Source organism: Streptomyces solicamelliae (assembly GCF_045348655.1).
GTDB classification, from domain to species: Bacteria; Actinomycetota; Actinomycetes; order Streptomycetales; family Streptomycetaceae; genus Streptomyces; species Streptomyces solicamelliae.
The window spans coordinates 4701419-4758498 of sequence record NZ_CP160404.1 but is presented as its reverse complement, the minus strand read 5'-3'; the positions used below and the strand labels follow the sequence as shown (position 1 = coordinate 4758498).

Here is a 57080-nt window from a genome sequence, read left to right as displayed (position 1 = left end):
GCGAGACGCTGCGCCGGCGCCGTGCGTCGGGCGGTCCGGCCGAGCAGACCTTCGCCACGCTGATCGGTCTGCAGCTGCGTCCGCGCCGGCTGCGGGACGCCTCGCGGCTGTGGGCCTCGCTCACGGACGCGCGCGGCGTGGACGGCCGGGACGACCTGTGGAGCCACCCGGACATGCTGCCGACGGCGTCCGACCTGGACGACCCGGACGGCTTCGTGCACCGCGAGCAGCTCGACTTCTCGGAGCTCGACAAGATGCTGGGCGAGGCCGCCGGAGGCCGCGCCGAGGGTCCGGGCGACGGTGCGGGCGAGGACGAGGGCAACGGCGAGGGCAAGGACGACCAGGGCAAGTGAGTCTGTACGACGACGCCGTCCTCGTACTCAAGGGGTACGGGGACCAGTCCGAGCTGCGCGAGGTCTACCTGGACCATCTGGCGGCGCATCCGGACGGCATGTACAAGCCCTGCACGGCGGGCCATCTGACCGGCAGCGCGCTGGTGATCGACCCCGCGCGGGACCGGGTGCTGCTGACGCTGCACAAGAAGCTGAACATGTGGCTGCAGATGGGCGGCCACTGCGAGCCCGGCGACCCGACGCTGGCCGCGGCCGCGCTGCGGGAGGCGACGGAGGAGTCCGGGATCGCAGGTCTGACGCTGCTGCGGGGCGGCCCGGTGCGCCTGGACCGGCACCCGATCCCGGCGCCCTGCCACTGGCACCTGGACGTGCAGTACGCCGCGCTGGCCCCGGCGGGCGCGGAGGCGGCGATCAGCGAGGAGTCGCTGGACCTGCGCTGGTTCGCGTACGACGAGGTGGCCTCGGTGGCGGACACCTCGGTGGTCCGGCTGCTCGAGGCCACGCTGGCCCGGCTGTAGCGCACGCGTAAGGGGCGGTCGCCATGGCGACCGCCCCTTACGCATGTCCCGGTGTCAGTTCCAGGCGTTGTTCTGGTTCTGGCCGTGCGAGCCGTGCTGGCCCATGCCGAACTGGGCGGCGACGCCCTGGCCGACGGCGGCGTTCTGCGGCGGCATGACCTCGCTGGGCTGGACCAGGGCGTAGCCCTGTCCGAGGAAGCTGAGCTCCCAGCCCTCGCCGGTGTTGCCGCGGCGACGCATCACGCTGGTGTTCACCGTCTGCGACTGCATCTGCACCCGCAGCCCGGTGGACCAGGCGACGATCGCGTCCGCGTCGACGTTGACGTACTTGTCGGGCGTGACCAGCATCATCAGCGGCTGACCGGAGGTCATCAGGGCGACCTTGCCGCGGCCGGAGATGTTGAGCTGGTACTTGCCGGAGCCGGAGATGCCGTACTGGCTGTCCACGGCGATGACCTCGGTGTGCAGCGTCGAGTCCAGCGCCAGGACATAGGCGCTGTCGACGGTCATGCCCTCCTGGTCGACGTCCACCACGTGCACGTACTGGGCCAGGTTGGCGAAGTAGACCGTGCCCTGGCCGGAGCAGCGCATGAGGTCCAGGCCCTCACCGGTGCGGGCGCGCGCCCGCCGCTGGTTCGGGGTCTGGTACTCGCCGTCGAAGTCGACCAGGCCCTGGTACGCGACCATGGCGCCCTTGCGGGCCAGGATGTCGTCCTGGCCGTTGAGGGCGACCCGCAGCAGCTGCGGGTTCTGCATCACGTACCGGTCCTGGCTCTGCTGCTCGCCGTAGTTGAAAAGCGGGCTCTGCATGATGTGTTCTCGCTCCCCCTCAGCCCCGGACCCGCAGGCGGTCGGTGCTGTCCTCGCTCGGCTGTACGACGACGATGCCCTGGCCGGAGAAGGCCATCTGGTACGCCTCGCCGCTGCCCCGCCCGATGAGCGAGGAGGCCTTGAAGCTGCGCTTGCCCTTGACCTTCAGGTTCGGCGACCAGGCGACGAGCGCGTCGGGGTCGACGTACGTCTCGTCGTCGCCGCGGCCGCAGTCGACGACGATCGGGGTGCCGCGCGAGGTCAGGGCGACCCAGCCGGTACCGGCGATCTCGACGTTGAACAGGCCCTGGCCGGCGAACTTCGCCAGGCCCTTGACCCGCTCCACGCCCCACTGGAGGTGGGCGTCGAAGGCGAGGACGTTGGTGCCGTTGACGGAGAGCGAGTCGTTCTGGAGGTTGATCACGACGACGTCGGCGCCGTAGTCGGCCAGGTAGAGCAGTCCGTCGCCGGAGCACTTCATGACCGGCGCGCCCTCGCCGGTGGCCCACGCCTGGGCGACCTGGCGCAGGGCCGGCGGGTTGGGCTCGTAGGTGATGAAGCCTTCGTAGGCGACCATCGAGCCGGTGCGCGCGTACAGGTCCTGGCCGCTGGCCATGGCGACCTTGAGCATGGTGCGGCCGTGGTTCTCCATCCGGGCCGCGATCGGGGTCGGGGCGAAGCCCGCGAGTTGCTGGTTCATCGGTTCGGGCTCCCTCAGACCTCGTACGGCTGGACGACGATGAAGTTGCCGGGGGCACCCCGGAACTGGAGGTTCACCGTCTCGCCGCTGTGACCCGGGTACGCGTTGCGGCGCAGCCGGACCTGGCTGGAGAGGATCACCTGGGACGCGGACGACCAGGCGACGACGGCGTTGCAGTCGGCGAAGGTGGTCGGCGTGACGGGCAGCACCACGGGGATGCCGTGGGTCTTCACGATGACCGTGCCGGTGCCCTGGAACTGCATGGTGAACAGGGCGCCGCCGGGGATGCCGTGGCCCTCGATGCGGCGGACCTCGTGCTGCAGGGACTCGTCGAACGCGAGGACGTTCTCGGCGGAGACGCAGATGCCGTCGCCCTGGAGCTCGATCGGGTGCAGGTGCGCGCCGTTCTCGGCGAGGAAGACCTGGCCACGGCCGGTACAGCGCATCAGCTGCATCTCCTGGCCGGTGGCGTTGCCGACGATGCGGCCGGCGAAGCCGGCGCTCTTGTAGGCGAAGTCGACCTTGCCCTGGTACATGACCATGCTGCCCTGGCGGGCGAGGACGGCGTTGCCGCCCATCTGCAGGTCGACCCGCATGAGCTGCTGGTTCTGCGGGGTCCAGCGGGCGCCGGTCGCGGCCTCGCGGTACGGGGCGAGCGCGGCGGCGAGGCCGGGGCCGGAGGCGGCGGGGACGCCCATGCCGGGCGCGCCGGTCATTCCGGGCTGGGGCATTCCGGGGGCACCGGGTACACCGGGCATTCCGGGCTGCGGCATTCCGGGCTGCTGGCCGTACTGCGGCTGACCGTACGGAGCCTGACCCGGGATCTGGCCGGGGACCTGACCCGGGACCTGACCGTACGGCTGCGGTGCCTGCGGCGGCTGGCCGTACGGGCCCGGGGCGGCCGGCGCCGGAGCGGGGGCCGGGGGCGCGACGGGGGCCACGACGGTCGGCTGCGCGTGGACCGGCTGGACCGGCGGCGCGGGCGGCTGGGGGGCCGCCGGGGCGCCGAAGGCCGGTGCGGGCTGCGGGACCTGGGGCGCGGCCGGTGCCGGCGGGGCCGCCGGGGCGCCGAACGCGGGCGGCGCGGCGGGCGCGGCTCCCTGTGGCGGGGCGAAGCCGGGGGCCGCTGCCGGGGCCTGCTGGGCGGCGGGCTGCTCCTCGGCGACCTCGCCGCCGAAGTTCTTCAGCAGCGCCTCGAGTCCGCCGTCGAAGCCCTGCCCGACGGCGGCGAACCGCCACACGTCCTTCAGGTAGAAGTCACCGAGCATCACGGCCCGCTCGGTGGAGAACTCCGAGCCGTCGAAGGCGTACCGGGCGACCTCGTCGCCGCCGGCGACGATCCGGATGTAGCCGGGGCCGATCTGGCTCATCTGGCCGGCGCCGTCGAGCGTCGCGGTGAACGACAGCTTGTGGATGTTCGCCGGAAGGCGGTCCAGCGTGACGCGGAAGGCCTCGGTGTCGCCCGCCTGCGCGCCCAGCAGCTGGATGGACTCCTCCGGCGACTTCGGCTGGTTGAAGAAGATGAAGTACCGGTCGTCCGAGAGCCGCTCGTCGGCGTCGAGACCGAAGCAGCTGATGTCGAAGGTCAGCCCGGGCGCGGCGATCTGCACGCCCACGTACAGATCGGTTCCCGGTGTCAGATCACTGATCTTGGCCTTGTGGCCGCGTTGGAATTCCCTGGCCATGCGTAACGACCGTCCCCCATCCCGATATCCGAATGCGTCGCGTCAGGCTAACTGCTGCACACGACATTGAGCCAAGCCGCGACGGTTTCGGTACACGATTGGCGAACGGAAAGGCCGGACGGTGCTCCGGCCGTCACTCCTCGCGTGCGGCGGGCAGGTGCGGCAGACGTTCGGCGGCGACCACGCCCTCGAGATAGCCGCGGGCCCGCTCGGTCTTCGGGTACGCCTCCAGGAGCCGCCAGAAGCGCGGGCCGTGCCCGGGCACCAGCAGGTGGGCGAGCTCGTGGACGAGGACGTAGTCGACGACGTACTCGGGCATGCCCTGGAGCCGGTGGGAGAGACGGATGCTGCCCTCGGCCGGGGTGCAGGAGCCCCAGCGGGTGTTCTGGTTGGTCACCCAGCGCACCGAGGTGGGGCGGGCCCGGCCGTCGAAGTACTGGGCGGACAGCCGCTCGGCGCGCTCGGCGAGTTCGGTGTCGCCGAGGATGCTGCGGCTCTCCTGTGCGGCGAGCTTGTCGAGCATCACGGTGACCCAGCGTCGCTCCTCCGCCTCCGACATCCGGGCGGGGATGAGCACGATGGTGCGGTCGCCCTCACGGTAGGCGGAGACGGTTCTGCTCCGCCGTGAGCTTCTGCGGACCTCGACCGCGCTCGTTCCCGAACCGCGGGGCGGCTTGCTTGTCACGCTGCGCTGAGGGTCGGCGGGCACGGCCCCGACGTTACCCGCTGTCAGCGTGGGAAGTCCCGCCTCCGGGGCCGTTTCCGGGGCGATCCGGCAGCGCCGTGCACCATTTGAAGTACTAATACCCCTCCCCTGTGGACGACTTCGGAGGACGGGTCTCGCGAGCGGGCATTCTCACAGCAGGTCGACGGGGATCGCCCGGGAAGTCACGGGCGGGGAATGGGGGGTGTCGGATGAATCCGATGGTGAAACCGGCGCTGCGGCGCGCCTGGAGGGATCTTCAGTTCGTGCAGTTCGGTGCCACGTCCGCGCACGCGGTGGTGGTGGGTCCGGTGGGACTGACGGCGGGCACGCTGATCGCGCGGATGGACGGGACGCGCGGGCAGGAGCTGCTGCGGGCGGAGGCGAAGGCGCTGGGCCTGCCGGACGGTCTGGTCGACCGGATGGTCGCGCGGCTCGCGGACGCCGGGCTGATCGTCGATGCGGACGGGGCGCGGCCTCGGACGGCCGGAGCGTCGCGGCACGCCGCCGGCGCCCAGGATCCGCTGCGCGCCGACCTGGCGGCGCTGTCGGTGGTCGAGCGGGAACCGGACGGGCCGGTGCGGCGGATGGGCGCGCGGGCGGCGCTGCGGGTGCAGGTGCGGGGCGCGGGCCGGGTGGGCGCGGCGGTCGCGGCGCTGCTCTCGGCCTCCGGAGTGGGGCGGGTGGAGGTCCTTGACTCGGGGTCGGTTCAGCCGTGGGAGGTGTCGCCGGGCGGGCTGCCGGCCGAGGCCGTGGGCGAGCGGCGGGCGGTGGCGGCCGGGCGGCTCGTGGGGCGGTCGGCGCCGGGCGGCCGGCCGCCGCGGCAGGCCGGGGGCCCGGGCGGCGGCGATCCGGGGCCGGCTCTGGTGGTGGTGACGCCGCGGGACGGACTGGGGGCGTACGTCCCGGATCCGGTGCCGGCCGCGCCGTGGATCGCCGGGGGTGTGCCGCACCTGTACGCGGGGGTGGTCGAGGCGACCGGGGTGGTGGGGCCGCTGGTGCTGCCGGGCGGGACGGCCTGTGCGGAGTGTCTGCTGCGGGAGCGGACGGACCGGGAGCCGGTGTGGCCGAGGATGCTGGCGCAGTGGCGGTCCGGCGCGCCGGATCCGGCGCCGGCCTGCGACACCTCGCTGGCGGCGGCTGTCGCCGGGCTGACGGCGGCTCATGCGCTGGCGTTCCTCGACGGGGAGCTGCCGGCGTGCACGGGGGCACGGTGGGAGGTGTCGATGCCGCTGCTCGAGTGGCGTGTCGAGCGGTTCGAGCCCGCTCCGGGGTGTCCGTGCGGCGCCGCAGACAACAGAGAAGGGGACGGAGTGGGGGAGCGCCCCTCCGGGCCGCGGAGGGTGCAGGACACAATGGCGGGGTAACGGCCACCCTCGGAGCGGCAGTCCGGTATTTGGAGGGCGTATGTCTGATCTTCCCCGGAAGGCGGTCACCCGGACCGCGAAGTTGGCCGCGCTGCCACTGGGCATCGCCGGCCGGGCGACGTGGGGCCTGGGCAAGCGGATCGGCGGGAAGTCGGCCGAGATCGTGGCCCGGGAGCTGCAACAGCGCACGGCGGAGCAGCTGTTCAAGGTCCTGGGCGAGCTCAAGGGCGGGGCCATGAAGTTCGGGCAGGCGCTGTCCGTCTTCGAGTCGGCGCTGCCGGAGGAGGTGGCCGGGCCGTACCGGGCGGCGCTGACGAAGCTGCAGGACGCGGCGCCGCCGATGCCGACGCGGACGGTGCACACGGTACTGGCGGAGCGGCTGGGCGAGGACTGGCGGGAGTTGTTCCTGGAGTTCGAGGACAAGCCGGCCGCGGCGGCGTCGATCGGCCAGGTGCACCGGGCGGTGTGGCAGGACGGCCGCGAGGTCGCGGTGAAGGTGCAGTACCCGGGGGCGGGCGAGGCGCTGCTGTCGGACCTGACGCAACTGAGCCGGTTCGCCCGGCTGCTGGGGCCGCTGGTTCCGGGGATGGACATCAAGCCGCTGATCACGGAGCTGCGGGACCGGATCTCGGAGGAGCTGGACTACGGGCTCGAGGCGGAGGCGCAGCGGGCGCACGCGGAGGAGTTCGCGGACGATCCGGACGTGGTGGTGCCGGGTGTGGTGCACCAGTCGGACCAGGTGCTCGTGACGGAGTGGATCGACGGGATCCCGCTGTCCGAGGTGATCGCGGACGGCTCGCGGGAGCAGCGGGACCGGGCCGGACAGCTGCTGGCGCGGTTCCTGTTCTCCGGGCCGGGGCGGACGGGGCTGCTGCACGCGGACCCCCATCCGGGGAACTTCCGGCTGCTGCCGGGCGCGGACGAGGACGGCAGGCCGGACAGCTGGCGGCTGGGGGTCCTGGACTTCGGCACGGTGGACCGGCTGCCGGGCGGGCTGCCGGAGACGATCGGGTCCTGTCTGCGGATGACGCTGGAGGGCGAGGCCGAGACGGTCTACGAGCTGCTGCGCACCGAGGGGTTCGTGAAGGAGAGCGTCGATCTCGATCCGGACGCGGTCCTCGAGTATCTGCTGCCGATCATCGAGCCGGCGCAGGTGGAGTCCTTCGACTTCACCCGGGAGTGGGTGCGGACGCAGGCGGCCCGGATCGCCGATCCCCGCTCCCCCGCGCACCAGTTGGGCAAGAAGCTCAATCTGCCGCCCTCGTACCTGCTGATACACCGGGTGACCCTGAGCACGATCGGCGTGCTGTGCCAGCTGAACGCGACGGTGCGGCTGCGGGAGGAACTGGAGGAGTGGCTGCCCGGGTTCGTCGAGGAGGAGTGAGCGACGTCACCGCCGGCCGGGAGACCCACGGGTCGATCGGCCGGCTCACCACCAGGACGAGTCGAGTCTGCCCTCGATGGATCTGATGTTCTCGCGCGCGCAGGACTCGCAGAAGTAGCGGCGGCTGCCGTTCTCGACCGAGCAGGTCCAGGTCACGGGCAGACTGTCGGCCACCGCGCCGCAGCGGGCGCACACGAAGCTCTCCTCGGAGGTCCGGGGTTCCCGCCCGGAATCGCTGTTCCGCACTCTGCAGACGATAACCCCGCCGGGGTGCGGCGGGCGCGTGCAACGCGGCGCGGGGGCCGGTCCGTTCGGACCGACCCCCGCGGGGCGAGGCTGGTGGAGCCTCAGTGCATCACGGCCATGGCCAGGGCGCGGCGGGCGCGCAGGGAGACTCGCTCGGCACGGCGCTGCATGCGCCGGGCGGTCACCAGACGCACGGCCTGGCGCTCCGAGTCGGCCTCCCGTCGGCGCTCGTGCATATGCGCACGGGCCAAGGCTTCGGGGATGAGTTGCATCTCACGGGTCCTGTTCTGACGCGAGGCGTTCGCGCCGGTGGTGGAAACGTCGGGGGTCGCGGAGCCGGAGGGCTCGCTGGTGGAAGAGGTCATCGGGGCCAGCTTCTGGGGATCGTGCGTGAGGGGTGCGTCGATGGTTCCGGTGATGTTCATGCCGCGACCGGGTTCTTGCGCGGGCGGCCACGCGGCCGCTTGCGGGCGACGACGACGCCCTGCACGAACAGCTCGCCACCCCAGACGCCCCAGGGCTCACGCCGCTCCTTGGCACCCTCGAGGCAGGCCGCCATCAGCGGGCAGGTGCGGCAGAGGGACTTGGCGTACTCGACGTCCGCCGGGGACTCCGCGAAGAAGACCTCCGGGTCGTAGGAACGGCAGGGGACGGGTACGCCGAGGTTCTCGATGGCGTCGTCGAGCGCGGTGAGCGCGGTGAGGGGGGTCAAGGTGGAGTCCTCCGTGAGGCCGGGCGGGGGGATCGTTTCGGAAGGCGGTACGGACGGGGCGTGCGCTTCGAGTTGCACGGGTGTTCTTCCTCGTCTGGTCGTTCCGGCCTGTTGACCGGGGTTTCGGCTGGTACCGGGTTCTGCTGGTCCCGAGGCCCCTTCGGTCCGTCGTCCCCGTTCGGGGACAAACAGAAGGGCCGCGGATCCCGGGTGGGGTTCCGCGGCCCTGAAGGCGCCGGCCTGATCGTCGATCAGGCTGGATCACTCCAGGGTTCGAGCCCACGGAAGGCCCACATCGTGTGGTGGTGCGTCATCGTCTGCTGGGTTCCGGCACCGGTCGCCGTAAAGCCATAGGCCATCGGCTTGGCCTTGCCTGCTACGGCTGCTTCCAGTGCCTTGGTCGGTCGCTCATTGCGCCGCTCGACGACGGGAAGAGCCGTCGGGAGGGACGCCAGGCGCGCAGCCTCGGCACCGGACAGACCGGTGACGGACAGACCGCTGCTGATGAACGCCGAGCCGGAGAGGCCGAGCGAGCAGGCGGAGGCGGCCGAGCGATCGGTCATTTTGGCGGTGCTGACGATGATGCTGTCGATGTTGCTGATCACTGGAATCGCCTCCTCTCGGCGTCTCGGGGGATCGGGGTGAGCCGGTCCCGCATGTATTCGGATAAGTACAGCACGGAGACAGGGCTTCGGAGAAGCCGCTGTCCGTGGTTAAGAACCTATGGGGCTTGACGGGGCGTGCGCAAACTATTTTTTCGACGAGTTTGTATCAAGCGTCCTCGCCGTGTCCCTCAGGCTCCTGACCGGCGCAGATGGCCAGGACGTCGGCCCCGAACCGCTTCAGCTTGCGGGTCCCGACGCCGGCGATGCCGACCAACTCCCGGTTGTCGCCGGGGACCCGCTCGGCGATCGCCATCAGTGTCTTGTCGGTGAAGACGCACCAGGCCGGCTGCCCGAGCTCCCGCGCCTGCCCGGCGCGCCAGTCGTGCAGCCGCTCGTACAGCCCCTCGTCCATGTCGGAGGGACAGTCGTCGCACCGCATCAGCTTCATCGCGCCGGCCTCGGTGAGCGAGGCGCCGCAGACCCGGCAGCGGACGGGGCCGCGGTCCCTGCGCCGTACGACGGCGTCCCCGGCGTCCCGGCCGCCGGGGCCGCCCGCACCCCGCTCGATACCGCCGGCGCCGCCGCTCCAGCCCGTGGCGAGCCGGCCGGAGCCGGGCCGCAGCCCGTTGAGGAACCGGGTGGGGCGGCGCGACGGGCGGCCGCCCGGGGAACGGGACAGGGACCAGGAGAGCGACAGGTGCAGCCGGGCGCGGGTGACGCCCACGTACATCAGGCGGCGCTCCTCCTCGACCTGCTCGTCGGTCTTGGCGTAGGTGATCGGCATCATGCCCTCGGTGAGGCCGACCAGGAACACGGCGTCCCACTCCAGGCCCTTGGCGGCGTGCAGCGAGGCCAGCGTGACGCCCTGCACGGTCGGGGCGTGCTGGGCGGCGGCCCGCTCGTCCAGCTCGGTCACCAGGTCGGACAGGCCCGAACCCGGCCGGGCGCGGGCGAAGTCCTCGGACAGCCGGACCAGGGCCGCCAGGGACTCCCAGCGGTCGCGGGCCGCGCCGGAGCCGGCCGGCGGCTCGCTCGTCCAGCCTTTGGTGGAGAGCACCGCGCGGACCTGGGCGGGCAGGTCGTCGGCGCCGTCGAGGAGCGAGTCGTTCCCGCCCGCGCGGGCCGCGCCGCGCAGGGCGATGCCGGCCTCCCGGACCTCCTGCCGCTCGAAGAACCGCTCCGCGCCGCGCAGCTGGTACGGCACCCCGGCGTCGGCGAGGGCCTGCTCGTAGACCTCCGACTGGGCGTTGACCCGGTACAGCACGGCGATCTCACCGGCCGGGACGCCCGCGGCGATCAGGTCCCGGATCCGGCGGGCGGTGCCCTCGGCCTCGGCGGGCTCGTCCGCGTACTCGGCGTAGAGCGGCTCCGGTCCGGCCTCGCGCTGCGAGACGAGCTCCAGGCGGTGCTCGGCGGCCCGGCCGCGGGCCTGGCTCAGCACCCCGTTCGCCAGGTGCACGACCTGCGGGGTGGAGCGGTAGTCCCGGACCAGCTTCACCACGGTGGCGTTCGGGTGCCGGACCCGGAAGTTCAGCAGGTGCTCGGGGGTGGCGCCGGTGAAGGAGTAGATGGTCTGGCTGGCGTCGCCGACCACGCACAGGTTGTCCCGCTCCCCCAGCCACAGGTCGAGCAGGCGCTGCTGCAGCGGGGAGACGTCCTGGTACTCGTCCACGACGAAGTGCTGGTACTGGCGGCGGATCTGGTCGGCGATGTCGTGCCGGTCCTGGAGGATGCCGACGGTCAGCAGCAGCACGTCCTCGAAGTCGATCACCGAGCGGTCGCGCTTGAGCTGCTCGTACATCGCGTAGATCTGGCCGAGCTCGGCCGGGTCGCGCGGGGCGTCACGGTGCGACGTGGCGACGGCGGCCGGGTAGTCGGCCGGCACGGTCTGGGTGACCTTCGCCCACTCGATCTCGCCGGTGACGTCGCGCAGCTCGTTCCGGTCCAGCCGGACCCGGCAGCGGGCGGCCGCCTCGGCGACCACCTGGACCTTCCGGTCCACGAGCCGGGGCAGCTCGCCACCGACGGCTTTCGGCCAGAAGTACTGGAGCTGCCGCAGGGCCGCCGAGTGGAACGTACGGGCCTGGACGCCGCCCGCGCCGAGCTGGCGGAGCCGGCCGCGCATCTCGCCCGCGGCCCGGTTGGTGAACGTGACGGCCAGCACGGCGGCGGGCTGGAGGACGCCCGCCCGCACCCCGTACGCGATCCGGTGGGTGATCGCGCGGGTCTTGCCCGTGCCGGCCCCGGCGAGTACGCACACCGGGCCGTGCAGTGCCGTGGCGACCTCGCGCTGCTCCGGGTCGAGCCCGTCGAGCACCGCGTCGGCCGACTCCGGCACGTGCGGGAAGAGAGTGGAGTGCGTTGCTGCTGTCACCCCGCCATGCTGCCAGGTTACGGACCCCCGGCGCGGGCCGTCGTCCACAGGCAGCGCCTGGTAGTCGTACGAACACCGGGAGCGTTCTGACGGAGAAACGGGGCCGGGGAATGGTCGGGCCGCGGCATACGTTCCCTACTGTCGGCACCCACCCGCGAACAGAGGAGCGCCTGGCCATGCAGGGCACTGTGACGATGTACAGCACCGAGTGGTGCGGCTACTGCCGCCGGCTGAAGGGCCAGCTGGACCGCGAGGGCATCGCGTACACGGAGATCAACATCGAGCAGGACCCGGAGTCGGCCGCGTTCGTCGAGAAGGCCAACGGGGGCAACCAGACCGTCCCGACCGTCCGCGTGCTGCCGACCGCCGGCGGCGACGAGGTCGTCATGACCAACCCGAGCCTGGCGCAGGTGAAGCAGGCGCTCGGCGTCTGATTTCGGCCATCGCGAGCCGCGGTCTCCGGCATCCGCCGGGAGCCGCGGCTCGTTCCGTTTCAGGCCGCCGGGATCTCGCCCGGCTTCGGCAGCGGCTTGCCGTACCAGAGCTCGATCAGCCGGGAGGCGATGGAGATCCCGTACGGCGGCAGCACCTCGCCCGCGGCGAAGGCGGCGGCCAGGTCCTCGCGGGAGAACCAGCGGGCCTCGTGGATCTCCTCGCCGTCCACGTCGATCTCGGACGACGTCGCCCGCGCCACGAAGCCGAGCATCAGGCTGGACGGGAACGGCCACGGCTGGCTGGCGACGTACTCGACCTCGCCGATCGTGACACCTGCCTCCTCGAAGACCTCGCGGACCACGGCCTGCTCGATCGACTCACCCGGCTCGACGAAGCCCGCGAGGGTCGAGAAGCGGCCCTCGGGCCAGTGGACCTGCCGGCCGAGCAGCGCGCGATCCTCCTCGTCCGTGACCAGCATGATCACGGCCGGGTCGGTGCGCGGGTAGTGCTCCGCACCGCAGGCCGGGCAGCGGCGGACATGGCCCGCCGCGGCGATGACGGTGCGCTCGCCGCAGCGGGAGCAGAAGCGGTGCATCCGCTGCCAGTTCTCCAGGGCGACCGCGTGCACCATCAGGCCGGCGTCGCGCGGCGAGAGCAGCAGCCCGGCCTCCCGCAGCCCGGCGGGGCGGGCGGACTGGTCCATGCGGCCGGGCAGCGCGTCCTTCTGCAGCGCGAAGTAGCTCACACCTTCCTCGTCGGTGCCGAGGAAGTAGCGGTGCGTCTCGGTGACCGGGGCCTCGAAGGCGGGGGTCATGACCAGCTCGGTGCGGCCGTCCGGAGTGTCGTCGATCAGCACCTGACCGCCGGAGACGACGAAGACCCGGGTCTTCGGGTGGCTCCAGGCGGCCGCGAGCCACGCCTCGTCGAGCCGGTGGTGCGCGGCCCGGTCGATCCCGCTCGGGGCGGTGAGACTGATGGGACGGTCTCCGGCCGCGTTACTGATGATGCTCACAGGTGCTTCCAGCTCCCCCGGGATCGGATGGACGGTTTCAGTCAGCGGTTCACGGTTCAGCGCAGGGCGGTCGCCAGGTCGTCCCACAGGTGGGCGCTCGCCTCGACGCCCTTGAGGAGCAGGTCGAGCTCGACCTTCTCGTTCGGCGCGTGCCAGCCGTCGGACGGAACGGAGACGCCGAGGAAGAGTACGGGAGCGGCCAGCACGTCCTGCAGGTCGGCCGCCGGCCCGGAGCCGCCCTCGCGGGTGTAGCGGACCTTCGCGCCGTCGAAGGCGGCGCTCATCGCGCGGGCCACCGAGCGCAGCGCCGGATGGTCGAGCGGGGTGAGGCAGGGCCGGGTCGGGGCGCCGAAGGACAGCTCGTACCGGATGCCGGCGGGCACCAGCCCGGCCAGCCAGTCGCGTACGGACCGCTCGATCCGCGCCGGGTCCTGGCCGGCGACCAGCCGGAAGGACAGCTTCAGCTGGGCGGCGGAGGGGACGATCGTCTTGCCGCCGGGGCCCTGGTAGCCGCCGCCGATGCCGTTGACCTCGGCGGTCGGCCGGGCCCAGACGCGCTCCAGGGTCGAGTACCCGGCCTCGCCGAGCGTGCCGTGCGACTTCGCGGTGCGCAGCCACGCGGCCTCGTCGAAGGGCAGTTCGGCGATCAGCTCCCGCTCGGCGCCGGACAGCTCGGTGACGCCGTCGTAGAAGCCGGGGATCGCGACCCGCTCGTCGGCGTCGTGCAGGGCGGCGACGATCCGGCCGGCGACCGTGGCCGGGTTCGGCACCGCGCCGCCGAACGAGCCGGAGTGGATGTCCTGGTCGGGGCCGTACAGCGCGAGCTCGCAGTCGGCGACGCCGCGCATGCCGGTGCAGACGGTCGGGGTGTCCTCGGACCACATGCCGGTGTCGGAGACGATCACCGCGTCGGCGGCCAGCCGCCCGGCGTGCGCCACGACGAGCTCCCGGAAGTGCGGGGAGCCGGACTCCTCCTCGCCCTCGATCAGCAGCTTGAGGGTGACGGCGGGGGCGGTGCGGCCGGTGGCGGCGAGATGGGCGCGGACGCCCAGCGTGTGGAAGAAGACCTGGCCCTTGTCGTCGGCCGCGCCGCGGGCGTACATGCGGCCGTCCACGACCGCCGGCTCGAAGGGCTCGGTGTGCCAGCCGTCCTCGCGGGCGGCGGGCTGGACGTCGTGGTGACCGTAGACGAGCACGGTCGGCGCGTCCGGGTCGTCGGACGGCCACTCGGCGAAGACGGCCGGGGCGCCGGCGGTCTCCCAGACCTCGACGGCCGGGAAACCGGTCTTGGTGAGCGCGGCGGACAGCCACTCGGCGCTGCGCCGCACGTCCCCGGCGCGCTCCGGCTGTGCCGACACCGACGGGATGCGCAGCCAGTCGACGAGGTCGTCGAGGAAGGCGGCACGGTGCTGCGCGACGTACGCGCGGACGGTCTCGACGGCGTGCGGAGGTACGGGGTGGACGGCGCTGTCCGGGGTCTCGCTCATGCTTCTGAGCCTATCCGTCGCCGGGGGCCGGGCCGTCCGGGGCCGCCTCGCCGCGGAGCAGCGCCTCCAGCTCCGCGCGGCCGGGCAGGTCCGGGGGGCGGGAGACCTCGCCGGTCCGTACGTACACGAACGCGGCGGCGACCTCCTCCGGGGCGAGGCCGTGCTGCTCGGCCCAGGCGAGTCGGTAGATCGCGAGCTGGAGGGGGTCGGCGGCGCGGAGGCGGCTGGTCTTCCAGTCGACGATCTCGTACGCGCCCGTCTCCTCGTCCCGGTACACGGCGTCGATCCTGCCGCGCACCACCCGGCCCGCGAGGGTCAGCTGGACGGGCGCCTCGACGCGGTACGGGGTGCGGTGGGCGTACGGGGTGAGCACGAAGGCGTCCTTGAGCGCGGCGAGGTCCCGCTCGTCGACGATCTCGGGTTCGTCGGCGAACACCTCGCCGCCGGGGAGCTCGTCCGGGCCGAGCATGGGCAGCGGCAGCTCCTCGAACTGTGCCTCCACCCACGCGTGGAACCTCGTGCCGCGGCGGGCCGCGGGCTGCGGGGGCTTCGGCATGGGGCGCGCGAGCTCCTGCGCGAAGCCGTCGGGGTCGTCGGCGAGACGCATGACCTGGGAGGTCGTCAGGTAGGTGGGGAGGAGGACGTCTCTGGTGCGGGAGCGGGTGCGGCGCAGTTCCTCCGCGAGGACGGTGAGGTCGCGGTCCCAGGAGGCGACGGCTCGCGACTCCTCGGGGGTGAGGGTCGGTTCCGGCGTCCTCTGGGCGGGGATCTCGTCCAGGTCCTCCGGCGGGGGTTCGTCGTCCCAGTACGGGTCGTACGGGGGTTCCTCGGGGGCGGGGTCCTGCGGGTCGGGAGCCGCGGTCGGGGGGGTGTGCCCACCCCCGTCGCCCTGCGGAACGCATGCCCACAGCCGGGTGAGGACCCTCTGCGCCGCGGCCCTTCTGCGCTGCAGGCTGTGCTCGTCCAGGGGCAGGGGCCACGCCTGGTCCGTCTGAGTCTCTTGCAGAGTCGGGTTCTCCGCGTCCTTCTCCGGTTCGTCCGCCCACGCCTCGATCTCGCCGTGGCCGGCCGCGCAGTGGTCGTACAGGGCCTGGAGGAACGCGGACGGGCCCCGGGGGCGCTTCTGGGACGGGCCCCACCAGTGGGCGGAGCCGAGCAGCAGCGAGCGGGGGCGGGTGAACGTCACGTACCCGAGGCGGAGCTCCTCCGTGTGCTGGTGCTCGCGCAGCTCCTCCTTGAAGCCCTTCAGGGAGGCCGCGTCCCACTCCTCTATCGCCGGGAGCGTCGCCGCGTCGCCGCGCAGGGCGTGCGGGAGCACCTGCGGCTGCGCGGTCCAGGCCTCGCGGGCCCTGCTGCTCGGGAACTGGGAGGCGACGAGGCCGGGTACGGCCACGACGTCCCACTCCAGGCCCTTGGACTTGTGCGCGGTCAGCACCTTGACGGTGTTCTCGCCGCCGGGCAGCGCGTTGTCCAGGCCCTTCTCGTACTGCGCGGCGGTGCGCAGGAAGCCGAGGAAGGCCAGGAGCGTGGCCTCGCCGTCGAGGGAGGCGAAGCCGGCGGCGATGTCGAGGAAGTTGGAGAGGGTCTCGCGGCGGCGGGCGGCCAGGGCGTGCGGGGAGGCGGAGAGTTCGACCTCCAGGCCTGTGGTGGCGAGGACGCGGTGCAGGACGTCCATGAGCGGGTCGGCGAGCGTCATGCGCAGGGCGCGCAGTTCGGCCGCGAGGCGGGCGAACCGTACCCGTGCCTCGGACGAGAACGGCAGTCCGTCGTCCTCGCCGCCGGAGTCGAGGAAGGTGTCGAGCGCGTCGGCGAGGGAGATCACCTCGGCCGGGTCGACGCCCTCCACCGCGGCCGCCAGGCGCTCGTCCGCGTCGTCGGAGTCGTCGGCCGCGCGGTGGACGAGGAGCCGGGCGCGGCGGCCGAGCAGGGCGAGGTCGCGGGGGCCGATGCGCCAGCGCGGGCCGGTGAGCAGCCGGACCAGGGACGCGTTGGCGCCGGGGTCCTGGAGGACCTCACAGACGGCGACGAGGTCGGCGACCTCGGGCAGGTGCAGCAGCCCGGACAGGCCGACGACCTCCACGGGGACGTCGCGGTCGACGAGTGCGGCCTGGATGGCCGGGAAGTCGGTGGCGGTGCGGCACAGGACGGCGATCTCGCCGGGTTCGCGGCCGGTGCGGACGAGGTGGGCGATCGAGTCGGCCAGCCAGGCGAGTTCCTCGGCGTGGGTCTCCAGCAGCGCGATCCGCACCGTGCCGTCCCGCTCCGCGCCGGGGGCGGGGCGCAGGGCCTCGACGCCTTCGTGCATGGCGCGCAGCGGGGCGGCGAGGCCGTTGGCGAGGTCGAGGAGGCGGCCGCCGCTGCGCCGGTTCTCGCTGAGCGCGAAGCGGGTGGCGGGGGCGCCGTCGGCGTACGGGAAGTGCTCGGGGAAGTCGTCGAGGTTGGCGACGGAGGCGCCGCGCCAGCCGTAGATCGCCTGGCAGGGATCGCCGACGGCGGTGACGGCGTGGCCGGTGCCTCCGCCGAAGAGGCCCGAGAGCAGCAGCCGCTGGGCGACGGAGGTGTCCTGGTACTCGTCGAGCAGCACGACCCGGAACTCCTCGCGGAGCAGTGCGCCGACCTCGGGGCGGGTGGTGGCGATCTCGGCGGAGAGCGCGATCTGGTCGCCGAAGTCGAGCAGATCGCGGGAGCGCTTGGCGGCGCGGTAGCGGATCACGAGGTCGAGCAGTTCGCGGCGGGCGGCGGCGGCCTCGGGGACCTTGCGCAGATCGGCGTTGCTGAGCCTGGCGGACTCCAGGGTGCGCAGGAGGGCGGTGTCGTGCGCGAGGAGGTCGGCGGGGCGGACCAGGTGCTCGGAGAGTTCGGCGTCGAGGGCCAGGAGGTCGGCGACGAGCGTCGGGAAGGACTTGGTGAGGGCGGGGTACGGGCCGGGGGCCTCGCGCAGGACGCGGGCGGCGAGCTGGTAGCGGGTGGCGTCGGCGAGCAGCCGGGCGGTGGGCTCCAGGCCGATGCGCAGGCCGTGGTCGGTGAGGAGCTGTCCGGCGAAGGCGTGGTAGGTGGAGATGCGGGGCTCGCCCGGCGGGTTGTCGGGGTCGATGACGTCGGGGTCGGTGACGCCGGCGCGGACGAGGGCGGTGCGGACCCGTTCGGCGAGTTCGCCGGCGGCCTTGTTGGTGAAGGTGAGGCCGAGGACCTGCTCGGGGGCGACCTGCCCGGTGCCGACCAGCCAGACCACCCGGGCGGCCATCACCGTCGTCTTGCCGGAGCCGGCGCCGGCCACGATGACCTGCGGGGCGGGCGGCGCGACGATGCAGGCGGTCTGCTCCGGGGTGAACGGGATGCCGAGCAGCTCCTTGAGCTGCTCGGGGTCGGTGAGGCGTGCGGTCACCCAAGAGAGGCTAACGGGGCGCACCGACAGCGCCGGCCGTCGTCCACAGGAGCGGGCGGACGGCGACCGGGGCGATCAGGCGGCGGTGGGCGGGGCTGCCGGGGTCAGCCTGCTCAGATCGATCGTCTCGTCGGCGGGCGGTGTGACGACCTTCACGGGCTTGTCGAAGGCGGAGAAGCGGATCGTGCCGGGGTCCTCGCCACCGGTCCTGACGATGCGGAGGATGTAGGGCTTGCCCTTCATGGCGACCGAGACGGTCGTACTCCCCCTAGGACTTCGTCCATGGGGGGACCCCCCGGCGTCGGCCTTCTGCTTGACGAGCGTGGCGGTCGGCGTGCTGCCGATCCTGCCGTCCTTGGCGCGGGTCATTCCGGTGCGGGCGGCCTCGTCCTGTTCGAGGTCGGCGAGCAGGGCTTCGAGATCGCACACGCCGGCGAGTTCCGCGCTGCCGGGCTGGCCGGCGGCGAACTTCACCCAGCGGCCCTTGAGGAGTTCGAGGGTGGCCTCGATCTGGGCGGGCGGGAGGCCCTGGGCGGTCATGGAGACGCGCCAGAACTTCTCGTCGCCCTTCATGTACGCGACCTTGTCCTTCTGCCGCACCTCGGCGATGCCGCCCTCGACGGTGAGCCGGCCGGTGCACTCGGCGCGGTCGTTCACCGAGAAGTCGACGTTGACCGGCTGCCCCTCGGCGGAGACCCGCCCGGTCATCCGCAGGGACTTCGCGGAGGTCGTCGCGTCCACGGCCCGCTCGGCGATCTCGTCCGCGCTCAGTCCCTTGAACGGGTCGGGCGAGGGTGACGGCGTCGGCGCGACGGCCACGGGCACGGCGTCCGCGTCCGCCCGTACGAGGTCGAACTGCGAACACCCGCCGACTCCGCCGACCGTCACGACCGCGCAGACGGCGGCCACGCCGGTCCGGAGCTTCCGTTGCGACGCCATACCTCGGTCCTCCTCGCGCACACCCCCCGCGATGCCCGACCACCAGCGTCACCCGAACGGCACAGCCCCGCGACTCCGGGAGGTCACTCCACCACGTGCCGGCCTTCCGGGCGGGCGCTGCAGGAGGTGCGGAAGGTGCAGGTGGTGCAGTGCTGGCCCGCGGTGGGGGTGAAGCGTTCGTCGAGGACGCGGCCGGCGGCGGTGGCGAGGAGGTCGCCGACCCACTCGCCCTCCAGGGGCTCCTGCGCCTGGATCTTCGGGAGCGCCTCGCCGCCCTCCTTCTTCGCGGCGGCCTGGCGGAGCTGGACCAGTTCGGCGCCGCCGGGCTCGGGGCGCCGGCCGCCGAAGACCTCGTCGACCGCGCCCTCGCGGACCGCGAGCTGGTACACCGCGAGCTGCGGGTGCCGGGCGACCTCGTCCTTCGTCGGCGCGGACTTGCCGGTCTTGAAGTCGACGACGTACGCGCGGCCCTGGTCGTCCTGCTCGACGCGGTCCATGGAGCCGCGGATGCGGACCTCGTACGCGCCCGCTTCGAGGGTGACGTCGAAGTCGTGCTCGGTCGCTGCCGGGGTACGGCCGGCGCGGTCCATGACGTGCCAGCGCAGGAACCGCTCCAGGGCGGTCCGGGCGTTCGCCTTCTCCTGCTCCGACTTCCACGGGGCGTCGAACGCGAGGCCGTCCCAGACCGAGTCGAGGCGGGCCATCAGGACGTCGAGGTCGGCCGGTGTACGGCCGGAGGCGACCTCGTCGGCGAGGACGTGGACGACGTTGCCGAAGCCCTGGGCGGCGGAGGCGGGGGTGTCGGCCTTCACCTCGCGGCCCAGGAACCACTGCAGCGCACAGGTGTCGGCGAGCTGGGCGAGCGCGGAGCCGGAGAGCGCGACCGGGCGGTCACGGTCGCGCAGCGGGACCGTGCTGCGCGTGGGTTCGAACAGGCCCCACCAGCGGTCCGGGTGGGCGGCCGGTACGAGCGGCTGGCCGTCGTCGTCGGTCAGCGCGGCGAGCCGGGCCAGCCGCTCGGCCGCGGCGGCGCGCAGCGCGTCGGAGGCCGCCGGGTCGACGGTGGTGGCGCGCAGTTCCGCCACCAGCGCGGCGACGGCGAGGGGGCGGCGGGGGCGGCCGGGGACGTCCTTGGGCTCGACGCCGAGTTCGGTGAGGAAGCGCGAGGGCTGGTCGCCGTCGTCGGCCGGGGCCTTCACCGCGGTGACGACCAGGCGGTGCCGGGCGCGGGTGGCGGCCACGTAGAAGAGCCTGCGCTCCTCGGCGAGCAGCGCGCCGGGGGTGAGCGGCTCGGCGATGCCGTCGCGGCCGATGCGGTCGGCCTCCAGGAGGGAGCCGCGGCGGCGGAGGTCGGGCCAGAGGCCCTCCTGGACGCCGGCCACCACGACCAGGCCCCATTCCAGGCCCTTCGCCCGGTGGGCGGTCATCAGGCGTACGGCGTCGGGGCGGGCCTGGCGGCGGGTCAGGGTGTCGGCGGCGATGTCCTGGGCGTCGAGCTCCTCCAGGAAGTTCAGCGCGCCGCGGCCGCCGACCCGGTCCTCGGCGCGGGCGGCCGTCTCGAACAGCGCGCACACCGCGTCCAGGTCCCGGTCCGCGTTCCGCCCGGCCGCGCCGCCACGCAGGGCGGCGCGCTCCAGGCGGGCGGGCCACGGGGTGCCGTTCCACAGCAGCCAGAGCGCCTCCTCGGCGGAGCCGCCGCGGGCCAGCAGCTCGCGCGTCCGGCGCAGCAGGTCGCCGAGCCGCTGCGCGCCGCGCGCGTACGCCGGGTCGTGCGCGACGAGCCGCTCGGGCTCGGCGAGCGCCCGCGCGAGCAGCACGTCGGACGGCGCGGGCACCTTCACCCCGGCCACCCGCTCCTCGTCGCGCAACGCCCGCCCGAGCCGGCGGAGGTCGGCGGGGTCCATGGCGGCGAGCGGGGAGGCGAGCAGTTCGAGCGCGGTCTCGACATCGAGCCAGGCCCCGGTGCCGGCACCGGTTTCAGTCCCCTGCTCCTCCGCCTCGCCGGGCGCATCGGCCCCGTCCGCCTCCGTATCCGCCTCCGTCGCGTCGGCCTCCGGCTCCTCGTCCGCCCGGCCCTCCGCCCCGTCCGGCCCCCCTCCCGCCGTCGCCCTCAGCGCCAGCAGCAGGGGGGTCACCGCCGGTTCGTGGCGGAGGGGGGTGTCCGCGGTGTCGGTCTCCAGGGGGACGCCGGCCGTCGTCAGGGCGCGGCGGAGGGAGGGGATCAGGGAGGCCGCGCGGACCAGGACGGCCATGTCGGACCAGGGGACCCCGTCCTCCAGGTGGGCGCGGCGGAGCAGGTCCGCGATGTTGTCGACCTCGGTGGACGGCGTGGGGTAGGTGTACGCCTCCACCCGGCCGCCCTCGCGGACCGCGGCCGGTTCGCGGTGGGCGCGGGTCTTGTCGTGCGGGAGGCGGGGCAGCGGCATCCGCCGGGTGAGGAGGCGGGTCGCCGCCAGGAGTTCCGTACCCGCGCGGCGGTTCGTCGTCAGGACGTGCACGTCCGCGCCCCGGAACGTGTCCTCGAAGTCCAGGATGCCGTTGACGTCCGCGCCGCGGAACGCGTAGATCGACTGGTCGGGGTCGCCGAAGGCGACCAGCGTCCTCCCGCCCGTCGCCCGACCGCCACCCCCCACGGACGCTCCCCCGGACTCCGTCCGGGGGGACCCCCATCGCGCGGCGCCTCCTGCCTTGCCCGCGATCGCCCGGAGCAGCCGTACCTGCGACGGGTCGGTGTCCTGGTACTCGTCCACGAACACCGCGTCGTACTCCGGCAGCGCCCCCGGCCCCCGCTCCGCCAGCAGCACCGCCCGGTGCACCAGCTCCGCGTAGTCGAGGACGCCCTGCATGTCGAGCACGTCCAGGTACTCGGCCAGGAAGCCGGCCGCGGCCTTCCAGTCCGGCCGCCCCACCCGCGCCGCGAAGTCGCCCAGGGCCTTCGGCCCGAGGCCCAGCTCGCGGGAGCGGGCCAGCACCGCGCGCACCTCGTCGGCGAAGCCGCGCGTCGTCAGGCAGGCCCGCAGTTCGTCGGGCCAGCGGATCCGGGCCAGGCCCTCCCGCTCCAGGTCCAGCTGGCCGGCCAGCAGCTCGCGCACGGCCACGTCCTGCTCGGGTCCGGACAGCAGCCGCAGCGGCTCGGCGAACAGGTCGGCGTCCTGGTGGGCGCGGACCAGCGCGTAACAGTAGGAGTGGAAGGTCGTCGCCTGCGGGGCGCGCCGCCCACGCAGCCGCGCGGTCATCCGGTCGCGCAGCTCGACCGCCGCCTTGCGGCTGAAGGTGAGGACGAGGATCCGCTCCGGATCCGCGCCCGCCTCGATCCGCGCCGCGACCGCCTCGACCAGCGTCGTCGTCTTCCCGGTGCCCGGTCCGGCGAGGACGAGCAGCGGACCGCCGCGGTGCTCAACCACACCCCGTTGCGCTGCGTCCAGCTGAGGGGGACGCACGGCGGCGGGCGCCGTCCGGACCAGCCGGTACACGCCATGAGTCCTCGGGCGTGCCGCAGCCGAGTACGGCGTACGCCTGGTGGTGGAGGAGGAACTCACGTGGATCGCCGGTCCTGGTGGGGATGCAGAAGATGAAGGGTGCGCGGATGTTCACGGGACGGTGCCGAGCAGACGACCTTACGGGAATCCCGTACCGGCCGGGGGACTCATCCCCGTACGTCCTCCGTGCCCGCCGTGTCCTCCGTCACGCCGTCCCACCGCGCCCGCCGCATGTCGATCTTCGGCAGGTGGTCCTCCGCGGAGCGGGACGCCTCCTTCAGCGGGGTGCCCTCCTCCCGGTAGTGGCCGAGCGCCCGCTGCTCGTGACCGGGCAGCAGCCGGCCGTCGGCGCGCACCACCCGCCACCAGGGGGCCGCTCCGCCGTACAGTGCCATCACACGGCCCACCTGCCGCGGGCCGCCCTCGCCGAGCCATTCGGCGACGTCTCCGTAGGTCATCACCCGGCCGGGCGGAATCAGCTCGGCGACGTCCAGCACCCGCTCCGCATACTCGGGAAGGTGTGCGGAAAGCTCCTCGTCCGTCATCCGGCACATCCTGCCGCACCGCACCGACAACCCCCTGATGCCTCCGCGACACCGGTTCCCGTGCCACCATCGTCCGGGCGGTGACTGGTGATACGAGATCAAGAGCGACAAGAAGAGATCACGAACATGGTGATGGGGCACGACGCGGAGCCTCCTGAGGAGGCCCGGCAGCCCGACGTACCCGCGGGGCCCGAGGAGCCCAGCGAGCGGGTCTCGGGCGACGAGCCCCTGCTCGCCGCGCGCGTGCACCGCCCCTCCGACCTGCTGCGGGCGCTGATCGGCGTGCTCGCCATCGCCCTCGTCCTGGCCATCGCCGCGTTCGCCCACGGCACCACCTCGGGTCTGGAGCAGGACATCAACAAGGGGACGACCGGCGCGCCGGACGTCTTCGTCAAGATCGCCGGCCTGGTGTCGTCCATCGCCGTGCTGCTCGTGCCGGTCGCCTTCGCCATCGAGCGGCTGATCAAACGTGACGGGCTGCGGATCGCCGACGGCGTGCTCGCGGCCGTCCTCGCGCACGGCGTCACGCTCGCCACCGACCTGTGGGTGGCCCGGGCCGCGCCCGGCACCATCCAGGACGCGCTGACCCAGCCGTCCGCGGGCGGCGGGCTGACCGACCCGGTGCACGGCTATCTCGCGCCGGTGATCGCGTACATGACCGCCGTGGGCATGGCACGAAGACCGCGCTGGCGGGTCGTGCTCTGGTTCGTCCTGCTGCTCGACGCCTTCACCATGCTGGTCGCCGGCTACACCACCGCGTTCTCGATCATCCTGACCGTGCTGATCGGCTGGACCGTGGCGTACGGCACGCTCTACACGGTCGGCTCGCCCAACGTCCGCCCCACCGGGCAGACGCTGCTCGCGGGCCTGCGCCGGGTCGGTTTCCGGCCGGTCACCGCGCTGCGCACGGAGGGTCTGCCGGACCACGCCGAGCACGGGGACCGGGGCCGCCGCTACATCGTGACCCTGGAGGACGGACCGCCGCTCGACGTCACCGTCGTCGACCGCGAGCAGCAGGCGCACGGCTTCTTCTACCGGGTGTGGCGACGCCTCACGCTGCGCGCGATCACCACCCGCCGCTCGATCGTCTCGCTGCGCCAGGCCCTGGAGCAGGAGGCGCTGCTCGCGTACGCGGCGATCGCCGCCGGGGCGAACGCGCCGAAGCTGATCGCCACCTCCGAGCTCGGCCCCGACGCCGTGATGCTCGTGTACGAGCACCTCGGCGGGCGGCCCCTGGACGCGCTGGAGGACAAGGAGGTCACCGACGAGCTGGTGCGCAGCGCCTGGCGTCAGGTGAAGGCCCTCCAGTCGCGCCGGATCGCGCACCGCAGGCTCGCGGGCGACGCGATTCTGGTGGATCGTTCCGGCAACGTGATCCTGACGGATCTGAGCGGCGGGGAGATCGCCGCCGGCGACCTGGTGCTGCGGATGGACATCGCGCAGCTGCTCACCACCCTCGGCCTGCGGGTCGGCCCGGAGCGCGTGGTCGCCGCGGCGGTGGAGGTCCTCGGTCCGGACGCGATCGCCGACTGTCTGCCGCTGCTGCAGCCGATCGCGCTCACCCGCTCCACCCGCGCGGAGCTGCGCCGGCTGGCGCGGGAGCGGTCGAAGCGCGAGCGCGAGGCGGTCCTGGAGGCGTCCGAGGCGGCGAAGCGGGCGCGGGCGGAGAGCGTGGAGGCGGGCGGTGCGGTGCCCGAGCCGACCACGAAGGCCGACCGGAAGGCCGTACGGGCGGCGGTGCGGGCCGAGAAGCAGGCCGACAAGCGGGCGGAGAAGCGGGCGCTCGACACCGCGCTCGACGAGGCCCGCGAGGAGGATCTGCTGGCGCAGATCCGCCAGCAGGTGCTGCTGATCCGGCCGCAGGCGCCGGTGGAGCCGGTCCGCCTGGAGCGGATCAAGCCGCGGACGCTGGTCAGTCTGATCGCGGGCGCGGTCGCCGCGTACTTCCTGCTCTCGCAGATCGCCCGGACCCCGCTGTCCACGATCGCCGAGGCGAACTGGGGCTGGGTCGCGGCGGCGGTGCTGTTCTCCGCGCTCAGCTACATCGCGGCGGCGATGAGCCTGCTGGGCTTCGTGCCGGAGCGGGTGTCGTTCTGGCGGACGGTGGTGGCGCAGGTCGCCGGCTCGTTCGTGAAGATCGTCGCCCCGGCGGCGGTGGGCGGAGTGGCGCTGAACACCCGCTTCCTGCAGCGGTCCGGGGTGCGGCCGGGGCTCGCGGTGGCAAGCGTGGGCGCGTCGCAGCTGTTCGGGCTCGGGGCGCACATCCTGCTGCTGCTCGCCTTCGGCTATCTGACGGGCACGGAGAAGTCGCAGTCGTTCACACCGTCCCGGACGGTGATCGCGGGTCTGCTGACGGTCGCGGTGCTGGTCCTGGTGGTGACGGCGATCCCGTACATGCGGAAGTTCGTCTCGACGCGGCTGCGGTCGCTGTTCGCGGGCGTGGTGCCGCGCATGCTGGACGTGCTCCAGCGGCCGTTGAAGCTGGTCACCGGCATCGGCGGGATGCTGCTGCTCACGGGCGTGTTCGTGCTGTGCCTGGACGCGTCGATCCGGGCCTTCGGGCAGGGCGAGGCGGAGACGCTGAGCTTCGCGAGCGTCGCGGTCGTGTTCCTCGCGGGCAACGCGATCGGCTCGGCGGCGCCGACGCCGGGCGGTGTGGGCGCGGTCGAGGGTGCGCTGACCTTCGGTCTGGTCGCGGTGGGACTGCCGATCCACGTGGCGACGCCGGCCGTCCTGCTGTTCCGTCTGCTGACGCTGTGGCTGCCGGTGCTGCCGGGGTGGCTGTGCTTCAACTGGCTGACCAAGAGGGAAGCGCTCTAGGGCACCCCGTATGTCGGATCTGCGGGTGCGGGGGACGGACGGCGCGCTCAGGATGGGCCTATGTCGCATGCGCCTCGTCGTGTCGCCCTGGCCGCCGTCTCCGTCGTCGCACTGCTCGTCGGCGGGTGTTCGGACGACGGGGGCGGGTCCGCGAGCGACGGGGCCACCCCGAACGCCGCCGCCCTGGCGGAGCTCGCCGGGCAGACGCCCGAGTGGGCGGCCTGTCCGCCGCCGTCCGCGGCCGAGGGCGGCGGGCCCGCGCCCTCGCCGCTGCCCGGCGGGGCGGCCTGGGAGTGCGCGTTCATGGAGGTGCCGCTCGACTACGGCGACCCCGGCGGCGAGACCATCGAGCTGGCGCTGATCCGCGCGAAGGCGCGTGACGCCGGGAACCGGATCGGTTCGCTGATCTTCAACTTCGGCGGGCCCGGCGGCTCCGGCGTCACCGCCCTGCCGTCCTTCGGCGCCGAGTTCGAGTCCCTGCGCTCCCGCTACGACCTGGTCTCCTTCGACCCGCGCGGCGTCGGCCGCAGCGAGCCCGTCGAGTGCCTCGACGACCGCGCGCTCGACGCGTACTACGCCGAGGACGCCACCCCCGACGACGCCGCCGAGCAGACCACCCTCGGCGACAACCAGAAGAAGTACGCGGCCGCCTGCGAGAGGAACTCCGGCCCCGCCCTCCCGCACGTCGGCACCGAGAACGCGGCCCGCGACATGGACCTGATGCGCCAGGTCCTCGGCGACGACAAGCTGTACTACTTCGGCATCTCGTACGGCACCGAACTCGGCGGCGTCTACGCCCACCAGTTCCCGAAGAACGTGGGCCGCGCCGTCTTCGACGCGGTCGTCGACCCCAACGCCGGCACCCTCGACGGAGCCCTCGGCCAGGCCCGCGGCTTCCAGCTCGCGCTGGACAACTTCGCCGAGGACTGCGTCGCCCGCGGCGACGACTGCCAACTGCCCGGCGGCTCCGTCGCCGAGGTCGAGGCGTTCATCACCGGTCTGCTCGCCGAGCTCGACAAGAAGCCGATCCCCGGCATCGGCGACCGGGAGCTGACGCAGACCCAGGCCACCAACGGCATCGCGCAGGCCCTGTACTCGAAGGAGTACTGGACCTACCTGGAGCAGGGCCTCGACGAGGCCGACGCCGGACAGGGCGGACTGCTGCTCGCCCTGTCCGACTCGATGAACGGCCGCAACGAGCAGGGCCAGTACAGCAACATCCAGGCGGCCAACGCGGCCGTCAACTGCGTGGACTTCAAGGAGCGTTACAGCCTCGACCAGGCGAAGGCGAAGCTGCCCGAGTTCCGCGAGGCCTCCCCCGTCTTCGGCGACTACATGGGCTGGGCGCTGTCGTCCTGCTCGCAGTGGCCGGTGCCCGGCACCTTCGAGCACCCGGACGTCTCGGCGCCCGGATCCGCCCCGATCCTCGTCATCGGCACCACCGGCGACCCGGCCACCCCGTACGCGGGCGCGCGCGCCATGGTCGAGGCGCTCGGCGAGGGCGTCGGCGTGGAGATGACGTTCCAGGGCGAGGGCCACGGCGCCTACACGAGCGGCAACACCTGCGTGAAGCGGGCGACCGACGCGTACCTCCTGAACGGCCGGGTCCCGGCCGCTGGTACCGTCTGCCGCTAGTCATCCGCACGGGGCCACGGGGGGTCGTTCGACACATGCCCAAGTCCATGTCCACGTCCATACGGATACGGGGCACGGCGGCCCTCGCCGCCGCGTTGCTGCTCGCCGGGTGTACGAGCGGGGGCGGGGACTCCGCCGCGACACCGCCCGCGGGGACTCCGTCGAAGAACTCCCCCGCCGCCGGGCTGCCCGCCGCGCTCACCGGCCAGCGCCCCGAGTGGCGTTCCTGCCCCGCCCCCGAGGGCGGCCGGAAGCCCGGCCGGGACTGGCGCTGCGCCGATGTGACGGTGCCGCTGGACTACGACAGGCCGGCCGGCGAGACCATGTCCGTCGCGCTGATCCGCAAGGAGGCCCGCGACAAGGACCGCCGCCTCGGCTCGCTGCTCTTCAACTTCGGCGGCCCCGGCGCCTCCGGTGTGGCCGGCCTGCCGCGCGCCGCCGCCGAGTACGACAAGCTGAACGAGCGGTACGACCTGGTCGGCTTCGACCCGCGCGGCGTCGGCCGCAGCGGCGCGGTGATCTGCCGGGACGACAGGGAGCAGGCGGCGTCCGAGGCGGGCACCGACGTCACCCCGGACACCCCGGCCGAGGAGGCCGCGTTCCTCGCCGACGGCACCGCGTTCGGCGCGGGCTGCGCCCGCCGCTCCGGGAAGACCATCGCGCACACCACCACCAGCAACACCGCCCGCGACCTGGACCTGGTCCGGCACGTCCTCGGCGACGCGAAGCTGAACTACTTCGGCATCTCGTACGGCACCGAGCTGGGCGGCACCTACGCCCACCTGTTCCCGAAGAACGTGGGCCGCGCGGTCCTCGACGCGGTCGTCGACCCGACCGCCGACAACGTCGGGCACGCCCGCAACCAGACCGTCGGCTTCCAGCGGGCCCTGGAGAGCTATCTGCAGGGCCGGGGCGAGTCCCCGAAGGCCGGCACCGCCCGGATCGCCGCCCTGCTGAAGCGCCTCGACCGCAGCCCGCTGCCGGTCGGCGACCGCAGGCTGACCGACGGTCTGGCGGTCACCGGCATCGTGATGCCGCTGTACTCGGAGGAGAGCTGGCCGATGCTGACCTCCGCGCTGCAGAAGGCGGAGAACGGCGACGGCTCGGAGCTGCTGCGGCTCGCCGACTTCTACAACGACCGCGAGCCGGACGGGCACTACGGCACCCAGAGCCACGCCCAGCGGGCGATCTCCTGCGCCGACTCCGCCGAGCGGCCGACGGCGGCCCAGGCGCGGGCGCTGCTGCCGGAGTTCCGCGGGCTGTCGCCGGTCTTCGGCGAGTTCCTGGCCTGGGACACGGCCGGCTGGTGCGCGAACTGGCCGGTGAAGGGCGAGCGGACGACGCCGGAGGCGAGCGCCCCGGGCGCGGCCCCGGTCCTGGTCGTCGGCACCACCAACGACCCGGCGACGCCGTACGAGGGCGCCGAGCGGATGGCGAAGGAACTCGGCGCGGGCGTCGGCGTGCTGGTCACCAACGAGGGCGACGGGCACGGCGCGTACGGCACGTCGTCCTGCGTGACGCGGACGGTCGACGCGTACCTCCTGGACGGGAAGGTCCCCGCGTACGGCAAGAAGTGCGGGTGACGCACACGGGGAAGGCCCCGGACCTGGTGATCAGGTCCGGGGCCTTCCGTGTGCCGGTGGGCAGGGGCCTGCCCCGTGCCGGGGCGCGGTCTAGTAGACCGGCTTCTCCGGCTCGATCTGGTGGACCCAGCCGATGACGCCGCCGCCGACGTGCACCGCGTCCGCGAAGCCCGCGGACTTCAGCACGGCGAGGACCTCCGCACTGCGGACACCCGTCTTGCAGTGCAGGACGATCTTCTTGTCCTGCGGCAGGTCCTGGAGGGCGTTGCCCATCAGGAACTCGTTCTTCGGGATCAGCCGGGCGCCCGGGATCGAGACGATCTCGTACTCGTTCGGCTCGCGGACGTCGATGATGTCGATGCTCTCGCCGTCGTCGATCCACTCCTTGAGCTGCTTCGGAGTGATCGTGGAGCCGAGCGCCGCCTCCTGGGCCTCCTCGGACACGACGCCGCAGAAGGCCTCGTAGTCGATGAGCTCGGTGACGGTCGGGTTCTCGCCGCAGACCGCGCAGTTCGGGTCCTTGCGGACCTTGACCTGGCGGTACTGCATCTCCAGGGCGTCGTAGATCATCAACCGGCCGACCAGCGGCTCGCCGATGCCCGCGAGGAGCTTGATGGCCTCGTTGACCTGGATGGAGCCGATGGACGCGCAGAGCACGCCCAGCACGCCGCCCTCGGCGCAGGAGGGGACCATGCCCGGCGGCGGGGGCTCCGGGTAGAGGCAGCGGTAGCAGGGGCCGTGCTCGGACCAGAAGACGGAGGCCTGGCCGTCGAAGCGGTAGATGGAGCCCCAGACGTACGGCTTGTTCAGCAGCACGCACGCGTCGTTGACGAGGTAGCGCGTGGCGAAGTTGTCCGTGCCGTCGACGATCAGGTCGTACTGGCTGAAGATGTCCATCACGTTGTCGGCCTCGAGCCGCTCTTCGTGCAGGACCACGTTCACGTACGGGTTGATGCCCAGGACCGAGTCCTTGGCGGACTCGGCCTTGGAGCGGCCGATGTCGGCCTGGCTGTGGATGATCTGGCGCTGCAGGTTCGACTCGTCGACCTCGTCGAACTCCACGATGCCGAGCGTGCCGACACCGGCCGCGGCCAGGTACATGAGGGCCGGCGAACCGAGGCCGCCGGCGCCCACGGCGAGCACCTTGGCGTTCTTCAGCCGCTTCTGCCCGTCCATCCCCACGTCGGGGATGATCAGGTGGCGGGAGTACCTGCGGACCTCGTCTACGGTGAGCTCGGCGGCCGGCTCGACCAGGGGTGGCAGCGACACGGGGACTCCGTTGGTCGGTATGTCAGTACGGTTGTTCCTTCCGTAACACTGCCACGCGACTTCTCATTCCGAGACACCCGGTCCGATCCGCGAGACGATTTCGTCCCAGTAGCCGGGCAGGGTCTGAAATGGATCGGTTTGTCCACCACCGTTCGCGGCGCGGTCACTGCGGTCGGTGAAGAAGATCGTCCCGGCTCCCTGCCAGCGCGCGATCCGCATCGCCTCGTCGAGGTGGCTGCGCGGCACACCGTGGACGAGGTGCACGAACCGCTGCGGCGGATAGTCCGCGGTCCACTCCGCCACCTGCGACCAGCGGTACTCCGCCCAGGGGCCGCAGAAGGTGACCAGCTGGTCGGCGACCTCCGCATAGCCCGGGTACGGATGGCTGCCGTGCCCGAGCACCAGGTGCGCTCCCCCGTCGAGCACTGCCTCCAGGGTGGCTGTGACACGCCTCACCTCGGGCAGGTCGATCCGGTCCGTGGGACAGCGGTCCAGGTAGTAGCCGTCCACCTTGTACCAGTCGAGATAGCGGTGGGCGTCCGAGACGATCTCGCCGAACTCGCGCGAGCCGTGCCGCAGATCCAGGTGCCCCAGGACACGCCCGCCCCTCGCCCGACCACCGCCCCCGGCCGACGCTCCCCCAGACTCCGTCCGCGGGGACCCCCAACGCGCGGCCCCTCTGTATGCGTTCCGCAGCCTCCCCGCGGCCTCCAGGCAGTGCGGGTCCGGCCGGTCCCCCGGCCCGCCGGCCACGTTGAGCACCGCCCAGTGCAGCGGGGTGCCGGGCCGGGTCAGCTCGGCCCACTCCACCGGGGCGAGCAGCGGGTGCGCGTAGCCGGGGACGCCGACGCCGGTCTCGCTGAGCGCCCCGGTGACGCCGGGGCGGGTCGTCAGATACGGCATGCCGCCTCCATCCAGATGTCGGCCAGGGATTCCTCAAGGTTGATCCGCGGCCGCCAGCCGAGCCGGTCGCGCGCGGTCCGCACGTCCGCCTGCTGCCAGGGGCCGCAGCCGTCCGGGTACGGGTACGGCGGGCCGCTGACGTGGTGCTCGGCCACGGCGGCGCCGGCCTCGGTGCGGGGGGCGCCGATGACGGGACGGTTCGGCGGGGCGTCGAGCTCGTGCAGCGCGCCGGCGTAGCCGGCCACCCTGGCGAGTACGGCGGCGGCGTCGCGGAGCCGGACGGCGCGGCCGGTGCCGATGTTGACGACGCCCTGCGCGGCGGAGAGCGAGGCGGCGTGGACGGCGCGGGCCACGTCCCGTACGTCGACGAAGTCGCGCTGCACCCCGAGGCCGGCCAGCTTCAGCTCGGAGTCGCCGGACTGCATCGCGCGGCGCATCGCCTCGGCGAGCCGGCCCAGCGGGGAGCCGGCCGGGGTGCCGGGTCCGACCGGCGAGAAGACCCGCAGCACCACCGCGTCCAGGCCGGAGCCGAGGACGAGTTCGGTGGCGGCCAGCTTGGACACGCCGTACGGGCCGCCGGGCCGGGGCACCGCCTCCTCGGCGGTGGACGAGCCGGGCTGGGAGGGCCCGTACTCGGAGGCGCAGCCGAGCTGCACCAGGCGGGCGCCGCAGCCGCTGCGGCGCAGGGCCTCGCAGACGGTGGCGACGGCGACGGTGTTGTGGCGGGTGAGTTCGCGGGCCCCGCCGCGGGTGGCGCCGGCGCAGTTGACGACGACGCCGGGGTGGACGGCGTCCAGGAACCGGGTGAGCGCGCCGGGGCTGCCCCCGGCGAGGTCGAACCGGACGTCGGCGTCGTCGCCGCGGCCCAGCGCGGTGAGGTGCACCGCGGGGTCGGCGAGCAGTCGGTCGGCGACGAACCGGCCGAGGAAGCCGTTGGCTCCGAGCAGCAGCACCCTCATCGCGCGGCCCCTTCGTGCCGACCGGCCGGTGCAAAGGGTTGGGGCGTCATCTGTGTTGTCTCCTTGGGGATGCGGGTTCGCGGTGGGCACGCCCGCGGCGTCGGCTCCGCGGGTGCACCCGGTGGGGGTCAGGGGGTGGCGTCGGCGTGCGCGGAGGCGCGGCAGAGGGCGACCGCGGCGTGGCCCAGGAGGCCGAGCGCGGCGGCGCCGCAGACGAGGGCGGGTACCGCGCCGGGGCCCCAGGCGTTCAGGGCGGCGCGGACGGGTGCGGCCAGCGGGTCGAGGCCGGGGAGCCGGGCGGCGAGGACGCCCGCCAGGGCGAGGACCTCCGCGGCGCCGGCGGCGGCGAGCCCGGCGGCGGCCGCGCGGGCCCGCCCGTGGACGGCGAGCAGCCGGGCGAGCAGCAGCAGGGTGCCGAGGGCGACGGTGCCGTACGGGGCGCCGGCGGCCCAGGTCAGGGCGGTGAGCGCGAGCAGTTGGAGCCCGACGGCGGCGAGCAGCAGGGGCCGCACGCCGTACGCGAAGTCGTCCAGGCCCCGGCTGGCGGCGAGCCGGCGGCGGGCCCGCACCCCGAACAGCCGGGCGCACCAGGCGGCGGGGGCGACGGCGAGCGCGAGGACCAGGAGCGTGGCGGGGGCGAGCGGCCAGAGCGCGTCGGGCCCGCCGGTGGCCAGGGCCTGCAGGAGCCCGTCGCCGCCGAGCGCGTACGCCAGGAGCCACAGCGTCCACAGCGCGCCGGTCCGGCCGGCGGGCCCCGGCGTGGCGCGCAGCGGCCCGCGCCGTACGGCGGCGGCGAGGGCGACGCCGAGCCCGACCGCGCCGGCGACGCCGACGGCGAGCCGCACCGGCCCCTGGGCCAGGACGAGCCCCCCGCCCGCGACCAGGGCGACCGCCCCGGGCGCGAGCACGAGCCCGGCCCAGGCGGCGACCGGCTCGGCCGGGGTCGTCGCGGCGGCCCGCGGGGGTTCGTCCCCGCGCGGCACCCGGGCGTACAGCTCCTCGGCCAGCGAGAACACGTCCCGGTGCCGGAAGCGCGCCGCGGTCCGGTCGGTGACCCCGTGCACCTCGAGCCCGGCGGCGATCTCCAGCGGGTCGACGGCCCGCTCGACCAGTTCCCGGTGCCGGTGCAGCAGCGTCTTCACGGGGTCGGCGGTGCCGCGCCGGGGCGCACGGGAGGGCTCGGCCCGGGCGGCCCGCACGGCCTCGGCGGATGGCGCGGCGGCCTCGTCCGGGTGCGGGTCGGCGGCGGGGGCGCGCATGGGGGCGGCTCCTTCAGGCATCGGCGCTCACCTCGTCGGCGGGGGCGCTGCGGGTGGTCCAGTGGCCGGGGACGGACGCCTCGGCGGGGTGGCCGAAGGGGACGCCGTCGGCGGTGCGCCGCCGTACCGGGGAGTGGGAGAGCAGTTCCAGGTAGATGCCGCGGAAGGCGGCGAGGTTCTGCTCGACGGTGAAGAGTTCGAGCGCGCGGGCGCGGGCGGCCGCGCCGAGCCGGTGGCGCCGCTCGGGGTCGCGCAGCAGGGCGAGGCAGGCGTCGGCGAGGGCGCGCGGGTTGCGCGGCGGGACGACGAGTCCGGTGCCGCCGATGACCTCGACGACCGCGCCGACGTCGGTGGAGACGGTGGCCCGGGCGCAGAGCATGGCCTCGACGAGGGTGAGCGGGAAGCCCTCGACGACGCTGGAGAGCACGACGACCGCGCCGCCGGCGTAGGCACCGGCGAGGCTCGGGGCCTCGGGTCCGCCGAGCTCCTCGAAGGAGACGGGGTTGTCGCCGACGGCGTACTCGTCGGCGGCCTCGTCCGGGAACAGCTGGGCGGCCAGCGCCCGGCAGTGCGCGAGATAGCCGTCCCCGCCGGGCTCGCGCGCGGGCACGGCGACGATCCGCAGCCGGGCGTCGGGCTGTTCGCGGCGGACCTCGGCGAAGGCGTGCAGCAGGGCGATGAGGTCCTTGGCGGGCTCGACCCGGCCGACCCAGACCAGCGCGGCCGGGTCGGCGCCCTCGTCGTCCTCGCCCACCTCGGTGAACCGGCCGGCCTCCATGCCCGGGTAGACCGTGCGCAGCTTGGCGCGGTCGGCGCCGCACCGCTCCTGCCAGCGGCGGGCGTGCGTGTTGCCGGGGGTGAGCAGCGCGGCCTGCCGGTACACCTCGGCGGCGAGCCGCCCGTGGAAGGCGGCGAGCAGGGCGCGTACGGGCGCGGCGACGGTCGTCGACGAGGCGGCGAGGTACTGGGCGCGGAGCTGGACGCCGTACTCGGTGACCAGCAGCGGAGTACCGAAGAAGCGTTTGGCCAACAGGCCGGGCAGCGCCGCCGTTCCGCCGGACGCGGCGTGGCAGAGGTCGGCCGCGCCGAGGGTGTCCTCGGTGTACCAGCCGAGCGCGAGCGGGCGCAGCGAGCGCTCCAGCCGGGCTACGAACGCGAGGTGGTCGGGGAGGGCCGCGTCGCGCACGCCGCGGCGTGCGCCGGGGGCGCGGCAGGCGGCCTCGAGGATGCGCACGGCGGCCTCGGAGCGCAGCGCGGCGGGCAGTCCGCCGTGTTCGCGGGCGAGTTCGGCGAGCCCGTACAGCCCGTCGGTGAACTCGGCGGCCCCGGCGGCCTCGTCGGCGGCGCAGAAGCCGGCGGTCAGCGCGGCGAAGTGCGCGGCGAAGAACCGGCGTTCGCGGCGGCCCAGGCGGCGGCCGTCGTCCTCCGCGCCCCAGAGCGGCGCGGCGGTGACCCGGCGGACCTGCTGCGGGAGGTCGACGAAGCCGGCGTCCTCCTGGCGGGCGCTGCGGGCGAGGGCGTAGACGTCGAACTCGTGCGGGCCGAGCCCGCGCACCAGCCGGTCGCACCAGAGCCTGGACTCACCCGTGGCATACGGATAGCCACCCTCGGTGAGCAGTGCGATGCGCACGAGAACACACCCCCGATCTCCCTTGAGCGCGGCCGCCGTTCACCCCGGCGACTCGCAGCGGGAAGAAACGTAAGCGGATATGCCGGTGGCGCGACGGACGGTTGTCCGTCGCGCCACCGGAAGGGGTGAATGCGCGTGACTTTCCCGCCACGGTTGCGTTCTGTCGCGGTACGGGCTCTCGCGACTACGCTCCGTCAGGCCGTGGGGAAATCAGCTCCCGGGATGCACCCAGGGATTGGGTCGGCACGTGATGCCGTCGATGTCGAGGGACTTGGTCTGCTGCTGCATCACGGGGGCGAGCGCGCCCTCGGTGCGGCAGTTCACGTGCCCGTGGCCGAGCCGGTGGCCGACCTCGTGGTTGATGAGCATCTGCCGGTAGGCGTGCATGGCCTTCGGGCCGAAGGTCTCCGCGCCCTGCGCCCAGCGGAAGGCGTTGATCATCACGCGCGGGGTGGAGGCGGAGTCGCAGGACACGTTGTCGACCGTGGTGTCCAGGCCGGACTTGGCGCACCACACGCCGGTGGTGCCGGGGCTGGCGAGGGTGATGACGAACTCGGGGTCCCCGCTGGAGATCCGCTCGAAGGTCATCGCGCCCTTGCCGGCCCAGCTGCGTGGGTCGTTGAGGGTCTTCTGCACGGCCTGCGCGAACAGTTTCCCGTCGAGCCCGAGGCCCTTCTCGACGTCGATCCGGTACCGGACCTTGTCGCCCTTGCCGGGCGCCTTGTCGAAGCCGGGCACGGCCTCGAAGTCCCCGGACCCCTTGAGCTTCGGGTCGATCGGGAACTGGCGGGTCATCAGCTGCTCGTACGTGGGCGGCCCGGGCTGCACCGGGGCCTGCTGCGACGGGGTGGCCCGGTCGTCCGAGCGGTCGACGCGGGTCCCGTCGGCGCCCTCGACGGAGCGCCCGGTGTCCCCGACGGCCCGGTCGGCGGAGGAGCGGCTGTCCGGGTCGATGACCTGGCCGGCGACGACGACGGCGAGAACGGTGGTGACGGCGGCGGCCGCGACGCCGGTGAAGGTGCGGCCGGCCCGGCCCTTCCTGCTCTCGGCCTCGGGCTGCTCGTCGGTCTCGGTGCCGTCCTCGGTGAGAGGTTCGGTGTCGAAGGCCGCGACGTCCTCGGGGCGCGGCCGGCGCCGCTGTCCCGGTATCGACGCGGCACCCTGCGGGGCGGCGGCGCGGCGGGGCGTGCCCTGCCAGTCGCCGTAGCGCTGGGGCTGCGGGGCTCCCTCGGGGTGCTGGGGGTGCCCGCCGCGCACCTCGGCGCCGGGGCGGGCGCCGCCGTACGGGCCGGGGCCCCGGCCGTACGCGGGGGTGCCGTGGGCGGGGGTCCCGTACTGCGGGGTGCCGTGCGGCGGCGTGCCGTACTGAGGTGTCCCGTGCGGCGGGGTGCCGTACTGCGGTGTGCCGCGCGGCGGCGTCTCGGTGGCCGTGCCGGCACCGCGGCGGCGGCGCCCGGTGCCGGTACCCGGCCTCCCCGCCGCCGGCTCCCCTGGTTCGGGCTGGGGAGCGGGGCCCTTGCGACTATGTCGTCCCACCCCGGGTCAGCTCCCGCCGTCGTTGTCGTCGATCAGTTCGCGGACGGCCCCCGCGACCGCCTCCGGATACTCCATCATGGCCACGTGCCCGGCCTCCGGCAGGGTCAGCAGCCTAGACCCACGGAACGCCGCGGCCGCCCTGCGGGCCATACGGTACGAGACGAGCTGGTCGCGTCCGCCGTACACGAGGAGCGTCGGGGCGAGCACCCGCTCGGCCTGCCGCCACAGTCCGTGCTGGCCACCGAGGGTGTACGCGTCGACGATGCCGCGGGCGGAGCGCGCCATGGCGTCCCAGAAGTACGGGAGTTCGAGCCGTCGCTCCATCTCCTCCACGGCGTGTCGCAGACCCTCGGGCGTCACCCGTCCGGGGTCTCCGTAACAGAGGCCGAGCACCCCGCGCACCCGCATCTCGGGCGTCCAGTCCTTCGTGAGCCGGGCGAACAGCGGGGCCGCGCCGGGCACCGCGAGCAGCGCGGTCGGCCAGGCGCTGCGCTGGACGCGCAGCTCGGGAAGCGCGGGCGAGACGAGGGTGAGGGTGCGCACCAGGTCGGGGCGGACGGCGGCGACGCGGGTGACGGTGGCGCCGCCGAGCGAGTTGCCGACGAGGTGGACCGGGCCGCGGTCGGCCGCGTCGAGATAACGGATGACGGCGCGGGCGTGTCCGGTGACCGAGTAGTTGCCGTCGTCCGGCGGCGGCGAGTCGCCGAAGCCCGGCAGATCGAGGGCCTCCCCGTCGACCTTGTCGGCGAGCAGCGGCATCATCGTGGACCAGTTCTGCGAGGAGCCGCCGAGGCCGTGCACGTACAGCGCGGGCGGCAGGCCCTCGCGGACCGCGGGCCGGGCCCGGACGGTGAGCGTGAGCCCGGGCAGCGCGACGGAGCGCAGCTCCTCCCCCTCGGCGACCCGGACCGCGCGGGCCCGCGCGGCGGGGGCGACGGCCCGGGTTTCCGGCAGCTCGGTCGAAGACATGGGAGCGATATTACGAGACGATCACGCCGGGGCGCGTGTGTGTGCCGTCACAGGTTCGGCCCGGCGTCGCGTGCGGCGGGCTCCGCATGCTCCTAGGCTCGTAGGAGAGGGATCCGTCGGAGGCCCGGAGAGGAACCTCATGACCGCCGATCCGTCCGAACCGGACACGTTCGCCGAGGATGCAGAGGAAGCTGAGGCCGCAGTGCTCGACGAGGAGATCCCCGAGGCAGACGCGGCCGAGCAGCACGCCGAACTGCAGCAACGCGCCGACGACCAGCTGACCCACATCGACAAGGACCGCGCCAGCGAGGGCGACGCGGCCGAGCAGGCACGGGTCGTGACGCTGGACGAGGACGACTATCGCTGAAATGGTCGCTGATGGGTTCTGATTGATTTGTTCGGATTGATGTTGTTCAACGTTGAACCCACGACTGTCCTGAGCGTCCGGTCCGTGAAATTCTGAGTCCGCACCGCGCACAGCCGGGTTACCGAAACGTACGATGGCGGGCGCGACGCCACAGCGCGCATGGATCGAACTTGGGAGGCGGCGTGAGCGCCATCGAGCAGACAGAGGCAGCGCGCCCGCGGGGCACGCGCCTGCCGCGCCGAGCCCGACGGAACCAGCTTCTCGGAGCCGCCCAGGAGGTTTTCGTCGCGCAGGGCTACCACTCTGCGGCGATGGACGACATCGCGGAGCGCGCGGGTGTCAGCAAGCCGGTCCTCTACCAGCACTTCCCGGGGAAGCTCGAGCTCTACCTGGCCCTGTTGGACCAGCACTGCGAGGCGCTGCTGCAGTCGGTGCGGGCGGCGCTCGCCTCGACCACGGACAACAAGCTCCGGGTCGCCGCGACGATGGACGCCTACTTCGCGTACGTGGAGGACGAGGGCGGCGCGTTCCGCCTGGTCTTCGAGTCCGACCTGACCAACGAGCCCGCGGTGCGCGAACGCGTGGACCGGGTGAGCCTGCAGTGCGCCGAGGCGATCTCCGAGGTGATCGCCGAGGACACCGATCTGTCGCCGGACGAGTCGATGCTGCTCGCGGTCGGCCTCGGCGGCGTGTCCCAGGTGGTCGCCCGCTACTGGCTGAACAGCGGTTCCGGCATCCCTCGCGACAAGGCGGTGACGCTGCTGACCTCGCTGGCGTGGCGGGGCATCGCCGGCTTCCCGCTGCACGCCGCGGAGCAGCACCTGACCGCCGAGGGCCACTGACCCGACGGCCGCCGGTTCCGGCTGTTCGCTCCTGGCGTTCTCCGAGCGACCGTGGCGCGTCCCCGCACCGGGCTAATCTGTGCAGCGTACGGCGCGGGGATCGCGCATCACTGACCGTTCGGAGGGACATAGCCGTGGAGGTCAAGATCGGCGTGCAGCACGCGCCCCGGGAGATCGTTCTGGAGAGCGGGCAGTCCGCCGAGGAGGTCGAGCGTCTGCTGGCCGAGGCGCTGGCCGGCAAGGCGCAGCTGCTCAGCCTGACGGACGAGAAGGGCCGCAAGGTCCTGATCCCGGCGGACCGGATCGCGTACGTGGAGCTCGGCGAGCCCGCGACGCGGCGGGTGGGCTTCGGCGCGCTCTGAGCCGACGAGGTGACATGCAGGGCCCGGCGGGCGACCGCCGGGCCCTTTGTCGTGTGCACGCGCGATTGGGAGGATTGCCTTCCGGGCGCCCCGGGTAGGACGAGCGTTGACCGATTTGCCCGCCCCGCCCCGCACGCGAGGTGATTCGCCGTGATCCTGGAAGCTCTCGGAGCCGCGCTGCTCGGACTGGCCCTGGCCTGGGCCGCCGTGCACCGGATGCCCGACCGCCTCCCCGTCCGCCGGGTCGTGCTCACGACGGGCTCGCTGGGCGCCGTGTTCGGCGCCCTGCTCACCCACGGCGCACTCGGCCCGGGCCACGTCACGGCCGTCCTGGTCGGCGCCGTCGCCGTGTCGACGGTGCTCCTGTCGCTCCTGCTCCGCCCCGCGAACCGCCGGCTGCGCCGCTCAGCGGCCGTGTGAGACCGGCGCTACGCCGCCAGGCCCAGCGCCGCCATGCGCTTGGTGTGGGCCTCGGTGATGCGGGAGAACATCCGGCCGACCTCGGCGAGGTCGAAGCCGTCGGCCACCCCGCCCACCAGCATCGTCGACAGCGCGTCGCGCTCCGCGACCACGCGCTGCGCCTGCGAGAGCGCCTCGCCCATCAGCCGCCGCGCCCACAGCGCGAGCCGGCCGCCGACCCGAGGGTCCGCCTCGATCGCGGCGCGCACCTTCTCCACCGCGAAGTTGCCGTGCCCGGTGTCGTCGAGCACCGACAGCACCAGCGCGCGGGTGTCGGAGTCGAGCCGCACCGCGACCTCGCGGTAGAAGTCGCTGGCGATCGAGTCGCCCACGTACGCCTTGACCAGGCCCTCCAGCCAGTCCGACGGCGCGGTCTGGCGGTGGAAGTCGTCCAGTGCCTTCGCGAACGGCTCCATCGCGGCGGTCGGCTCCTCGTCGATCGCGGCCAGCCGGTTACGCAGCTGCTCGAAGTGGTGGAACTCGGCGGAGGCCATCTTCGCCAGCTCCGCCTTGTCGGCCAGCGTCGGCGCGAGCTTGGCGTCCTCGGCGAGCCGCTCGAAGGCCGCGAGCTCGCCGTAGGCCAGCGCGCCCAGCAGATCGACCACCGCGGCACGGTACTGCGGCTCGGCGGACGCGGCGGCCCAGTCCTGGGCGGCGATGCCGGTGTGTTCGGCGGTCTCGGCGGGCGTGGCGTTCTCGGCGTTGTCAGGCGTCTCCATGGACCGCACAATAGCCCGCTCCCCGCCCCGTGGAAGGTCCCGAAGCCCCTGGTCAGTCACTGTGACCTCGCACTCCTCACCATTTCTCCCGACACGCCTGCGCGATTAGGGGGTACAGTGGTAAAGCGCCTGTCGAGTATGCAGACAAGTTTTCGCATGTTCGCTCGTACTCGGTGGGCCGACTCATGAATGAGGATGCCCGGTCGGTGGCCCGGCTGGCTCCGACCCGACAGCCCTCCCAGCACACATGCGGGAGGGGCCCTCAGCGGCACGACGCTCGAGCGACGGATGTGGTCCCGCGCCACCCGGCTGCGATCGCACACGATCCGGCCGATGTGATGCGGCACGGTACGACCCCCAGCGTTCGCCTCGCGCCGCGTCTCACAGAAGAGGCAGCACCCTGACTACCACGTTCCGAGAGCTCGGGATCCTTCCCGAGACCGCCGAAGCGCTCGAAGCCGTCGGCATCGTGAATCCCTTCCCCATCCAGGAGATGACGCTCCCGGTCGCCCTCTCCGGCACCGACGTCATCGGCCAGGCCAAGACCGGTACGGGCAAGACCCTCGGCTTCGGTCTGCCGATCCTGGAGCGCGTCACCGTCCCCGCGGACGTCGAGGCCGGCCGGGCCCGTCCCGAGCAGCTGACCGAGGCGCCGCAGGCGCTGGTCGTGGTCCCGACCCGCGAGCTGTGCCAGCAGGTCACCAACGACCTGCTCACCGCCGGCAAGGTCCGCAACGTGCGCGTCCTCGCCATCTACGGCGGCCGCGCGTACGAGCCCCAGGTCGAAGCGCTGAAGAAGGGCGTCGACGTCGTCGTCGGCACCCCCGGCCGTCTCCTCGACCTGGCCGGCCAGCGCAAGCTCGACCTGTCCCACGTCAAGGCCCTGGTCCTGGACGAGGCGGACGAGATGCTCGACCTGGGCTTCCTGCCCGACGTCGAGAAGATCATCAACATGCTTCCGGCGAAGCGCCAGACCATGCTGTTCTCGGCGACCATGCCGGGCGCGGTCATCGGCCTGGCCCGCCGCTACATGTCACAGCCCACGCACATCCGCGCGACCTCGCCGGACGACGAGGGCGCCACGGTCGCGAACATCACGCAGCGCGTCTACCGCGCGCACTCCATGGACAAGCCGGAACTGATCTCCCGCGTCCTGCAGGCCAACGGCCGAGGGCTCGCGATGATCTTCTGCCGTACCAAGCGCACGGCGGCCGACATCGCCGAGCAGCTGGAGCGGCGCGGGTTCGCCTCCGGCGCGGTCCACGGCGACCTCGGCCAGGGCGCCCGCGAGCAGGCGCTGCGCGCGTTCCGCAACGGCAAGGTCGACGTGCTGGTCTGCACCGACGTCGCCGCCCGCGGTATCGACGTCGAGGGCGTCACGCACGTCATCAACTACCAGGCGCCGGAGGACGAGAAGACGTTCCTCCACCGCGTGGGCCGCACCGGCCGCGCGGGTGCGAAGGGCACGGCGGTGACGCTGGTCGACTGGGACGACATCCCGCGCTGGCAGCTGATCAACAAGGCGCTGGGGCTGGACTTCCACGACCCGGTCGAGACGTACTCCAGCTCCCCGCACCTCTTCGAGGAGCTGGACATCCCCGCGGGTACCAAGGGCATCCTGCCCCGTGCCGAGCGGACCCGTGCGGGTCTGGACGCGGAGGAGCTCGAGGACCTGGGCGAGCCGGGCGGCCGCCGTGGCCGCTCCGGTGGCCGGGGCGAGCGCGACCGCGGCGAGCGGACCGAGGAGCGTCCGGCCCGGACGCCGCGTCAGCGCCGCCGTACGCGCGGCGGGGCGTCGCTGGAGGAGTCCGCGGCCGCGACGCCGGCCGTGGAGTCGCCGGTGACGGGCGAGGACGGCGACCAGCCGACCGCGCCGCGCACCCCGCGTCGCCGTCGCCGTACGCGTACGGGCGGCGGTTCGGCCACGGTCCCGGCCGCGGCGGCTCCCGTCGAGACGCCGGTGGTGGCCGAGACCCCGGTCCCGGTCGAGGCCCCGGTCCTGGTCGAGGCCCCGGCCGCGGCTCCTGTCGAGGAGACGGCTCCGAGGCAGCGCCGTCGCCGTCCCCGCTCGTCCGCCCCGGCGGCCGAGGCCGCGGTAGCGGTGGCGGAGGCCCTCGTGGCCCAGGCCCCCGCGCCGCGTCGCCGCGCCCGCGTGGTGCGCCCGTCGACGGAGCCGGAGATCGGCTTCCAGACCGTGGAGAGCGTCCTGGCCGCCCAGGCCGCCGCGACCCCGGTCGCCGAGCCGGTGACCGAGGAGCCGAAGGCCGCCCCGCCTCGCCGTACGGTGAAGAAGGCCGCCGAGCCCGTGGTCGCCGAGACGGTCGTCGAGGAGACCAAGCCCCGTCGTCGCACCGTCAAGAAGGCCGCGGAGCCCGTGGTCACCGAGACGGCCGAGACCGTCGAGGAGACCAAGCCCCGTCGCCGTACGGTCAAGAAGGCCGTCGAGGCCCCGGTCGCGGAGGCGGCCGAGGTCGAGGCCGCGCCGCGTCGCCGTACGACGAAGAAGGCCGCCGCCCCGGTCGCCGAGGCCACCGAGGCCGAGGCCGCGCCGCGTCGCCGGACCGTGAAGAAGACGGCCGAGGCCGTGGCCGAGACGGCGGAGGCCGAGGCCAAGCCGCGTCGCCGGACCGTCAAGAAGGCCGCCGAGGCGCTGGTGGAGGCGGCGGCCGAGACCGTCGCCGAGGCCAAGCCGCGTCGTCGTACGGCCAAGAAGGCCGTGGCGGCCGAGGCTCCGGACGCGTCCGAGCCGAAGGCCCCGCGTCGCCGGACCACGAAGAAGGCCGCGGCCCAGCCGGAGAGCTGAGCCCGCAGCCCGCGACAGCACCGCGGCCCGGTCCCTTCCCAGGGGCCGGGCCGCGGTCGTTCGTCCCGCCCGACCTGCGGTTACAGTCGCTGCTATGAGCAAGCCCCGCTCCCTCGCACTGCCGCCCCGCACCCAGGCCCGCCAGCTGCACACCGCGCGCGGCGACTTCGCCGTGCTCGACACGCAGCCGTCGGGCGAGCGGCGCGGCACCGCGCTGCTGCTGCCCGGCTACACCGGCAGCAAGGAGGACTTCCTGGCCCTGCTCGGCCCGCTGAGCGAGGCCGGGTACCGGGTGGTGGCGGTCGACGGCCGGGGCCAGCACGAGACGCCGGGGCCGCGCGGCCGGGCCGCGTACCGCCGACGGGCGCTGGCGCTGGACGTGGTGGCGCAGGCGGCGGCGCTGGGCGACGGTCCGGTGCATCTGCTGGGCCACTCCTTCGGCGGCCTGGTCGCGCGGTCGGCGGCCGGGGCGGCGCCGGGCGCGTTCCGCTCGCTGACGCTGCTGTCGTCGGGCCCCGGGCGGGTCGCACGGCCGCAGCGCATCCGGGTCCGGGCGCTGCGTGGGGCGCTGGCCCTGCTGCCGAAGGAGCGGGTGTGGCTGGCGACGCGCTGGCTGGACAGCCGGGGCGAGGAGCCGGGCGTGACGGACCCGCCGGAGCTGGTGTCGTTCCTGCGGCGCCGCTGGATGCGGACCCGGGTCGCCCAACTGGCGGGCGCGGGGCGGCTGTTGCTGACCGACCCGGACGGCGTGGCGGAACTGTCGGCGCTGACGCTGCCGCTGCACGTCGCGTACGGCGCGGACGAGATGGTCTGGCCGGTGCCGTACCTGGCGGCCGTGGCGGCGCGGACGGGCGCGGAGCACACGGTGGTGGCGGGTGCGGGCCACTCGCCGAACGTGTCCCATCCGAAGGAGCTGGCGGAGCGTCTGGCGGGGTTCTGGGCGATGGCGGAACGCGTCGTGCCGGTTAGTAGTTAGCCAATCGAAAAATTTCCTTAGCGTAGGGAATGGTTGCGCGTGCATAATGGTTGTCGTACGACGACACCCAGTTCTCCTCAGGAGGATCAACTCCCCGACGAAGGGAGAAGCGCGTGCGCTTCGAAATTCTGCGCCTCGACGACATCGACGGCACGCCCGTCGACCGCACGGTCGTGGACGCCGCCTCCGTCAACCGGATCGTGCAGCAGGCCGCCTCGGTCGGCCAGCGCATCTGGATCCGCCCGGCCGACACCACGGCCTCATAACATCCTGCGCAGTACCACGCACCGCGCCCCCGCACGGACTCCGGAACCCGGAATCCGTACGGGGGCGCAGTGGTGTCCGCGGTAGGCCCTAGGCCCCCTGGATCACCTGGGTGACGCCGTTGATGATCTGCTGCACGGCGATGGCGGAGAGCATCATGCCGGCGAGGCGGGTGACGAGGACGACGCCGCCGTCCTTGATCAGCCGGATGATCACGAGCGAGTAGCGCATGGTCAGCCAGAGCACGACGTGCATGGCGGCGATGGCGGCCCAGACGGATATCTGCGCGCCCACGCCGTCGGCGTGCTGCACGGCGAGGATGACGGAGACGATCGCGCCGGGGCCGGCGAGCAGCGGCATGCCGAGCGGGACGAGGGCGACGTTGACGTCCTTGGTCTGCTTGGGCTCGTCGGTCTTGCCGGTGAGCAGGTCGAGCGCGATGAGCAGCAGAAGCAGACCGCCGGCGATCATCAGCGCCGGGACGGAGACGTGCAGGTAGGCGAGGATCTGCTGGCCGAGGATGCCGAAGACCGTGATGACGCCGAAGGCGACGGCGACGGCCTGCCAGGCCATGCGCCGCTGCACCTTGGCGGGCCGGCCCGAGGTGAGGCCGAGGAAGATCGGCGTGATCCCGGGCGGGTCCATGATCACGAAGAGGGTCAGAAACAGCGAGCCGAAGACGGCGACGTCGAACACGATGAGCCTTGCAGGAGTGGGTGGGGTGTACGGGGGTCGGTGCGGAGGGGGCAGCGGCGCGCGCGTCGGGGACCCGGCACGCGACAAGCGGGACCGGAAGCTCCGGTCCCGGCCACACGCCGGCCAAGCCCTTGCCGGGGCGGGGCGCATCGGGAACGGCCGGACGAAGGCACGCCGTCACGGGACGGCGCGGGCGGGTCCGGCAGGTGTGCCCGCCGGCGGATGCGCCGGATCGGGCGGGGCCGCTGCCTGCGGCTAGTCGCGTCCTCCGGTCCCGGGGACCGGGAAGGCGCCGGTGGCACGGCGGGTGATCTCGCCGTACACCTCCGGGTCCGTGGTGAACTCGCCGAGGACGCAGGTCTTGCGGCTGCCGTGGTAGTCGCTGGAGCCGGTCGCGAGGAGGCCCAGCTCGCCGGCGAGGCCGCGGAGCCGCGTCCGGGTGGCCTCGTCGTGGTCCATGTGGTCGACCTCGATGCCGTCCAGGCCGGCGGCGGCGAGGCGGGCGACGGCGTCCTCGGGGACGACCTCGCCGCGCTTGACGGCGAGGGGGTGCGCGAAGACGGTGACGCCGCCGGCGGCCTTGACCAGGCGGATGGCGTCGAAGGGGTCGAGCTCGTGCTTCTCGACGTACGCGCGGCCGCCGTCGGCCAGCCAGTCGGGGGTGAAGGCCCCGGACACGTCCGGGACGACGCCCAGCTCGACGAGCGCCTCGGCGACGTGCGGGCGGCCCACGGAGCCGTCGCCGGCGATCCGGGCGACCTGCTCCCAGGTGACGGGCACGCCGAGGTCCTGGAGCTTGCCGACCATCGCGCGGGCGCGCGGCACCCGGTCGTCCCGCACGAGTTCGCGCTCGCGGGCCAGCTCGGGCTCCTCGGGGTCGAAGAGGTACGCGAGCATGTGCAGCCCGATGCCGTCGATCCGGCAGGAGAGCTCGGCCCCGGTGACGAGCGTCAGCCCCTCGGGCACCGCGGCGACGGCCTCGGCGTACCCGCGGGTCGTGTCGTGGTCCGTCAGCGCGACGACGTCGAGCCCGGCTGCGGCCGCGTTGCGGACCAGCTCGGCGGGCGTGTCCGTACCGTCGGAGGCCGTGGAGTGGGTGTGCAGATCGATACGCACGACGCGTGACTCCAACGGGCTGAGGACGGACAGGGGGCCGCTCCAGCATAACGGCCGAATCCCCCACCCCAGGCCGCGTCGCGGGTCCCCTCCCCGCGTCGGCGGGGAGGGGGCTTACGACAGCAGGCGGGGGGTCAGCGCGCCGCAGGGGAGGAGTTCGACCTCCGCGCCCGCGTCCCTCAGGTCGGTGAGGACCAGTTCGTCGTACATCAGGAGGCCGGACTGCTCGGGCCAGACGATGGCCCAGAGCCACAGCCCGCGGGCCTCGCCGGCGAAGACGGCGCGGTCCGTGGGGCCGCCGTTGACGTGCCAGAGCGGGGTCGGGCGGCCGGCGGCGAGGACCTTGGCCTGGGGTGGCTTGTCGACGTTCATGCCGGGGCCCGGGTCCGGTCCGTCCATGCCCGCGTACCGCGCGCCGAGACCGACGCCGAGCTCCTCCGCCACGAGCACCAGCTCGCCGATGCCGCCCAGCGGACCGGGGCCCGAGCAGGCCACCGCCGTGGCGCGACCTCCACTCCTGTCGTCACCGGCGCACGCGACCCCGGTGAACAACCAGCCGACCGGCAGTGGCCACGGCATCCAGACCGGTACCTGGGCGCGGTGCACCGCCACTCCCAGGGCCTCGACACTGGGCGGGACCACCGGCTGCAGCGGGTGCACGGTTCCGTGCACGGCGCACTGCCAGGAGTCGGCGAAGAGACCGGGCGCCCTGACCCGGCCACCACACTTCGGGCAACTGGGTTCGCCCCTCATAGGGCTCAACGGTGCTCCCCGGTCGGCGAGACGTCAAGGACGATCACCCTTCCGGAGTGGGGGAATCCACCGAGTGACGTCACTTCGCTCGGCCGTTCGAGGGGTCGCACGGCCGTCCCGGTTTACGGTCAGTCCAGCGTGACCGGCCGCCGCAGCGGGTCGCGCAGATCCGTCCCCTTCGCCAGCCACCGCTCCTCGAGCGCCTGCGCCCCGTGCACCCGCTTCCACGCCGCCTCGTTCGGCGTCATCGGCAGCAGCGGCAGGAACTGCACCGGGTCCATGGGCTCGTCCAGCTCCAGGTCCTCCACCAGGCCGCCCGACTGCGCGACCAGGACCGAGGTGAACGGGGCCTCGGGCCACAGCGGTTCGCCCACGTCGAGCGAGGCCCCGGGCGCCACGACCACACCCTCCACCTGCGGCGTGGCCGCGAGCACCGCCAGCGGCCGCAGCACCTTGTCCGTGTCCGCGAGCCCCGCCCGCACCGTCAGCACCAGCTCCGCGCGCGGGCCCTTCACCGGGTCGGCCAGCATCGCCGTCGGGTCCGCCATCGGCTGCGCGGACATCCCCAGCGTCGCGTACCGCACCAGTCCGTCGTCGCGCGCAGTGAAGCGGAGCACCTCGATCCGGTCGGTTCCGAGGAACGTCACCGCGGCCCGCGCGTCCGGTTCGCCGAGGGCCGTGAGCAACCGGGCCTCGACGAGAGCAAGAACTTCTCCCATGCGGCGAGCATAAAGCGCGTACGGAACGGGCAAAGGAAGGGATTGACCCTCTGTCGGCTGATAGTGTTGGCCGCTGGTCGGGTGTCCCGACTGCACGTCATCACGTCATCCCCCACGGGGGACCGGCCGGAGGAGGTGGGGCTGCGATGGATCGAAGTCGATCGGGTAGTACCAACCGCTCTTCCGCCCTGCCGCACCCAGGCCGCATCGCCACCGCCGCCACCACGGTGCATCCCTCCCGCTGAACCCGGCTTCACCACGGGTTTCGCGCGGTCGCCCGAGCCATCGGGCCCGCGTCGGCCACGGGCCTGTCGCACGACGGAAGAGCATCTCGCCTTTGCCTGTCTGTAGCGAACGCCGTCACCGCGTCTCCAGCGGTGCCGCCCGCTTTGCGGACGTAGACGTAGGACCCGGGCCCGGCCCCGTACCGACCGCCCCCGCTCCTCGACGTCCCCATTCCGGGCAGTGCCACCTCTCGCCGACGGCCTCTCCGTGAAGGAGCCAGCCCATGTCGATGATCCGTGACCTGCGCGCAGCGGTCCGCCCGTCCCTGCGCCCCTCCCTCCGCAAGACGCCCAGCGCGTACGGCGCCGCCGGCACCCCGCCGTACGACCCCACCCGCGACCCGTCCGCCTCCTCCGCCGTCGTCGACTGCGCCGTCTACCGCGACGGCCGCCGTGTGGAGGACCCCGCCTGCCTGACCCCGCGCGAGGCCATGCGCCGCGTCCGGGACGGCGGCGGCTTCGCCTGGATCGGGCTGCACGAGCCCACCGAGGCCGAATTCGCCGGTATCGCCGCCGAGTTCGGGCTGCACCCGCTCGCCGTCGAGGACGCCGTGCACGCCCACCAGCGGCCCAAGCTGGAGCGGTACGACGACACCCTCTTCACCGTCTTCAAGACGATCCACTACGTCGAGCACGCCGAACTCACCGCCACCAGCGAGGTCGTGGAGACCGGCGAGGTGATGTGCTTCACCGGGCGGGACTTCGTCATCACCGTCCGGCACGGCGGCCAGGGCTCGCTGCGCAACCTGCGGCACCGCATGGAGGGCGACCCGGAGCTGCTGGCCAAGGGCCCCTCGGCCGTGCTGCACGCCATCGCCGACCATGTGGTCGACGGCTACATCGCGGTCGCCGACGCGGTCGAGCTCGACATCGACCAGATCGAGATCGACGTCTTCTCGCCGCCCGCGAAGGGCTCCCGACGCGGTACGGACACCGGCCGGATCTATCAGCTCAAGCGCGAGGTCCTGGAGTTCAAGCGGGCCGTCACCCCGCTGCTGCGCCCGATGCAACTGCTCAGCGAGCGGCCGATGCGGCTGGTCGACCCGGACATCCAGAAGTACTTCCGGGACGTCGCCGACCACCTCGCCCGCGTCCAGGAGCAGGTCGTCGGCTTCGACGAGCTGCTGAACTCGATCCTCCAGGCCAATCTGGCGCAGGCGACGGTCACGCAGAACGAGGACATGCGCAAGATCACCTCGTGGGCGGCGATCATCGCCGTGCCGACGGCGGTCTGCGGCGTGTACGGCATGAACTTCGACTACATGCCCGAGCTGCACTGGAAGTTCGGGTACCCGATGGTGCTCGTCGGGATCGCGGGTGCCTGCTTCGCCATCCACCGCACGCTCAAGCGCAACGGCTGGCTGTAGGCGGCCGCCCGGGGGCGGGTCGCTAGGCTTCGTCCCATGACTGACGCGCTGCTCGGGCCCGCCCTCGTCGAGGAGGCCACGAAGAAGTCCGGCCTCATCTGGGTCAAGGGCTCACGCCCGGCCCGGGCGCTGTGGCACGTCTGGTTCGACGGCGCCGCGCACGTCGTCGGCGACGGGCCGGGCGAGCAGCCGCTGCCCGGACTGACGGCCGGCGGCACGGCCGAGGTGACCGTGCGCAGCAAGGACAAGGGCGGCAGGCTCGTCGCCTGGACGGCCTCGGTCACGGAGCTCGCCCCCCGCTCGGAGCAGTGGGAGGCGGCCGTCGCCGAGCTCAAGGGCAAGCGGCTGAACGCGCCCGACGGCGAGGCGATGCCGGAGCGGTGGGCGCGGGAGTGCCGGGTCCTGCGGCTCACCCCGCGCGACGCGATCACGGACCTGCCGGACGGCTCGCTGGCCGCCACGCCGCTGCCGACGGCGGCCACGACCCGCCGGCCGATCCCGGCGGGGCTGCCGAAGCTGCTGCTGAAGCGCGGGAAGCGCCGCTGAAGGGGCGCACGCCCGCCCCCGCTAGTCCGCCTTCGTCTTCGGGAGCTGCTTGCCGTAGTCGACGGTCTGGGCCTTCGCCGGCTCGGCGAGCGGGAAGTCCTTGTCCCACTCGGACAGCACCACCACGCCCGCTCCCCCGCCGCGCGCGAACTGCACCGGGTACGGCGTGCCGTCCAGAGAGACGTCGAGGGTGCCGCCCTCGCCCTCCTGGCCGCCCTTCACCTCGACCGTGCGGACGCCGCCGATCTTGTTCCGGTCGCCCTTGACGGCCTTGCCGTGCAGGCCGAGGAGCCCGTCGAGCAGCAGGTCCATGTCGGTGAAGCCGCGCAGCTGCTTGTACGCCGGGTCGCCCTGCGGGACGACGACGTACTTGTCCTGCAGCTTCTCCGCGGCCTCCGTGTCGGCCGGCCCGGCCGCCCCGCCCGCCGTCGCCTCGTGCACCCAGAAGCCCGCGTCGGCCTTCAGGAACAGCGCCTCGCCGACCCGGAGCAGCTCGAAGGTGCTGTTCTTCGTGGTGACGGAGCCGGCCGCGCCGTCCTCCTTGAGCCGCATGTTCAGCTTGTACGTGCCGCCCTTGCTGACCAGCGTGCCCGAGAGCCGTACCGCCTTGGCCGCGTCCGCCGCCGCCTGCGCCTTCTGCTCGATCGCCGCGGCGGACAGCCTCCCCACGCCGTTGGTGCCCTTGTCCGGGTCCTCCGCACAGCCGGCGAGCAGCCCGGTCAGACCGGCACAGAGCACGACAGGGACGGCGGCCCTGCGGGCCCGCGTTGCCAGGGGGAGAGTGCTCACCGGCGCACTGCCTCTCGTCTGCCTGTGGAAATGCGTGTGGGGGGTGCCCGGGCGCCTGTGGGGGAGGCGGGGCAGACCGCAGCGTACCCGTGCCGCCTGCCCCACCCGGCAGGCAGCCGTACGGACTCGTTTCCGGAGCGCCACGGAACGGCACGGGCTAGCCTGAACCCGTCATAGAGCAGCAATTCGCGACAGACATGGACGTGGAGGAGGCGCTCGGCATGGCGGCAGGCGCCCCCCGGATCTTCGTCTCGCACCTCTCCGGCTCCCAGGTCTTCGACCCCAACGGCGACCAGGTCGGCCGGGTCCGCGACCTCGTCGCCATGCTCCGCGTCGGGCGCCGCCCGCCCCGGCTGCTCGGCATGGTGGTCGAGGTGCTGAGCCGGCGCCGGATCTTCGTGCCGATGACCCGGATCACCGGAGTGGAGTCCGGCCAGGTGATCACCACCGGCGTCGTCAACATGCGGCGCTTCGAGCAGCGCCCGACCGAGCGGCTCGTCCTGGGCGAGCTGCTCGACCGGCGGGTCACGCTGGTGGAGACCGGCGAGCAGGTCACCGTCCTCGACGTGGCCATCCAGCAGCTGCCGGCCCGCCGCGACTGGGAGATCGACCGCGTCTTCGTCCGCAAGGGCAAGGGCGGGGTACTGACCCGCAAGGGCGAGACGATGACGGTCGAGTGGTCGGCGGTCACCGGCTTCTCCCTGGAGGAGGACGCGCAGGGCGCGGAGAGCCTGGTCGCCACCTTCGAGCGGATGCGCCCGGCGGACCTCGCCAACGTGCTGCACCACCTCTCCCCCAAGCGCCGCGCCGAGGTCGCCGCCGCCCTCGACGACGACCGGCTCGCCGACGTCCTGGAGGAGCTGCCGGAGGACGACCAGATCGAGATCCTCGGCAAGCTCAAGGAGGAGCGCGCCGCGGACGTCCTGGAGGCGATGGACCCGGACGACGCGGCGGACCTGCTCTCCGAGCTGCCGGAGGAGGACAAGGAGCGGCTGCTCACGCTGATGCGGCCGGACGACGCGGCGGACGTGCGCCGCCTGATGTCGTACGAGGAGCGGACCGCGGGCGGTCTGATGACCACCGAGCCGATCGTGCTGCGCCCTGACTCCACGGTCGCGGACGCGCTGGCGCGGGTACGCCAGCAGGACCTCTCCCCCGCGCTGGCCGCGCAGGTGTACGTGTGCCGGCCGCCGGACGAGACGCCGACCGGCAAGTTCCTGGGCACCGTGCACTTCCAGCGGCTGCTCCGGGACCCGCCGTTCACGCTGGTCAGCGCGCTGGTGGACAACGAGCTGCCGCCGCTGGCTCCGGACACCCCGCTGCCCGCGGTGACGGGCTACCTGGCCGCGTACAACCTGGTCGCCGCGCCGGTGGTGGACGAGAGCGGCTCGCTGCTCGGCGCGGTCACGGTCGACGACGTCCTGGACCACCTGCTGCCGGAGGACTGGCGGGAGACGGACTTCCTGACGGGGGCGGCGCATGGCTGAGCGCGAGCGTGACCGGGAGCGGGACCGGGGCGAGCGGGAGCGCACGCTGCCGCGGATCCGGCTCGACCTGCCGCGGGAGCGGCCGCTGCGGCTGCTCCCGGAGTACGACCCGGAGGCCTTCGGGCGGCTGTCGGAGCGGATCGCCCGCTTCCTCGGCACCGGGCGGTTCCTGGTCTGGATGACGCTGACGGTCGTCGTCTGGATCGCGTGGAACGTGTTCGCGCCGGCCTCGCTGAAGTTCGACGAGTACCCGTTCATCTTCCTGACCCTGGCCCTGTCGCTGCAGGCCTCCTACGCCGCGCCGCTGATCCTGCTGGCACAGAACCGGCAGGACGACCGGGACCGGGTCAACCTGGAGCAGGACCGCAAGCAGAACGAGCGGTCGATCGCTGACACCGAGTACCTGACCCGGGAGGTCGCGGCGCTGCGGATGGGCCTGGGCGAGGTGGCGACCCGGGACTGGATCCGCTCGGAACTGCAGGACCTGCTGAAGGAGCTGGAGGAGCGGCAGGACGGGCGGCGCGATCTATTCCCGGGGGACGGCGACCGGCGGAGTGACGTAACCGACCGCTGAGAGCCTTTCCCGGGCCCATGGTCCGCGCCGTACCATCGTCGGTATGGCTACGGAAGACGCGGTGCTCGAAGCACTGTCGACGGTGAACGACCCCGAGATCAACAAACCGATCACCGAGCTCGGCATGGTGAAGTCGGTGGAGATCGCCGACGACGGCAAGGTCGCCGTGACGGTCTACCTCACCGTCTCCGGCTGTCCGATGCGCGAGACGATCACCCAGCGCGTGACGGAGGCCGTCTCCCGCGTCGAGGGCGTCACGGGCGTCGAGGTCTCGCTCGACGTGATGAGCGACGAGCAGCGCAAGGAGCTGGCGGCGGCGCTGCGCGGCACGACCGCCGAGCGCGAGGTGCCCTTCGCGAAGCCCGGCTCGCTGACCCGCGTGTACGCGGTGGCCTCCGGCAAGGGCGGCGTCGGCAAGTCCTCCGTGACCGTGAACCTGGCCGCCGCGATGGCGGCGGACGGCCTGAAGGTCGGCGTCGTCGACGCGGACATCTACGGCCACAGCGTGCCGCGGATGCTGGGCGCGGACGGGCGTCCGACCCAGGTCGAGAACATGATCATGCCCCCGTCGGCGAACGGCGTGAAGGTCATCTCCATCGGCATGTTCACGCCCGGCAACGCGCCGGTCGTGTGGCGCGGCCCGATGCTGCACCGCGCGCTGCAGCAGTTCCTCGCGGACGTGTACTGGGGCGACCTGGACGTCCTGCTGCTCGACCTGCCCCCGGGCACGGGCGACATCGCGATCTCGGTGGCGCAGCTCGTCCCGAACGCGGAGATCCTGGTCGTCACGACCCCGCAGCAGGCCGCTGCGGAGGTCGCGGAGCGGGCCGGCTCGATCGCCGTCCAGACCCACCAGAAGATCGTCGGCGTCGTCGAGAACATGTCCGGGTTGCCGTGCCCGCACTGCGACGAGATGGTCGACGTCTTCGGCACCGGCGGCGGGCAGAAGGTCGCGGACGGCCTGACGCGGACCACGGGCGCGACGGTGCCGGTCCTCGGCTCCATCCCGATCGACGTGCGCCTGCGCGAGGGCGGCGACGAGGGCAAGCCGGTCGTCCTGACCGACCCCGACTCCCCGGCGGGCTCCGCCCTCCGCGTCATCGCCGGCAAGCTCGGCGGCCGCCAGCGCGGCCTGGCGGGCATGAGCCTGGGCATCACGCCGCGCAACAAGTTCTGACGCGGGTACGACGAAGGGCACCCCGGTCCGGGGTGCCCTTCGTCGTATCCGCGTCACCTGCCGTCAGGCGTACAGCCCGAGGTCCGCCACGGCGGAGAAGCCGAGCCCGTACGCGCTCATCCCCCTGCCGTACGCCCCGAGGTGCACCCCCGCGGACGTCGTCCCCGCCAGCACCCAGCCGAACTCGGACTCGCGGTAGTGGAACGGCATCGGCACCCCGTCCACCGGCAGCGACAGCGCGGACCACTCGGGCCCCTCCAGATCGTCCGCCAGCGCGAACGCCGCCTCCGTCTGCTGGTCCAGCCAGTCGTCCCGCAGCGTGTGGTCCAGCTGGCCGGGCCAGGTGTACGCCAGGAGGCCGGAGCCGGCCAGCCACGCGGCCGAGGAGACCGTCGTCGCGTCCAGGACGCCCGTACCGTCCCCGGAGCGCCGTACGGGGCTCGCGGCGACCGTCACGACCACGGCGAAGCGCTCCTTCTCCGCGCCGCCCGCGTCCGTCTTTATCGTCGGCTCGTCGCCGTGACCCAGCGAGCCGTGCTGCACGGTCCCGTCCGCGGCCGTGCCGACCTGCATCAGCCAGCGCGGCCCGGTGAAGGCCTCGTCGAGCCCGTACCAGGCGAACGGGGCGCGCAGGAAGCCCTCGGCAGCACGCCGGGCCGCGGGCACCCCTTCCACCCGACTCGTCGTCTCCATCTCCGGCCGCCTCCTCGATCTTTCGCGTCCGCAGCGGCGGACGACAGTCGAGGATATCCATCCCGCTCCGGCCGCCCGGGATTTGGCGGCCGAAGGAGTGTGGGGTGTCAGGTGGCGTCGGGGTCGAACGCGGGGCGCGCGGGCGTGTCGTCGCTCTTCTTCAGCAGGTCCGGCTTCGAGGCTCCCCCGGACTCCGTCCGGGAGGTGCCCCCGACCGCCGGGACGGACGAGGGCTCCGGGGCGGCCTCCCGCCCGTTCACCGCGTCCGCGACCTCGTTCATCTCCTTGCGGAGGTCGAACGTGTCCCGCAGCTCCTTGAACTCGCTGAGCTCGCCGCCCTCCTTGGAGAGCTGCTTGCGCAGGTACGTCTTCGGGTTGAGATCCTCGAACTCGAAGTCCTTGAACTCCGGACCCAGCTCGCTGCGGATGTCCTGCTTGGCGCTCTCGGAGAAGCTCCGGATCTTGCGGATGATGCCGGCGACGTCCTGGATGACCTTGGGGAGCTTGTCCGGCCCGAAAATGAGCACGGCGAGGACAACGAGCGTGGCGAGCTCGAGTATGCCGATGTCGTTGAACACCTTGCTGCTCCTTCAGGAGGTCCGGGCCCGCTCCAAGGTACCCGCCGAACCCGACGGCGTGGTACCTCGTGCCTGCCGTTGCAGTTGCCGTCGCATGGCCATCAGGAGCCCTGCGCGGAACCGAGGACCAACGTCTTGGTCTGCTCCGATCCGCCGCGCAGCACGGTCAGGGCGAGCCGGTCGCCGGGGCGGTGGGCGCGGATCTTCACGATCAATTCCTCACCGTTGTGAACCCGTTGGCCGTCGACCTTGGTGATGACGTCGCCGGGCCGGATGCCCGCCTTGGCTGCGGGGCCGCCGGGGGTGACGGAGGGCGTGTTGTCCTTGCCCTTCTCGCCGACGCGCGCGCCGTCGCCGTCGTACTGCATGTCGAGGCTCACACCGATGACGGGGTGGGTGGCCTTGCCGGTGTTGATCAGCTCCTCGGCGACGCGCTTGCCCTGGTTGATCGGGATGGCGAAGCCGAGGCCGATGGAACCGGACTGGCCGCTGGTCGGGTTCTCGCCGTTGCCGGCGGCCCTTATGGCGCTGTTGATGCCGATGACCCGGGCCTTGGAGTCGACGAGCGGGCCGCCGGAGTTGCCGGGGTTGATGGGCGCGTCGGTCTGGAGGGCGTCGACGTAGCTGATGTCGCTGCCGTCGCCCTTCTCGCCGCCGGCGGTGATCGGGCGCTCCTTGGCGCTGATGATGCCGGAGGTGACGGTGTTCTGGAGGTCGAAGGGCGCGCCGATGGCGACGACGGGGTCGCCGACGCGGACGTTGTCGGAGTTGCCGAGCGGGAGGGGCTTGAGGTTCTTGACGCCCTTGACCTTGACGACGGCGAGGTCGTAGCCGCTGTCCTTGCCGACGAGGGTGGCCTCGGCGGTCTCACCGCTGCTGAAGGTGACGGAGATGTCGCCGGAGCTGCCGGCCGGGTCGACGACGTGGTTGTTGGTGAGGATGTGGCCGCTGTTGTCGAGGACGAAGCCGGTGCCGGTGCCGGCGGAGCCGCCGCCCTTGACGTGGATCGTGACGACGCTGGGCAGCGCGCTGGCGGCGATGCCGGCGACGCTGTCCGGGGCGCGGCCGATGTCCTCGGAGTCGGCCTGCGGGAGCTCGACGGCGGTGGTGAGTCCGCCGGTCCGCTCGATGTACGCGCCGACGGCTCCGCCGAGGACGCCGGCGGCCAGTACCAGCGCCAGCACCCCCGCGCACCCGATGCCGCGTCGCTTGGCCTTCCCGTCGCCGGGCGGCGGCGCGACACCGGTCCCGGGCACGCTCCAGGGGTCGTACTGCACCCAGGGGGAGGCGGGGGCGGGAACGGGGTGGGGGTTGGGCGCGGGCATGGCCGCGGGGACGGGCATGGGGACGCCGGCCGGGGCCGGGGCGGGCATGGCAGCGGGGACGGGCATCGGGGCGCCGGCCGGGGCCGGGGCGGGCATGGCCGGGGCCGGGGCCGGCATGGCCGGGGCCGGCATGGCCGGGGCCGGCATGGCCGGGGCCGGCGGAGGCACGGGCGCGCCCTGAGGCGCCATGGGCCGCTGCACGGGCGGCGCAGGCGCCCAGGGCCCGGGACCGCCGTAGGGCGGGGTGCTGTACTCGTCCGGCTGATGCAGCGGCTGCCCGGGCGCCCGATAGCCCTCGGGAGCCGCGTCACCCGCCACCGGCGCGGACGGCTGCGCCGGTACGGGAGCGGTGTCACCGACGGACTGCGGGGGTACGGCCACCGGCTCCGGGACTCCGGCCTCGCCGCCGACGGCCGGGGCAGGCACCGGGTCGGCGACGGCGGGGGGCGGCGGGGCGACGTCGGCGGCGGGCGCGGCCGGACCGTCGGCGGGCTGCGCGGGCAGCGGTGCCGGCTGCGGGACGGCGGGGGCCGTGGCGGGCACCGCGTCGGCAGCGGGCGCGGCCGGGGCCTGCGGGGCCACATCGGCCGCCGGCGCGTCCGTACGGTCTGCGTCGACGGGCTGCGCGGGCAGCGGGGTCGGCTGCGGGGTGGCCGGTTCCGCCGTGGTGGCGGCGGATGCGGACGTGTCGGCGTCGGTCGACCCGTCGGTGACCGGACCGGTCTCCGGGTCGGACGGGGCCCCCGTCGTGGAGGGCCTCGTCGGGGCGGCGAGGGTGAAGTCGCCGTCCGGGTCGGTGGGTGCCGTCGCCTCCTGGCCGGGTATCACCGGGTCCGGTTCGGCGCCCGGTTCGGGCTTGCTCGCCGGGCGGCTCCACCACTT

The 57080-nt window shown here is 73.4% G+C and carries 51 protein-coding genes (2 of these 51 running past the window's edge); 20 read left to right on the top strand and 31 right to left on the bottom strand.

The features are described 5' to 3' along the window. A protein-coding gene (locus ABZO31_RS22290; RefSeq protein WP_406863028.1) for a zinc-dependent metalloprotease crosses the window boundary here: on the top strand, positions 1–353 show its 3' portion. Its footprint begins 1078 nt before the window's first position; 353 of the gene's 1431 nt are visible here — the last part of the coding sequence; its start codon lies off the left edge, out of view; its stop codon occupies positions 351–353. Further along, entirely contained in the window at positions 350–871 is a 522-nt protein-coding gene (locus tag ABZO31_RS22285; protein ID WP_406863027.1) for an NUDIX hydrolase, read from the top strand. The genes ABZO31_RS22290 and ABZO31_RS22285 overlap by 4 nt, the downstream gene beginning before the upstream one ends. Before the next feature lie 54 nt (positions 872–925). Here the strand turns inward: ABZO31_RS22285 and ABZO31_RS22280 are convergent, their stop codons facing one another. The 4 genes from ABZO31_RS22280 to ABZO31_RS22265 form a co-directional block, all read right to left on the bottom strand. Continuing rightward, on the bottom strand, positions 926–1681 hold the full coding sequence (locus ABZO31_RS22280; protein ID WP_406863026.1) for an AIM24 family protein: 756 nt from the start codon (positions 1679–1681) through the stop codon (positions 926–928). 19 nt (positions 1682–1700) lie between these two features. Continuing rightward, positions 1701–2381, bottom strand: a complete 681-nt coding sequence (locus ABZO31_RS22275; RefSeq protein WP_406863025.1) for an AIM24 family protein — start codon at positions 2379–2381, stop codon at positions 1701–1703. 14 nt (positions 2382–2395) lie between these two features. Then, a complete protein-coding gene (locus ABZO31_RS22270) occupies positions 2396–4066 on the bottom strand; it encodes a TerD family protein (protein WP_406863024.1) in 1671 nt (556 codons plus the stop codon). A 133-nt stretch (positions 4067–4199) separates the two neighbouring features. Continuing rightward, entirely contained in the window at positions 4200–4775 is a 576-nt protein-coding gene (locus tag ABZO31_RS22265) for a M48 family metallopeptidase (protein WP_406863023.1), read from the bottom strand. 206 nt (positions 4776–4981) lie between these two features. On the opposite strand from ABZO31_RS22265, the gene ABZO31_RS22260 reads away from it, so the two are divergent. Both ABZO31_RS22260 and ABZO31_RS22255 read left to right on the top strand, forming a co-directional pair. Beyond that, entirely contained in the window at positions 4982–6136 is a 1155-nt protein-coding gene (locus ABZO31_RS22260) for a TOMM precursor leader peptide-binding protein (protein WP_406863022.1), read from the top strand. A 40-nt stretch (positions 6137–6176) separates the two neighbouring features. Next, entirely contained in the window at positions 6177–7520 is a 1344-nt protein-coding gene (locus ABZO31_RS22255) for an ABC1 kinase family protein (protein WP_406863021.1), read from the top strand. Between the two features lie 45 nt (positions 7521–7565). Here ABZO31_RS22255 and ABZO31_RS22250 read toward each other — a convergent pair whose 3' ends face one another. The 5 genes from ABZO31_RS22250 to ABZO31_RS22230 all read right to left on the bottom strand — a co-directional run bounded on the left by ABZO31_RS22250 (position 7566) and on the right by ABZO31_RS22230 (position 11457). Further along, the gene (locus ABZO31_RS22250; RefSeq protein ID WP_406863020.1) at positions 7566–7766 is read right to left on the bottom strand and encodes a hypothetical protein; all 201 of its coding nucleotides are present in this window, start codon (positions 7764–7766) and stop codon (positions 7566–7568) included. 101 nt (positions 7767–7867) lie between these two features. Continuing rightward, positions 7868–8191: a hypothetical protein gene (locus ABZO31_RS22245; protein WP_406863019.1), complete on the bottom strand. Its 324-nt coding sequence runs from the start codon at positions 8189–8191 to the stop codon at positions 7868–7870. Further along, positions 8188–8556 (bottom strand): WhiB family transcriptional regulator, encoded by a 369-nt coding sequence (locus ABZO31_RS22240; protein WP_406863018.1) that lies wholly within the window; start codon positions 8554–8556, stop codon positions 8188–8190. Before ABZO31_RS22240 ends, ABZO31_RS22245 begins: the two co-directional genes overlap by 4 nt. Positions 8557–8729: 173 nt before the next feature. After that, a complete protein-coding gene (locus ABZO31_RS22235; protein WP_406863017.1) occupies positions 8730–9083 on the bottom strand; it encodes a hypothetical protein in 354 nt (117 codons plus the stop codon). A 166-nt stretch (positions 9084–9249) separates the two neighbouring features. After that, complete coding sequence (locus ABZO31_RS22230) at positions 9250–11457, bottom strand: ATP-dependent DNA helicase UvrD2 (protein WP_406863016.1); 2208 nt, start codon at positions 11455–11457, stop codon at positions 9250–9252. A gap of 176 nt (positions 11458–11633) precedes the next feature. Between ABZO31_RS22230 and ABZO31_RS22225 the strand changes: the two genes are divergently transcribed. After that, on the top strand, positions 11634–11891 hold the full coding sequence (locus ABZO31_RS22225; RefSeq protein ID WP_318103188.1) for a mycoredoxin: 258 nt from the start codon (positions 11634–11636) through the stop codon (positions 11889–11891). A 59-nt stretch (positions 11892–11950) separates the two neighbouring features. Here ABZO31_RS22225 and nudC read toward each other — a convergent pair whose 3' ends face one another. From nudC to ABZO31_RS22195, 6 genes are all read right to left on the bottom strand, one after another. Further along, complete coding sequence (gene nudC / locus ABZO31_RS22220; protein WP_406863014.1) at positions 11951–12904, bottom strand: NAD(+) diphosphatase; 954 nt, start codon at positions 12902–12904, stop codon at positions 11951–11953. Positions 12905–12960: 56 nt separating this feature from the next. Next, a complete protein-coding gene (locus ABZO31_RS22215; RefSeq protein ID WP_406863013.1) occupies positions 12961–14391 on the bottom strand; it encodes a dipeptidase in 1431 nt (476 codons plus the stop codon). Between the two features lie 10 nt (positions 14392–14401). Then, on the bottom strand, positions 14402–17776 hold the full coding sequence (locus ABZO31_RS22210; protein ID WP_406863012.1) for a UvrD-helicase domain-containing protein: 3375 nt from the start codon (positions 17774–17776) through the stop codon (positions 14402–14404). A 75-nt stretch (positions 17777–17851) separates the two neighbouring features. Continuing rightward, positions 17852–18715, bottom strand: coding sequence for a hypothetical protein (locus tag ABZO31_RS22205; RefSeq protein WP_406863011.1), 864 nt, complete (start codon positions 18713–18715; stop codon positions 17852–17854). A gap of 83 nt (positions 18716–18798) precedes the next feature. Beyond that, complete coding sequence (locus ABZO31_RS22200; RefSeq protein WP_406863010.1) at positions 18799–22254, bottom strand: ATP-dependent helicase; 3456 nt, start codon at positions 22252–22254, stop codon at positions 18799–18801. A gap of 107 nt (positions 22255–22361) precedes the next feature. Further along, the gene (locus ABZO31_RS22195) at positions 22362–22748 is read right to left on the bottom strand and encodes an MGMT family protein (protein WP_406863009.1); all 387 of its coding nucleotides are present in this window, start codon (positions 22746–22748) and stop codon (positions 22362–22364) included. 117 nt (positions 22749–22865) lie between these two features. On the opposite strand from ABZO31_RS22195, the gene ABZO31_RS22190 reads away from it, so the two are divergent. From ABZO31_RS22190 to ABZO31_RS22180, 3 genes are read left to right on the top strand one after another with little or no spacing between them, the layout of a single operon-like run. Beyond that, positions 22866–25559 (top strand): lysylphosphatidylglycerol synthase domain-containing protein, encoded by a 2694-nt coding sequence (locus ABZO31_RS22190; protein WP_406863008.1) that lies wholly within the window; start codon positions 22866–22868, stop codon positions 25557–25559. Positions 25560–25619: 60 nt separating this feature from the next. Continuing rightward, entirely contained in the window at positions 25620–27194 is a 1575-nt protein-coding gene (locus tag ABZO31_RS22185; RefSeq protein ID WP_406863007.1) for an alpha/beta hydrolase, read from the top strand. 47 nt (positions 27195–27241) lie between these two features. Beyond that, positions 27242–28777, top strand: a complete 1536-nt coding sequence (locus ABZO31_RS22180) for an alpha/beta hydrolase (RefSeq protein WP_406863006.1) — start codon at positions 27242–27244, stop codon at positions 28775–28777. 90 nt (positions 28778–28867) lie between these two features. Here the strand turns inward: ABZO31_RS22180 and moeZ are convergent, their stop codons facing one another. From moeZ to ABZO31_RS22145, 7 genes are all read right to left on the bottom strand, one after another. Continuing rightward, positions 28868–30046 carry an adenylyltransferase/sulfurtransferase MoeZ gene (gene moeZ / locus ABZO31_RS22175; RefSeq protein WP_406863005.1) on the bottom strand — a complete coding sequence of 393 codons (1179 nt, stop codon included), beginning with the start codon at positions 30044–30046 and terminating at the stop codon, positions 28868–28870. 63 nt (positions 30047–30109) lie between these two features. Further along, positions 30110–30949 (bottom strand): spherulation-specific family 4 protein, encoded by an 840-nt coding sequence (locus ABZO31_RS22170; protein WP_406863004.1) that lies wholly within the window; start codon positions 30947–30949, stop codon positions 30110–30112. Beyond that, positions 30937–31908, bottom strand: coding sequence for an NAD-dependent epimerase/dehydratase family protein (locus ABZO31_RS22165; RefSeq protein WP_406863003.1), 972 nt, complete (start codon positions 31906–31908; stop codon positions 30937–30939). Before ABZO31_RS22165 ends, ABZO31_RS22170 begins: the two co-directional genes overlap by 13 nt. 128 nt (positions 31909–32036) lie before the next feature. Beyond that, positions 32037–33167 carry a hypothetical protein gene (locus tag ABZO31_RS22160; RefSeq protein WP_406863002.1) on the bottom strand — a complete coding sequence of 377 codons (1131 nt, stop codon included), beginning with the start codon at positions 33165–33167 and terminating at the stop codon, positions 32037–32039. Between the two features lie 13 nt (positions 33168–33180). Continuing rightward, a complete protein-coding gene (locus ABZO31_RS22155) occupies positions 33181–34797 on the bottom strand; it encodes a DUF3492 domain-containing protein (RefSeq protein WP_406863001.1) in 1617 nt (538 codons plus the stop codon). A 210-nt stretch (positions 34798–35007) separates the two neighbouring features. Continuing rightward, positions 35008–36333, bottom strand: a complete 1326-nt coding sequence (locus tag ABZO31_RS22150; protein ID WP_406863000.1) for a DUF3152 domain-containing protein — start codon at positions 36331–36333, stop codon at positions 35008–35010. 6 nt (positions 36334–36339) lie between these two features. Continuing rightward, a complete protein-coding gene (locus tag ABZO31_RS22145) occupies positions 36340–37302 on the bottom strand; it encodes an alpha/beta fold hydrolase (RefSeq protein WP_406862999.1) in 963 nt (320 codons plus the stop codon). Between the two features lie 139 nt (positions 37303–37441). On the opposite strand from ABZO31_RS22145, the gene ABZO31_RS22140 reads away from it, so the two are divergent. The 4 genes from ABZO31_RS22140 to ABZO31_RS22125 all read left to right on the top strand — a co-directional run bounded on the left by ABZO31_RS22140 (position 37442) and on the right by ABZO31_RS22125 (position 39293). Beyond that, complete coding sequence (locus ABZO31_RS22140; protein ID WP_406862998.1) at positions 37442–37669, top strand: hypothetical protein; 228 nt, start codon at positions 37442–37444, stop codon at positions 37667–37669. A gap of 182 nt (positions 37670–37851) precedes the next feature. Beyond that, positions 37852–38511, top strand: coding sequence for a TetR/AcrR family transcriptional regulator (locus tag ABZO31_RS22135; RefSeq protein WP_406862997.1), 660 nt, complete (start codon positions 37852–37854; stop codon positions 38509–38511). Positions 38512–38645: 134 nt separating this feature from the next. Then, positions 38646–38873: a DUF3107 domain-containing protein gene (locus ABZO31_RS22130; protein ID WP_406862996.1), complete on the top strand. Its 228-nt coding sequence runs from the start codon at positions 38646–38648 to the stop codon at positions 38871–38873. Between the two features lie 150 nt (positions 38874–39023). Further along, positions 39024–39293, top strand: coding sequence for a hypothetical protein (locus ABZO31_RS22125; RefSeq protein WP_406862995.1), 270 nt, complete (start codon positions 39024–39026; stop codon positions 39291–39293). 8 nt (positions 39294–39301) lie between these two features. Here the strand turns inward: ABZO31_RS22125 and ABZO31_RS22120 are convergent, their stop codons facing one another. Beyond that, positions 39302–40051: a ferritin-like fold-containing protein gene (locus ABZO31_RS22120; RefSeq protein ID WP_406862994.1), complete on the bottom strand. Its 750-nt coding sequence runs from the start codon at positions 40049–40051 to the stop codon at positions 39302–39304. 469 nt (positions 40052–40520) lie between these two features. On the opposite strand from ABZO31_RS22120, the gene ABZO31_RS22115 reads away from it, so the two are divergent. The 3 genes from ABZO31_RS22115 to ABZO31_RS22105 all read left to right on the top strand — a co-directional run bounded on the left by ABZO31_RS22115 (position 40521) and on the right by ABZO31_RS22105 (position 44096). Further along, on the top strand, positions 40521–42854 hold the full coding sequence (locus ABZO31_RS22115; protein ID WP_406862993.1) for a DEAD/DEAH box helicase: 2334 nt from the start codon (positions 40521–40523) through the stop codon (positions 42852–42854). Positions 42855–42948: 94 nt separating this feature from the next. Continuing rightward, positions 42949–43830, top strand: coding sequence for an alpha/beta fold hydrolase (locus ABZO31_RS22110; protein WP_406862992.1), 882 nt, complete (start codon positions 42949–42951; stop codon positions 43828–43830). Positions 43831–43943: 113 nt separating this feature from the next. After that, positions 43944–44096, top strand: coding sequence for a hypothetical protein (locus tag ABZO31_RS22105; protein ID WP_406862991.1), 153 nt, complete (start codon positions 43944–43946; stop codon positions 44094–44096). A gap of 88 nt (positions 44097–44184) precedes the next feature. Here ABZO31_RS22105 and ABZO31_RS22100 read toward each other — a convergent pair whose 3' ends face one another. The 4 genes from ABZO31_RS22100 to ABZO31_RS22085 all read right to left on the bottom strand — a co-directional run bounded on the left by ABZO31_RS22100 (position 44185) and on the right by ABZO31_RS22085 (position 47378). Continuing rightward, the gene (locus tag ABZO31_RS22100; RefSeq protein ID WP_406862990.1) at positions 44185–44790 is read right to left on the bottom strand and encodes a MarC family protein; all 606 of its coding nucleotides are present in this window, start codon (positions 44788–44790) and stop codon (positions 44185–44187) included. Positions 44791–45045: 255 nt separating this feature from the next. Then, positions 45046–45906 (bottom strand): PHP domain-containing protein, encoded by an 861-nt coding sequence (locus ABZO31_RS22095; protein ID WP_406862989.1) that lies wholly within the window; start codon positions 45904–45906, stop codon positions 45046–45048. 114 nt (positions 45907–46020) lie between these two features. Next, the gene (locus ABZO31_RS22090) at positions 46021–46659 is read right to left on the bottom strand and encodes a DUF6758 family protein (protein WP_406862988.1); all 639 of its coding nucleotides are present in this window, start codon (positions 46657–46659) and stop codon (positions 46021–46023) included. Positions 46660–46787: 128 nt separating this feature from the next. Next, complete coding sequence (locus ABZO31_RS22085; RefSeq protein WP_406862987.1) at positions 46788–47378, bottom strand: suppressor of fused domain protein; 591 nt, start codon at positions 47376–47378, stop codon at positions 46788–46790. A gap of 508 nt (positions 47379–47886) precedes the next feature. On the opposite strand from ABZO31_RS22085, the gene ABZO31_RS22080 reads away from it, so the two are divergent. Next, entirely contained in the window at positions 47887–49029 is a 1143-nt protein-coding gene (locus tag ABZO31_RS22080; protein ID WP_406862986.1) for a magnesium and cobalt transport protein CorA, read from the top strand. A gap of 36 nt (positions 49030–49065) precedes the next feature. After that, positions 49066–49575, top strand: coding sequence for a hypothetical protein (locus ABZO31_RS22075; protein ID WP_406862985.1), 510 nt, complete (start codon positions 49066–49068; stop codon positions 49573–49575). Positions 49576–49596: 21 nt separating this feature from the next. On the opposite strand, the gene ABZO31_RS22070 is transcribed toward ABZO31_RS22075, so the two are convergent. Next, positions 49597–50364: a hypothetical protein gene (locus ABZO31_RS22070; protein ID WP_406862984.1), complete on the bottom strand. Its 768-nt coding sequence runs from the start codon at positions 50362–50364 to the stop codon at positions 49597–49599. A gap of 221 nt (positions 50365–50585) precedes the next feature. Here ABZO31_RS22070 and ABZO31_RS22065 point away from each other — a divergent pair, with 221 nt between their 5' ends. Genes ABZO31_RS22065 through ABZO31_RS22055 form a run of 3 tightly spaced genes read left to right on the top strand, consistent with a single transcriptional unit; the run spans position 50586 to position 53602 of the window. Then, a complete protein-coding gene (locus tag ABZO31_RS22065) occupies positions 50586–51851 on the top strand; it encodes a magnesium transporter MgtE N-terminal domain-containing protein (RefSeq protein WP_406862983.1) in 1266 nt (421 codons plus the stop codon). After that, positions 51844–52425, top strand: coding sequence for a DUF1003 domain-containing protein (locus ABZO31_RS22060; RefSeq protein WP_406862982.1), 582 nt, complete (start codon positions 51844–51846; stop codon positions 52423–52425). The genes ABZO31_RS22065 and ABZO31_RS22060 overlap by 8 nt, the downstream gene beginning before the upstream one ends. A 43-nt stretch (positions 52426–52468) precedes the next feature. Continuing rightward, on the top strand, positions 52469–53602 hold the full coding sequence (locus ABZO31_RS22055; protein WP_406862981.1) for an Mrp/NBP35 family ATP-binding protein: 1134 nt from the start codon (positions 52469–52471) through the stop codon (positions 53600–53602). 63 nt (positions 53603–53665) lie between these two features. On the opposite strand, the gene ABZO31_RS22050 is transcribed toward ABZO31_RS22055, so the two are convergent. The 3 genes from ABZO31_RS22050 to ABZO31_RS22040 form a co-directional block, all read right to left on the bottom strand. Then, positions 53666–54295 (bottom strand): hypothetical protein, encoded by a 630-nt coding sequence (locus tag ABZO31_RS22050; protein WP_406862980.1) that lies wholly within the window; start codon positions 54293–54295, stop codon positions 53666–53668. Positions 54296–54402: 107 nt separating this feature from the next. Then, positions 54403–54873, bottom strand: coding sequence for a sec-independent translocase (locus ABZO31_RS22045; RefSeq protein WP_406862979.1), 471 nt, complete (start codon positions 54871–54873; stop codon positions 54403–54405). Positions 54874–54974: 101 nt separating this feature from the next. Then, positions 54975–57080: the 3' portion of a S1C family serine protease gene (locus tag ABZO31_RS22040; protein WP_406862978.1), read on the bottom strand. 33 nt of this gene lie beyond the right edge of the window; the window shows 2106 of its 2139 coding nt (coding positions 34–2139); its start codon lies off the right edge, out of view — the gene reads right to left on this strand; the stop codon is at positions 54975–54977.

Bases quoted from the DNA above. Each gene is read 5' to 3' on its own strand.
- ABZO31_RS22060 (WP_406862982.1), top strand. From the start codon at position 51,844: ATGGCTGAGCGCGAGCGTGACCGGGAGCGGGACCGGGGCGAGCGGGAG.
- ABZO31_RS22110 (WP_406862992.1), top strand. From the start codon at position 42,949: ATGAGCAAGCCCCGCTCCCTCGCACTGCCGCCCCGCACCCAGGCCCGC.
- ABZO31_RS22140 (WP_406862998.1), top strand. From the start codon at position 37,442: ATGACCGCCGATCCGTCCGAACCGGACACGTTCGCCGAGGATGCAGAG.
- ABZO31_RS22160 (WP_406863002.1), bottom strand. From the start codon at position 33,167: ATGCGCGCCCCCGCCGCCGACCCGCACCCGGACGAGGCCGCCGCGCCA.
- ABZO31_RS22170 (WP_406863004.1), bottom strand. From the start codon at position 30,949: ATGCCGTATCTGACGACCCGCCCCGGCGTCACCGGGGCGCTCAGCGAG.
- ABZO31_RS22260 (WP_406863022.1), top strand. From the start codon at position 4,982: ATGAATCCGATGGTGAAACCGGCGCTGCGGCGCGCCTGGAGGGATCTT.
- ABZO31_RS22215 (WP_406863013.1), bottom strand. From the start codon at position 14,391: ATGAGCGAGACCCCGGACAGCGCCGTCCACCCCGTACCTCCGCACGCC.
- ABZO31_RS22280 (WP_406863026.1), bottom strand. From the start codon at position 1,681: ATGCAGAGCCCGCTTTTCAACTACGGCGAGCAGCAGAGCCAGGACCGG.
- ABZO31_RS22270 (WP_406863024.1), bottom strand. From the start codon at position 4,066: ATGGCCAGGGAATTCCAACGCGGCCACAAGGCCAAGATCAGTGATCTG.
- ABZO31_RS22185 (WP_406863007.1), top strand. From the start codon at position 25,620: ATGTCGCATGCGCCTCGTCGTGTCGCCCTGGCCGCCGTCTCCGTCGTC.
- ABZO31_RS22090 (WP_406862988.1), bottom strand. From the start codon at position 46,659: ATGAGGGGCGAACCCAGTTGCCCGAAGTGTGGTGGCCGGGTCAGGGCG.
- ABZO31_RS22225 (WP_318103188.1), top strand. From the start codon at position 11,634: ATGCAGGGCACTGTGACGATGTACAGCACCGAGTGGTGCGGCTACTGC.
- ABZO31_RS22275 (WP_406863025.1), bottom strand. From the start codon at position 2,381: ATGAACCAGCAACTCGCGGGCTTCGCCCCGACCCCGATCGCGGCCCGG.
- ABZO31_RS22080 (WP_406862986.1), top strand. From the start codon at position 47,887: ATGTCGATGATCCGTGACCTGCGCGCAGCGGTCCGCCCGTCCCTGCGC.
- ABZO31_RS22055 (WP_406862981.1), top strand. From the start codon at position 52,469: ATGGCTACGGAAGACGCGGTGCTCGAAGCACTGTCGACGGTGAACGAC.
- ABZO31_RS22180 (WP_406863006.1), top strand. From the start codon at position 27,242: ATGTCCACGTCCATACGGATACGGGGCACGGCGGCCCTCGCCGCCGCG.
- ABZO31_RS22145 (WP_406862999.1), bottom strand. From the start codon at position 37,302: ATGTCTTCGACCGAGCTGCCGGAAACCCGGGCCGTCGCCCCCGCCGCG.
- ABZO31_RS22165 (WP_406863003.1), bottom strand. From the start codon at position 31,908: ATGAGGGTGCTGCTGCTCGGAGCCAACGGCTTCCTCGGCCGGTTCGTC.
- ABZO31_RS22255 (WP_406863021.1), top strand. From the start codon at position 6,177: ATGTCTGATCTTCCCCGGAAGGCGGTCACCCGGACCGCGAAGTTGGCC.
- ABZO31_RS22085 (WP_406862987.1), bottom strand. From the start codon at position 47,378: ATGGGAGAAGTTCTTGCTCTCGTCGAGGCCCGGTTGCTCACGGCCCTC.
- ABZO31_RS22065 (WP_406862983.1), top strand. From the start codon at position 50,586: ATGGCGGCAGGCGCCCCCCGGATCTTCGTCTCGCACCTCTCCGGCTCC.
- ABZO31_RS22205 (WP_406863011.1), bottom strand. From the start codon at position 18,715: ATGGCGTCGCAACGGAAGCTCCGGACCGGCGTGGCCGCCGTCTGCGCG.
- ABZO31_RS22050 (WP_406862980.1), bottom strand. From the start codon at position 54,295: ATGGAGACGACGAGTCGGGTGGAAGGGGTGCCCGCGGCCCGGCGTGCT.
- ABZO31_RS22120 (WP_406862994.1), bottom strand. From the start codon at position 40,051: ATGGAGACGCCTGACAACGCCGAGAACGCCACGCCCGCCGAGACCGCC.
- ABZO31_RS22075 (WP_406862985.1), top strand. From the start codon at position 49,066: ATGACTGACGCGCTGCTCGGGCCCGCCCTCGTCGAGGAGGCCACGAAG.
- ABZO31_RS22190 (WP_406863008.1), top strand. From the start codon at position 22,866: ATGGTGATGGGGCACGACGCGGAGCCTCCTGAGGAGGCCCGGCAGCCC.
- ABZO31_RS22245 (WP_406863019.1), bottom strand. From the start codon at position 8,191: ATGAACATCACCGGAACCATCGACGCACCCCTCACGCACGATCCCCAG.
- ABZO31_RS22195 (WP_406863009.1), bottom strand. From the start codon at position 22,748: ATGTGCCGGATGACGGACGAGGAGCTTTCCGCACACCTTCCCGAGTAT.